This window comes from Lysinibacillus louembei (assembly GCF_033880585.1).
In the GTDB taxonomy this organism is placed as follows: domain Bacteria; phylum Bacillota; class Bacilli; order Bacillales_A; family Planococcaceae; genus Metasolibacillus; species Metasolibacillus louembei.
In genome coordinates, this window is the sequence record NZ_CP137624.1 from 228,095 (window position 1) to 285,765 (window position 57,671).

The window sequence follows — 57,671 nt, forward strand, 5'->3', positions numbered from 1 at the left end:
TGTGCCAATTCCTTCAATGGAAACTTTCACTTCGTCACCTGCTTTTAAATATGCTGGTGGATTCATGCCCTTACCTACTCCTGCAGGCGTGCCTGTTAAAATAATATCGCCAGGCTCTAATGTCACATATTTTGATAAAATTGAGATAATGTCTGCTACGTTAAATAGCATATCTTTCGTGGAGCCGTTTTGACGTACTTCACCATTTACTTTTGTGACAATTGATAACACTTGTGGATCTGGAATTTCATCCTTTGATACTAAATATGGTCCCATTGGGCAAGATTCATCTAAGCTTTTTCCTAAGAAATATTGCTTATGCTTTTCTTGTAAATCACGTGCTGTTAAATCGTTGGCGATTGTATAACCAAATATATAGTCATAAGCAAGCCCTTTTGGAATATCTTTACCACGTTTACCGATGACAATAGCTAGTTCACCCTCGTAATCTAGCATTGCTGTCTTTTCTGCATGAACGGGTATTGTCGTTTCATCTGCTGCAATTGCTGTCGGTGCTTTTGTAAAGACAACAATATCTTCCGGTGCTGTATCTCCACCCATTTCTTGTACATGGTCCCTGTAGTTTTTGCCTACGCATAAAATATTTTTCGGTGTACGTGGAATTGGTGCTAACCATTCAATTTCATTAAATGTATATTTAAATTGCTCCGCATTTTCACTTTTTTGTGCGGCATCTACTAATTTTCTTGTTTTTTCTACAAAGTCAAAGCCTAATGCAATACCCTCAATAATCGTTGACGGAAAAGAAGGAAAAACTTGTAACGCATCTTGGATTGCTAACACATCCCAAACCGCTTCTTCTTTTTTTACTTTCGGTCCAAATTTTACTTGTCCATTTAATTTAAATGATAATAGTTTCATAATCGTGTTTGCACTCCTTCTTTTTTATCTCGCATGTACAGACAGCTATCAATCTACCCGTAAATGTCTGACTAAATGAAAGTTTCTTCTTAATAGTGAACGAATAACTACTAATCGAAGTTTCATTTTCTACATCATACATCATTATGCAACAAAAAGCCTTATTTTTCTGATAATTTTTTACCGTAAGTAAATCTTTTTATAATAGCTTCCAGCGGCCCTTGCGAAAACTTCGACAACCATAGCTCTGCAATGACTAGCTGTGCAGCAAAAATGCCAAGTGCCATATACGTTCCCATTTGAACTGACATTTTTCCATACAAGCCGAAGCCGAAATTGTAGAAAATAAATGTACAAACAATTGACTGCATAATATACATCGTCATTGACATACGCCCAAGCTTAGCAAATGGTGATAATAGCTTTAAAGCAAAGGGCAATAAACAAATAACAACAATCGCAGCCATATAGCCAACCGCTAAAATTGGACCACCGACAAACACCTTTACATAGTCTAACATGTTTGTATATGTAAGCATATATGGTGCACTTTTAATGAAAAGCCCTAACCCTATCCCAACGATAGCTAACATAAGCCACATCACTTTTAGCTCTTTTGCCCGTTCAATTAAGCGCCATTTCGCAGCTGCTGCCCCAATTAACATATATGGCAAAATCGTAAATAATGAGGCAAACCATGCGCCAAGGCTCATCTGTACTGACAAATCGGCTAAGCGCTGTGTAAAAGCATCGCTCCATGTACCTGTCCCATATGCGACGATGGCATTTTGCACCATCGTAATATCAACAAATTGCGCTGTCTTTTCCACGTTTGCTATACCTTGAATCGACAAAGCAAATAATATAAAGCCATGCAGTAAAGCATTAAGCATGATGGCTAGTGCGACCATCCATGAGCTTTTCAAACGCATTAAGGCAATTAAAAAGAAGCCACAAAATGCATATGTTACTAAAATATCGCCCCACCAAATAAGAAAGGCATGTGCCAAGCCGATTCCAAATAAAATAAAGAGGCGCTTCGGTGCAAATTTATAAAAATTGCTGCCCGTTCTTTGTGATTTCGTATATTGCATCGCTAATCCATAGCCAAACAACATAGAAAAGAGCGGATAGAAGCTACTTTGCACATAAATATCTAGCGTTTGTTGCCACATAATATCCTTTGCCTCAGTAAACCAATAAGCAATATCGATATGTGGCTGTGGTAAATAAAAGCCAAACATATTGACAAGCAATATACCGAATAAACTCACACCGCGTAAAATATCAATCGTATGTACCCGTTCATGCATTAATGTAGGTTGAAAATTCACAGTTATGACTCCTTTTTGATAAGAGCGCTACCTGAAAAATTTCAGGCAGCTAAAATTTATTGTTAAACTATTCAAGCACAACAGTTTGTCCAATATCATATAAATACAATATTTTTTCTTTTACTTTTGTTCTATTTATTATTTCAATTGCCTCGCCATAAATTTGAAGCTGCAATTGATAACGCTTCGCCATTTCCTCTGTTAGAGCAGGCTCCATATCAAATGGTGGGCGAATTTTGTCCGTTTTATAATCTAACAGTACCCACTGTCCGTCTTCCTCAAACAAGCAGTCAATAATCCCTTGGACGATTTGGCTGTCTCCTTCACGATCCATTCGGCTCATTGTAAACGGCACTTCTCGCAGCAGTCGCGTTGCATTTTTAAAGCGTAGACCGATTGGTGAGTTGAAAAATGTGAGTACTTTCTCCATGTTTACAATCGCCGCTTCTTCCTTCGTTATTAATTGACGTACAACTAAATTTGCAACAAATTCATTGGCCTCATCAAGCGTTGCAAAGCCTTGCTGTGGTACATGCTGCATAATAGCATGTATAATCGTTCCCATTTCTGCTGCTGACAAAGCCTTTGCTTGTATAAAACTTGGCCGTTTAGCAATGGATGCTTGCTTCATTGCTTGCGGATTGTAGACGATATCCTCCTCCTGCTGCAATGCCTCAAAGCGTTTAATTTCAGAAACGGACGTTTTCGATTTTTTTGCTATCGATTGCCTGTATGGATATGTTGCTGTGAAACGCTCTGTTAACTGCTCAACAAGCTGCTCATCGACATCTTCCTCCACTAACAATTGCACAAATGTCTCTTGCTCCTCTGTGTTTTGCAATTGTTCGGCAGCCAATACTGTAATTGACCATAGCGAATCCTTTTGTACGATTGCCTCATGCTCGCTGAATGCCTCATCCTGTATTGCTCTCGTTAAAAAGTCTGGATGGCTTACAAGAGCAGGTGCTAGCCAATCTAAAAATGAATTGGCACTCGCTCGTAAATAATTTGGCAATAACTCTTTAGGTGGCAAATCTTGATGATTTCCCCATTTTGCAAGCTTCTTGTCCCAATTTTTCACCGTGCCTAGTAAAATTAGACGCTCTTTTGCACGGGTCATCGCTACATAAAGTATACGCATTTCCTCAGCCTTAAGTTTCGCTATTTTCTTTTCCTTCATAGCTAAGTATGGCAATGATGTGAACATCGTACGTTCCTCGGTATTAATCGCCTTTACAGCAAGCCCAAAATCTTGGTCAAATAAATACGAGCCTTTGAAATCCTGCTGATTAAAAGACTTGGCAATGCCTGCAACAAAAACAACAGGAAACTCTAGTCCCTTAGAGGAATGAATCGTCATTAAACGAACAACATCATCACCTTCACCAATCGATTTAGCAATACCTAAATCATCACCTCGTGACTTCATACGATCCACAAAGCGTAAAAATCGGAACAGACCTCGGAACGATGTTTTCTCATATGCCAATGCTCTATCATGTAGTGCTCTTAAATTTGCTTGTCGCTGCTTGCCGTTCGCCATCGCCCCAACTAGCTCATAATAATTTGTATCTAAATAAATGGTCCATATTAAATCAGCGAGCGAGCCTCGCCGTGCAAGCTGGCGCCATTTTTCCAATAGCGTTAAGAAGTAATGAAGCTTTTCCTCAACTTTTGCATTCGTTGGCTCCTTCATAAATGCAGTGACAGCTTCGAAAAACGGTACATTACGCTTTGCTAAACGCACCTCTGCAAGCTCATTTTCTGTTAAACCGAAAAATGGAGCACGCAATACGGATGCAAGTGGAATATCTTGAAATGGATTATCTACAATTTTTAAGACATTCAACATAATCATTACTTCCAACGCATCGAAATAGCCTTTTGATGTTTCTGCATATAACGGAATTCCCGCTGCTTTAAATTCCTCTGCAAAATCGGCTGACCATGTCATCGAGCGCATTAAAATAACAATATCGCTATAGCGAATCGGTCGTGTTGTACCATCTTTCGGATTATAAATTGGCATTTCTTTTTCCATCATATGTTGAATTTTACGAATCATGTAGCGCGCTTCCTGTTGTGATGTTTTTAATTCCTCCAGCTCCTCATCAAGCGCTTCTTCCTCCTGCTCAGTACACTGGTCAATTACAACAAATTCAACAGGAATATTCGTTTTATTATAATGTGCTTGAAACTTTAGCGCCGCTTGGTCATCATAATTAATTTCGCCAACTACCTCATCCATGACGCGCTCAAACACATAGTTCGTTGCCTGCAACACTTCTGAGCGACTACGGAAATTGGCATTTAAGTCAATTCTTAAGCCTGTATCGATTGGATTTTCGGTAAAATTTTTATATTTGCGTAAAAATAGGCGCGGCTCTGCTAATCGAAACTGATAGATTGACTGCTTAACATCGCCAACCATAAATAAATTTCCTTTGGCTTCATCGCCTGATTTGACAAGCTGTAAAATCGTTTCCTGCAATAAATTGACATCCTGATACTCATCAACGAGCACTTCTTTAAAGCGCTTTTGGAAATCCTTCGCTACAGCTGATGGCTCAATTCCTTTGTCCGTTTCCACTGTCAATATTTCTAATGCATAATGCTCTAAATCAGAAAAATCGACAAATGCACGCTCTAGTTTTGCAGCTTTAAATGCCTCGCTAAATATTTTCACAAGCTGAACGAGCGTTTCAATAATTGGTTTCATTCGTCTCATTTCATCAAGTAAAATTTGAGGCTTACGTATAAAAAATGTATCTTTTATCGCTTTGACAATATCCTTTGCCTCATCACGATGCGCTTTCGCTATATCCTTTATTTGCGGATCTGCCTCATCTGACTTTTTAATCGTCGGTAGCCTGCCCCATTGTACTTTTTGCATATGCTCATAAATATCTTGCCATGTGCTATTTTTGAGCTTATCAATCGCCACCTGTACAAAGGCAAGCTCCTCTGTCGCTAGCGTATGATACGTCCCGATGCCAAAATTACCTTCAGCATAGCGCTTCATTGTCAGTAAATTATGCTCAGCTGCATATAAAGAATTTAAAATGGAGCTCTTTAATTGTGCAACAAATGTTAAATCATCCACTGTTGCATTTGGTGCAATATCGTATTCCTGTGTGAGCGTATCTAGCCATGTATACGGCGCAGGCTGTACACGCGACATGTTATAAAGCTGTAATAGCAACACTTCAATTTCCTGATCGTGTCGATCAGAGGAAAAGCTATCAACAAGCTCATACACAGCCTGCTGTGATAGCTCTCCGTCCTCGCTATATGCCTGCTCTAAAATCGTTGATAACACATCATCCTGCAATAAGGCAACTTCATCTTGACTAGCGATGCGGAATCCTGGGTCAAGGTCAATCATATAGGCATATTGACGACAAATGGCTAAACAAAATGAGTGTAGTGTTGAAATTTGTGCTTTATTAATTAAGCTTAATTGACGTCGCAAAAAGCGGTTATTTGGATCTTTCTCAATTTCCTTTTCTAATGCGCCTGCTAAACGACTTCGCATTTCAGCTGCTGAGGCATTCGTAAAAGTAACAACGAGCAATTCATCGACATCGAGTGGCTCATTTTCGGCAATAATTTTTTGAATCAAACGCTCAATTAATACTGCTGTTTTCCCTGACCCTGCCGCTGCTGATACAAGCGTATCCTGTCCCGTTGCCCAAATAGCCTTCCACTGCTCATCCGTCCATTGCGCATCAGTCGGTTTCTTCGGTATCAGTAATGTCACTATAGCCACACTCCTTTCTTACCCGCGCAATAAGGTCATCTGTCTTTTTCACTGATAAATTATGATATTGTTGATGCCCGTCTGATGGGTCAAATTGACAGATTGCTTTAAACGCACAATAATCACAGGCTGTACGATTTTTTAACTTATACGGATAAATATCTGTCACTCCTGTGAATATTTTATTACCTGCCTCTCTATGCTTTTCAATCACAAAATCCTGCAAAACTGGCATCGTTTCTACATCTACCGTTTTAGAGTACGCACCAATTGCTCCTTTTGTTGTCATGCTTACTGGAATAACAGGTGATTTTTTTTGTTCTAATAAATTCCCATCCATTGCCTCTAATACAGGAATTTCATTCGTTAAAAGCCCTTGCATACGATATTTCTCAAGACGCTGTAATTCACGCATTTGCTCATCAACATATTCCTCTAAACGAATTAAAGGATCATGCACATGAACATACAATACCCCCGCTGGAGTTACAGCAATATTTTGGTGTTCAGGCAATGCCAGTAGCTCCTTGGCATTTTTCACTGCCACATCTAAATAGGTTAAAAGCTGTAATGAAATACCGTGATACACTTCATTTAAATCTAAGTCTCGACTCGATGATTTATAATCTACTACACGCAAATGCAATTGCCCGTTTTCCTCATACGCATCGATGCGATCAATTTGCCCTCGCAAGTACATTTTCCGTTTATTTTCTAGTGGAATTTCTAATGCAGGTAATGGCTTTATCCCTTTTTTCATCGTCTTATCATCCACTTTACCGAATGGCTTTTCGTGGACAAGTGGCTTAAATTTTGCTACCTTTGCATGCTCTGTTAACGCAAATAATGTGCGTGCTACAACGCGAATTAGCTTTTCCTTAATATATAAATAGCGTGAATTACTTTCTAATATACGATAAGAAAAAATATGGACAAGTGGCTCGACAACCTCTCGCGCTCTTTGTAGACATTGACGGTAATTTTCTGGTGGCATATCCCCATTCGTTAAAATCGTGCGTAGTGCTTCATGGAATAAATCACCCATTGCAAACGTTTCTAAGCGATATTCTGCCCGTTCCTCTAAGCGCAGACCATATGTGGCGAAATGTGAATATGGACAACGATAAAACTTCTCAATACGTGAAACGCTTGCCTGTAGTTCCTCACCGTATAGCCTCTCTGTTATGGTTGGTTGCAATGGCTCCGCTTTATTAATTGTATATAATGGTCTTGTCACAAATTGGAGCATTCGCTCCCATTCAGGGTAACGACGATAAAATGCTCGTAGCGCCCGCCATTCTGCTGCAAGTAACTTCGTTTGCTCTGTCTCTTTTAGCTGTGTCGCTAAATAAGCAATCGCTGGCTTTGGATGACGCAAATAAGATAATATTTTATGCTGATCCAATTCTTCAACAGGATCAATGAAAATGCGTATATGCGGTAATGTACGCTTATTTTGAACGGTAAATAGTTTATGCAGTCGAGTGATATAAAGCGATGGCAGCAAGCTTTTACCTTCCTCATCCACACTTGCAAACGTAATATACAGCTTGTCTGTCGGTGAAGCAAAAGCTTGGTAAATTAAAAATGCCTCCTGAAGTAATCGATTTTTAGCATTTGGTGCTAATTCATAATCTAACTTGTCAAAATAAGTACGGTCGGCATCGGATAACAGCCCCTCCTTATCAATACGCATCGGATAAACACCATCATTTACCCCGACAATAAACACGGCCTTTATATTGTTGAAGCGTGAATATTCTACTGTCGCAATCGTTACTACATCAATTGTTGGTGGGATGCTAGAAAACCTTAGTGAATCATATCCCTCATCTAGCATTTCTGCTGCTTGCTGCAATGTTACTTCTTGTTCACCAAACATAAGCACAAATTGGTCAAGTATATTTACCCAGCCATTCCATACTTGATCATGCTCATTTGCTAATTCAGACGCCGTTTCAAGCTCCTGCTCCTTCATTTTTTGTAGCTTATCATATAGCTGTAAATGCTCTGCATAATCATATAAAGCTCGTCCTATCTCTAAACCCGTTTTCGCTTTCTTTAAAGTTTGCTCCAACTGTAGCAATGGTTCTCGGACAATTTGGCGTGCCTCTTCTAGCATCCGCTGTATTTCAAGCTCTTTATCTGTTTGTACAGCACCCATTTTTTCTAAAACACGAAATCTACGATATTGCCAAACGTCATTGTCATGCCAACGCTTTCCGATAATGCCCTTTGCTATCACAAAATTTTCAAGCTTATCGAGCTGCTCTCGATAATTTTTCGCCTCGTCAGCTAATGGTAAAAATAAATCAGTTTTCACTGCACGAAAGACAGGCTCATATTGCCAATTTGAAATGACTGCCTCTAATGAGGAGCGCATAAATTCAATAAAAGGATGATGCAACATTGGGCGCTTTTCATTCATAAAGAACGGAATATCATGCTGCTGAAAAATCGTTGCAATTAGTGGATCATATATATCTGCTTGGCGATACATAATACCGATATCTTTGTAGCGCATTTGTTCCTCTGTCACAAGACGGATTATTTCCCGTGCAATACCTTGCACTTCAGCACGGCGATTCGTTCCTTCAATAATTTGTACTGCTCCTGATGCAGTCTGTGCTGTAGGAACTGATTCATGAAAATTTTCTTCAATATGTGCTAAATCGGATTGCTGTGTACGATAATTTGTTGTTAAATGTATCCGATCCTCCACATCAATTTGATGTTGCATAGCAAAATCCATTAATTTATCGTATGTAAAGGCAGCACGATGAAATAATGCTTGTGGATCTGCTGCATCATATTCACTATCAAAAGGCAGGACAATCGTGACACGTTTCGCTAACAATAGTAATTGCTCGATAATAGCAAATTCCCTTATTGTAAATGAGGTAAAGCCATCAATATATATTTCTGAGTGCTTGATTTTTTCAGAGTTTTGTAATTGCTCAACTAAAATTGGATAAAAGCCTTCCCCATCCACATAACCTTCTCCAATATTTTCCTCAAGTTGTTGTAAAATAATTTGAAAATCCTTCATTTTCGCTACTAATGTATTGGCTGCACCGTATGTCTCAAGCTCCTTTATTAGTTCTATAATGGAGGTGCTTGTTATATCATATTGGCTAAACTCTCGCAGCAGCTGCTCTATTTCCTGTGTAAATCCTCGCTTGCCTGCAGCCTGCGTAAAAATTGAAAATTGCTCCTTATTATCCTGTAAAATACGACGAATCAACATGCGGTAGCCAAAGCTATCGATTTTATCGCGTGCAATGCCACCTGTTTCCTGCAAAATAAACCAAGCTAAACGCTTGAATGTCAACGCTTGTGCACGTATCATTCCACGCACATCATAGCGATTCGTTAAATCATACTCTGTTTTAAATGAAATTTGATCAGGCACAATAATAAATAATGGGGGACCTAAAGGATCTTCCTTCAAATACTGTACGACTTCTTGCTGAAGCATCGTCGTTTTCCCCGTACCAGCTCGTCCTGAAATGATGCGTAAAGCCATGCGACCCCTCCTCTTTTTTCTATTATATAACAGAACACATGTTTACAAAAATAAAAACAGAGCTGCTTAAAAAGATAACATCCTTTCAAACAGCTCTATTTCTTATGAATGGCTTTCCTTACTTACTGCTCGCAAATCGCGCTCCACTCGTTTATTTAATTTGTTTTCAACCCATTTGCCAATAATCCATAGTAGGATAATACCACATATGACTAAAATTAATTTTTTCGGATCTGTTAAAATCGCACGTAAATCATATCCTAGTCCTCCTGTAACAGCAATCATCACAAATTTCCCAATAATAAGTGCTACTAAATAATAGTACTTGCGAATATGGGATAACCCTGCCACGATATTAATAATGACCGCCGGTGAAAACGGGAAGCATAATAGCACTAAGATCGGCGCCAACCCCTTCATATCAACCCATTTAATTAATGTTTGTACACGTTTATTTTGCACAAGTCTTTGTAACCTCGGATGTTTACCAAATCGTCTCGCTACTAAAAATAATCCATATGCACCGACAACAGAACCAACCCATGAAATAACAATTCCTAAAATGATGCCGTATGCATTAACATTCGCTACCACAATGACAACGAGCGGAAGCACGGGGATAAATGCTTCAAGAGCTGTTAAAAAGATTCCAAAAATCGGTCCTAATAAATGATACTGCTCTATTATGTTTTCTAAATTTGCTATTGTAAACCAATCTCTCATTGGCTATCACCTCTACATCAAAAGCACTATGTTTTATACTCATTTTAACATACTCAGCACGATATAATTGCTAACATTATTCGTCATTTTTCGCGAATATATCGAAGTTATTGTACACAATGTAGACGCAAAGCATACGTTGGAAGTTGCAATTGGCAAAGTTTAACCTCTATTCATCTAAAAGGAATATTACTAAAAACTGTAGTTGGCAAAATAAACACAATTCCTTCAAAGAGATAGATGAGCTTATTTGCTTGTTTTTTGGGAAGGCTAAACATGCTGTTAATTTCTGTTACGATTAGCTCGCTTTATGACAAGTAACCGCAGGAGTACTCAAGCCATCCTCATGTCAATCAATTGAAAAAGTCTTTGTCACAAGAAAGTATATTACCTTTCTTTAAAAAGGTAGACATTGCATGTCAGTGACTTTTTATCAAGTTCAATAGTATGTTTTTAGCTATTTTATTAGATAAAAGCTTTTTCTAGTTGATTGAAGTGGAGGGGGCGACTCTCACAGGAACAGCGTAGGCGGAAAATCCATTTTTTTCAGCCCTAGCTGAAAAAAATTAGTTGGAGCCTGTGCCCGTAGAAAGCGTCCCCCGTAATGGAAATTAACTGTGTTTCTAGCCTTCTCTAAAGATAGTCAGCAACAATAAATACAAAAGCCGTTTGGAAAGCACCTTCTTTCCAAACAGCCTCTCTAATTAACTAATAGCAATCCAATTTTATAGTGATCGTTGCTATGCACAACATGCTGTGCTAAGCGCACTTCGTTTTGATGGTTTAATATTTCTAAACGACAATGTGCTGCATTTACTTGAAGTGCCTCGTACAGCTCACTTTCAGTTAATACGTTTTTGCCATTCACTTTACGAATGACTTCACCTGCTACTAAGCCCATTTTTTCAGCAGGTGAATTGGGCAATACACCTGCGATAATAACACCGCTCGAGAGTGGAGCAACCGCATATGCATCTGTGCGTTCTTGGATTTTGAAGTAAAGGCTAATAAGCAAGCGAACGATTGCTGCGCTTATTAATGTCATAACACCAATCAATGGTATGAAATAGGAAGCTAATCCACCAATTAATACGAGCTGTGCCAAAATAAAAATGGAACGACTATACTTTGGGTAAAAATAAGTGGGTAATGTGCGCTTCGTTATTTGCTGGAAGCCAAAAACAACTGGGAATAACACAAGCGAAAACTCGCTAGCACCTAAACTAAATTGTGGCCACCATGGCAAATAAGCTGCAATAGCATCGCCTGGAACAATGAAAAATAACGGCACGAGTTGGATACCTTTGCTAAAATATGCAACAGCATTCCTACCACGCTTCGTCTGCTCTATAATTGGTGAAGCAAATTGAGGTCCTACTTTACGAATAAAACGAGCTTCTATAATCAATAGCATCCCAGCAATTAGTGAAACAGTCATTGCCGCACCATGCTCATAAGCAAAGCCTTCAAATGTAAAGCCCAACACAGTAAATGTTTTTCCGAAATACGCTAGCCCAACAAGTACACTAAAGCTAACCGCTATCGTCACAATCGGCGATAATAAATGGAATATAAAAGCAAGCACTGTAACAATGCTAACAGCTGTTAATAGCAATAAAAATTCACTTGGCACAACAAAGCCAGCTGCTAATATAATGATAGATATGAGAATGCTAGCAGCCCAACTGACCTTTGCGAAATTCGCAAACTCTGACCAACCATTTAAAATTCGAATTTTAAAAAACCGACGCTCACGTTTCACACGTCTATAGCCAAGATAAACTGCAAAGAAAGCAGCTATATATAATAATGGATTCATAATAAAACGCAAAATGGCCATTAGTACTTCTACAATAATATCTATATACACAACTTCACCTACCAAGCTTCTTGTTTTACAATTCCTAGTCTATATTGTAGCAAAACCTTATTATAATGCGTAGCGCAAATTGTCCTGACTATATAAAATTACTTTTGACTCTCTAGCTCATGCAATAAAAAGCTAATTGCCATTTCAAGCTGCAAATCATGCTCTGGTTTTTCTTTATAGGAAAGCACCTCTTCCTGTAGTGCAGTAAAGAAGCTTTCATCTAGCTCTTCTCCCTGAACTAAATCGTGCTTTTTACGGAACTGTTGGACAACTTCAACTGTTTCTTCATCAAAAAAGCCATCTGTTCGTCCAATAGAATAGCCGAGCTCATTCAATATATTTTGCACATAAGCAATTTCTTCACTAAAGTCCCCTTGCTGGAAAGTGCCTAATAAAGGCATCATTTCGATTGTAAAGAGCGGATGCTGCTTTACCTCTATATCTGGTAAAACACCTTTGCCATGAATCCATTCCTTTGTTGGTGTAAGCCATTTATTTGTAGATAGCTTTACCTCACCACCATTTTGCAGCTCCCAAGACTTCTGTACTGTCCCTTTGCCAAAGCTTGTATCGCCGATAATTGTTGCACGCTCCCACGCCTGCATGGCAGCTGAGAATACCTCACTCGCTGAAGCACTCCCTTCGTTCTGCAAAATAACAATTGGCTTTGTCAATGCGTCGATTAACTCTGGTTGTGTTGCTAATGGCTCCAATGCTCCTACATTATTTTGCATGTAGGCGAAAATGCGCTCGCGGTTTTCCAATGTACTAATAATTTCTGCTACACTATGCAAATATCCCCCTGGATTACCTCGTACATCGACAATCCAACCTTCTACATCTTTCTTACTTATTTCTGCAATAGCATTTTTCCACTCTTCTGCCGTTTTTTCACCAAACATGCTCAACGATACGTAACCAAATGCTTCTTCAGCCCGTTCAATAACAGCAGCTTCTACCGTTTCATTTTTTAATGCTGCTCGTTCAATTGTTAGCTTAATATGACGCTCTGCCTGTGGTCTATATAAGACAAGCGTTACTTTTTCTCCGCTTTTCCCTTGCATTAAACGCATAACGTCACCCATTGTTTTACCTTCAAGTCGCTCATTATTAATTTGGACAATTTCATCCAATGGGCGCACACCTGCTTTTTCCGCCGGTGAATCTTTAACAGGTGAAATAATGACAAACTTCCCATGTGTCTCTGCTAGCTCCACACCAATCCCTACTCGTTCGCTTGCAAGTGACTGTCTATGTATGGCAGCCTCCTGTTCGCTATAATATGTGCTATACGGGTCTTTAATTGCCGATGCCATACCACGTAATGCTCCTTCTACTAACACATTCGACGATGTGTCATACACAGATTGCTGTGAAATTAATGTATACAATTCATCAACAACTGATAATTCCTCTGTAGGTACCTTTTTTGCAGAAAAAAAGTCACTGTTCCATAAAAATAAACTACCTCCAACAATCGCAACGACACAAAACAATAAAACAATTCGGCTTTTGCGCATCTACTAACCTCCTACTAAACAAATTATGAATAATAGAAGAAAATGATACGTCTATTGTTTTATTTTAATTTCGCTACATATTGTTGCAATGTCTCTAGGCTAAGTGGTCCAGTAATTTTATGCTGCACACGCCCTTCTGAATCAATCATAAAGGTTGTCGGAATCACTAATATTTTATAGGTTTCAGCAATATCCTTTGTCTCAGCAAGTAAAACTGGAAACTGTACATTAAGTCCATTAACGAATTGCTGAATTTGCTTATGTGAGCCGTCCTGATATGTTAGGTTTACTGCTAAAATTTCTACATTATCATCTGCTGCATGCTTTTTATAATAATTTTGCATATGTGGCATTTCCACTTTACAAGGTGGACACCATGTTGCCCAAAAGTTAATCACCACTTTTTTGCCACGGTAATCTTCTAATGACACGGTTTGTCCATCCAATGTTTGTAAAGTAAAATTAGGTGCCAGCTCTCCCTTTTTCAAGCCAACTAGCTCAACCTCTTGTCCAATCGTCGCCTCTGCAAGTCGTTGGCTATCCTCAATTTGCCCTTTTATATATGTTACAACTGCAATAATTATTAAAAGGAGAATAAGCAGTAAGCTGATATTTTTCTTCATCCACTATCACCTCATTTGTTGTTGCGTATTTTATAGTGTAGTTATTTGCAAACTCTGCTTGTTTATTTGCGGGTTTCTTATTTTATTTGCGGCTTTTCCCAAGATATTTGCGCCTTCCTCAGTTTATCAGCAAATGCAATTCTTTAAATACAAAGGGCTGTCAGGAAGCGCCTGCTTCTGACAGCCTATTGCTTATAGCGGGATATAGCGTAGTGGGTTTACTGAGCCTACACTTTGTCCACGCCATGGTCCAATATGGATTTCAAAATGTAAGTGTGGTCCTGTCGAACGACCTGTACTACCCATCGAGGCAATTCTTTGCCCCTTAGCTACCGTCTCGCCTACTCCTACATTAAATCCACTTAAATGCGCATATACCGTTGTGAAAATTTGCCCATCAATTGAATGTGTTAAAATCACAACATTTCCATATGAAGATAATGGTCCTGCATATGACACAACACCATCTGTTGCTGCCACAATTGGCGTTCCTGTCGCATTCGCTAAATCGACACCGTAGTGGAATTCTGTACCGAATCCAATATTACGCCATCCATAGCCAGATGTTAAACGACCACTTGTCGGCTTCGTCCAAGTTCCAGATGAGACAACTGGAATATTGTTGCTAGCCATTTCACGTCGACGCTGTAATTCCTGTTGACGTGCAATTTCTGCAAGGCGATTTTGCTCTGCAATAATTTGCTTTTGTAGCTCTTCATCTACTACTAATGCCTCTGAATACTCAGCCTCAAGCAATTTCTTCTCTTTTTTCAGCTTTTCTTGCTCGCGCTCTAGCTCATCGATTAAGGTATTTTTATCCTTTTTCTGTGCATCTAAAGAAGCGCGCAAACGCTCAAGCTCAGCTTGATTTTCTTCTAATTCCTTTTTCTTATTTTCCAACAATTGCTTCTGCTCTTCTAAGCTTTCAATATCTCGCTGCTGATCACGCATAATTTGACGGTCTGCATCCATCAATGTACTAACTGCCGAAAATCGGTCAATAAAATCTACAAAGCTATTTGCCCCCAGTAGCACATCCAAATAAGAAACTGTGCCATTCGACTGAATTGCACGTAGTCGCTCACGTAGCAATTCATCTCGCTTCTCAATTTTCCCTTCGAGCTCAGCAATTGCCTTTTCGAGATCAGCAATTTCTTTATTCGCCACTTTAATTTCTTCAACAACAGCATCTATTTTCTCGTTCGTTTGCACAATTTTTTGATCAAGCTCTTCAATTTGTGCTAATATTTTTTGCTGTCTATTTTCATTCGTTTTAATTTCATTTTTCGTTTCATCAATTGAGTTTTTTAAATTTGATTTTTGTTGTTCGATTTCATTTTTTTTGCCCTTTAAGTCATTTAACGTATTTGCTGAAACTGCTGGCATTTGCACAATAAGCAAAAATGCTAAAATGACCATTAGCCATTTAAATGGTGCTGACTTCAATCCAATAAGCTCCCTTCAATTAAACTCGTAAAAACTTACGCACAGACATAAAGCTACCCCATACGCCAATGAGTATACCAATTCCGATAATTAAAATGTTTACTTGATAAAGCAACGGAGTAGTAGGTAAAATTTGCAGCATTTGCCCTTTTAAACGAGGCAATAACAGTTGATAAATATTGTAATAGCCAATTGATACGACAATCATCGGAATCAATGAGCCTAATATACCGAGCCACATGCCTTCTAAAACAAATGGAATACGCACAAATGAATTTGTCGCACCAACAAGCTTCATAATTTCAATCTCATCTCTTCGTGCAACAATCGTAATACGAATTGTATTTGAAATTAAAAACATAGCTGTGAATAGCAGACCTAAAATCAATACAAGACCTACATTTCGCCCCATTTTAATTGCATTGAAAAGCTTCTCTACTTTTCCTTCACCGTATTTGACTTCATATGTATTATCGAACTTATCAATCGCCTTTGCTACATTTGCCGTTTCGTGTGGATTGACCGCCTTTACATATAAAACATTATGCAACGGGTTATTTTGCTCATATAAACTAAGCTCGTCCCCAAAATCTTTAATTAGCTTATCAAGCTCCTGCTCCTTTGAAGAATAAACAACTTCCGCTACATCTGGTAAGTTGTGAATTTCATCAATTAGCTGATCCTCAGCGAGCTTTGCCTCTTCGGTATCTGCAATAATATCGATATAGACGCGAATTTCAACATCATTTTCTAAATCAGTTGCCACTTTATTTAAGTTCATCATAATAATCGAAAATACACCAACAAGTAACAATGTAACAGTGACTGCACTAATTGAGGCAAAAGTCATCCAGCCGTTACGCCCTAATGATTTAAAGCTTTCTCGGAAATGTCGGCGAATTGTTCTACCCTTCATAGCCGTAGTCACCTCCATACTCATCACGGGCAATCATACCGCCTTCAATTGCAATTACCCGTCGGCGAATTGTGTTCACAATTTCACGGTTATGTGTTGCCATGACAATCGTTGTGCCACGTGCATTAATTTCTTCAAAAATGCTCATAATTTCCCACGATGTTTCAGGATCCAAATTCCCTGTAGGCTCGTCCGCAATAACTACTTTTGGCATGTTGACGATGGAACGAGCAATAGCAATACGCTGCTGTTCCCCACCAGATAATTCGCTTGGCAGCATACGCGCCTTATGCTTTAAGCCAACAAGATCTAGAACTTCCAGCACACGTTGACGAATTTTTTTAGGCTGCTCTTCGATTACTTCCATGGCAAAAGCCACATTTTCATAGACAGTTAAGCGTGGCAATAGCTTGAAATCTTGAAAGACAACACCAAGCTGCCTGCGCATTCTTGGAATGCGACTTTGCTTTAACGTTGTTAAATTTATACCATTGACAATGACATCACCAGACGTCGCTTTTTCTTCTCGATACATTAATTTTATAAATGTAGACTTACCTGCACCACTCGGACCGACAACATAAACGAACTCACCTTGTCGTATATCAACAGTGATACCGTTAGAAGCGACAACACCATTCGGATATTTTTTTACAACATTGTTCATTTGAATCATTTTTTTACCACCTAAATTTTGTTATATCACAAGTTGACATTTTTTTTACTCTTCCTCATTATAACATTGTCTACGCATCATGCTATTACATTTTCATGTCAATCTCACTTGAAATTCACAGTTCTAAGGAAGGCTTTTATTAACGCCGTTTCACCTTTGTTACAAAGTTTTTCTAATGTAAAATAGCTGCGACAAAATATTACACAAAAAAAGCTGTCTGAAAAGAAATTATCTTTTCAGACAGCTTGCACATAGCTTATTAATTATTATGGTAACGTACAATTACTGAGCCTGTACGTGTTTCCCCAATTAATTTTAAAACAGGTGCACCTTCAACAGCTTTGCTAAAATGTGCTGTTTTCAGTAAAAATTGATCTTCACTTGTGCTAACAGCTACGTCTTGCAAACCAACATCCGTTTTGCCGAAGTTTGTTGTCACACGACCATCTAATGCCACGTTTTTCGGTACATATAGCTCGACCGTTCCAGCAACAGTAGAGCCTTTTAATTTACGCGCATGTTCAGAGGCTGTTGTTAAAGTAACCGCTCCATTGACAGATTCTGCTTCAATTTCTTGAATGTCTCCATCAATATAAATACGCCCATTAACAGATTCAGCCTCTAAATCTTCACCTTTCACTAAACGTGCTTCAATCATACCGTTACCAGAATTTAAATCCGCACGTTGGAATTGTACGTTTTCGATGCGTAGTGCTCCATTATACGTTTTTAATTTCAATAAAGTTGATTGAATATTGCTCGCTGTAACGCCACCATTTAATAAACGTACGATGAAAATATCATAATTTTTTTCTGGTACATATACACGTAAATCAACAGAAGACATTTTGACAGCTGTTGCAATCGTGAGCTTACCGTCTCGCAATGTCACAAAGTCATTAGTAAATTTAGCAATTGTTTGCTCTTCATCATTATCTGATTTCACTACTTTGACATTTGCTTCTACTAAAATTTTATCATCTGCTGCTTTTTCAATCGTCAGCTTACCGCTCGGTAAATCTACTTCGAAGCCCTTCACTTCTTCAGCATCGTATACATAAGTTTTGTTGAACTCTACTTTTTCACCAAAAGGAAACTCGAAATCGAATTCCTTCACTTTAGAAAAAGCACCGTTCATTAAGCCCATCATACGATTGCTAAATTGAGATAAATCCTCTTTTAAATCATTCATAAATTCGTTCATTTTTTTATTCGCTTCTTTATCGTTGAACGCTTTATTAAATAGATCCTCGAAGCCTGTTGATTTATTCTTTGCTGAATCAGTAGTTTTATTATAATCGTCACTTTTCTCTTGCTGTTCTTCCACTTTAGGTGCAACAGGCATTGTAGCTTGTACAGGCTCGTCTTTCCCTAATCCTTCTAGTAATACAATGGCCTCTTCTGCTGAAATTGTTCCGTTCTCAACTAATTTTAAAATACGTTGGCGTTCATTTTGCATATTAAAAAGCCTCCTCTAATTTGTATACTAAGTTATACGATGCAAGTGGAAAAAGGTTTCAAATTTTAGCGAAAACCTTTACTATTAGGCTTGCGTTAATGCCTCAATTTGTTGTGCCATACGTTTACGGTCACGCTCTAAAATCGGCTGTAAATAGTGCCCTGTATGACTTTTTTTATTTGCGCAAATTTCCTCTGGCGTACCTGTTGCAACAATTGTCCCACCTTTGTCGCCACCCTCTGGGCCTAAATCAATCATATAATCTGCCGTTTTAATGACATCTAAATTATGCTCAATCACTAGCACTGTATCGCCATTTTCCACGAGACGCTGTAGCACCACTAATAAACGTGCGATATCATCTGCATGTAAGCCTGTTGTTGGCTCATCTAAAATGTAAAATGACTTGCCAGTTGAACGGCGGTGCAATTCAGATGCAAGCTTGACGCGCTGTGCCTCTCCACCTGATAGTGTTGTCGCAGGCTGTCCAAGTTTCATATAGCCCAAACCAACATCAACAATCGTTTGTAGCTTGCGATGGATTTTTGGAATGTTTTCGAAAAAGACAACCGCATCTTCAATTGTCATATCTAACACATCTGCAATATTTTTATCTTTATATTTCACTTCTAGCGTCTCACGATTATAGCGCTTGCCATGACATATTTCACACGGCACATAAACGTCTGGTAAAAAGTGCATTTCAATTTTAATAATGCCATCACCACGACAAGCCTCACAGCGACCACCCTTGACATTAAAGCTAAAGCGTCCTTTTTTATAACCACGCACCTTCGCCTCATTCGTCACTGCAAAAACATCACGAATATCGTCGAAAACCCCTGTATATGTTGCTGGGTTAGAGCGTGGTGTACGCCCAATCGGTGATTGGTCAATATCAATGACCTTTTCAAGCTGCTCTATGCCTTCTACCGCCTTATGGGCACCAGGCTTAACCTTTGAGCGATTCAATTTCGCTGCAAGTGATTTATATAAAATTTCGTTAATTAATGTTGATTTCCCCGAGCCAGATACACCTGTTACTGCAATAAATACACCTAATGGAATATCAACATTCACTTTTTTTAAGTTATTTTCAGTTGCACCTTTAATCGTTAGTTTGCGACCATCTGGCTTACGACGCTCAGCTGGCAACGGAATAAATTTCTTGCCACTTAAATATTGCCCTGTTAAGGAAGCGTCATTGTCCATTACTTCTGCAGGTGTTCCTTGTGCAACAATTTGTCCACCATGCACACCTGCCCCTGGCCCAACATCAATAATATAATCTGCTGCCAGCATCGTATCCTCATCATGCTCAACAACAATTAATGTATTCCCTAAATCACGCATGCTTTGTAATGTCGTAATTAAGCGGTCATTATCACGCTGATGTAAGCCAATGGAAGGCTCATCTAAAATATATAAAACGCCTGTTAAACGAGAGCCGATTTGTGTTGCTAAACGAATGCGTTGTGCCTCTCCACCAGATAAAGTACCTGCTGCACGTGATAATGTTAAATAATCTAAGCCAACATTCACTAAAAAGCCTAATCGCTCATGAATTTCGCGCAAAATTAAGCGCGCAATCTGCAAATCCTTCTCCGATAATTGCAAGCCATCAAAGAAAGTATTCGCCTCTAAAATAGAAAACTTCGTCACTTCGCCAATATGCTTATCATTTACTTTGACAGCTAACGTCTCAGGCTTTAAACGATAGCCTTTACATGATGGACATGGCTGCTCCGCCATATATTTCTCCATTTGCTCACGTACATAATCAGAGGACGTTTCACGAAAACGGCGCTCTACATTGTTTAGCACACCTTCAAACTCCGTTAGTTGACTACGCTTATGTCCAAATTCATTTTCATAGTTGAATTGGATTTTATCTTTCCCAGAGCCTTTTAATACTTTATCCATTTTTGCTTTCGGTATATCTTTAATTGGTACATCCATCGGAATATCATAATGATCACATACCGCCTTTAACAATTGCGGGTAATATTGTGAGCTTGTTGGCTCCCATGGTGCAATAGCATGCTCAAGCAATGTTTTATTCCAATCAGGCACAACTAAGTCGATATCTACTTCTCGCTTCATACCTAGCCCATCGCACGATGTACATGCACCAAACGGACTATTAAATGAAAACATACGTGGCTCTAGCTCGCCGATTGAAAAGCCACATTGCGGACATGCATGGTGCTCGCTAAATAATAGCTCCTCATGCTCCATGACATCGACAACAACACGCCCTTCTGCTAGGCGTAATGCAGCCTCCAATGAATCGCTTAAACGCGCAGCAATGCCCTCCTTCATCACAACGCGGTCTACTACTACCTCAATCGTATGCTTTTTATTTTTATCCAACTCAATATTGTCATCTAAATCACGCAGCTCACCATCAATGCGCACACGTACATAGCCTTGCTTTTTCAAATCCTCTAATAGCTTAACATGCGTTCCTTTACGTCCTTCAATCATCGGTGCAAGTAGCTGCATTTTCGTACGCTCAGGATATTCCATTAAACGGTCTACCATTTGCTCAACAGTTTGCGATGTAATTTCAATGCCGTGTGTTGGACAAATAGGCTTGCCGATACGCGCAAATAGCAAGCGCAAATAATCATAAATTTCCGTTACAGTTCCAACAGTGGAGCGCGGATTGCGGCTCGTCGTTTTTTGATCAATGGAAATGGCTGGTGATAAGCCTTCAATTGTATCAACATCTGGCTTATCCATCTGTCCTAAAAACTGACGAGCATAGGCAGACAACGATTCAACGTAGCGACGTTGTCCTTCCGCATAAATCGTATCGAATGCTAATGAAGATTTACCAGATCCCGATAGCCCCGTTAAAACAACGAGCTGATCACGTGGAATGGTCACATCTATATTTTTTAAGTTATGTGCACGCGCACCTTGTACAACGATTTCTGTATTTTTCAATTGGAATCTACCTTTCTGCCTTTAATTCGAAGATCGTATCTCGAAGCTCAGCTGCACGTTCAAAATCAAGCGCCTTTGATGCTTCCTTCATCTCTACTTCCAATGAGGCAATCAATTTGTCAATTTCAGCTTTCGTTAATTTCTTACCTTTCGTCACCTTCGTTACATATGTTTCCTCTTCCTCCGCAACCTGTGTTGCACGAATAACATCTGGAATTTTCTTAATAATCGTTTGCGGTGTAATGCCATGCTCCTCGTTATAGGCCGTTTGAATTGTACGACGACGTTGTGTTTCATCAATTGCCTTTTGCATGGAATCTGTCATTTTGTCCGCGTACATAATAACGTGACCATTTGCATTACGTGCGGCACGTCCAATTGTTTGAATAAGTGAACGCTCTGAGCGCAAGAAGCCTTCCTTGTCAGCATCTAAAATAGCGACAAGCGACACTTCTGGAATATCAAGTCCTTCTCGCAGTAAATTGATACCAACTAATACATCATGCGTTCCTTTACGTAGCTCCCGAATAATTTCAATACGTTCTAATGTTTTAATTTCAGAATGCAAATACTCTACTTTCAAGCCAATTTCCTTCAAATAGGAAGTTAAGTCCTCAGACATTTTTTTCGTTAGTGTTGTAACTAAGACGCGTTCATTGCGCTTAATCCGTTGTTGAATTTCATCAATTAAATCATCAATTTGTCCCTCAATTGGGCGCACATCAATTAACGGGTCTAGTAAGCCTGTTGGACGAATAATTTGCTCAACCATTTCTGGCGTATGCTCAATTTCATATGGTCCAGGCGTTGCAGAAACATAAATCGCCTGACTAATTTTTGAATCAAACTCTTCAAATTTTAACGGGCGATTATCTAAAGCAGATGGCAAGCGGAAGCCATGCTCCACTAGCACTGATTTCCTCGCTTGGTCACCGTTATACATCCCGCGTACTTGCGGTAATGTTACGTGGCTCTCGTCAACAACAAGTAAAAAATCATCTGGGAAATAATCAAGCAATGTATAAGGCGTTGCACCAGATTCCCGCAATGTTAAATGGCGTGAATAGTTTTCAATACCTGAGCAAAAGCCCATTTCTTTCATCATTTCTAAATCATAGTTCGTGCGCTGTTCTAAGCGCTGTGCCTCTAGTAGCTTATCTTCCGCACGAAACTTTGTGAGCTGCCCTTCTAGCTCAACCTCAATATTTTCAATCGCTTTACGCATTTTTTCCTCGCGTGTAACGAAGTGAGATGCTGGGAAAATCGCAACATGATCACGCTCTGACAAAATTTCACCTGTTAATGCATTGACTTCTCGAATACGATCAATTTCATCTCCGAAAAATTCCACACGAATACAATGTTCGTCACGTGATGCTGGGAAAATTTCCACAACATCGCCGCGCACGCGAAACGTTCCACGAATAAAATTAATATCGTTGCGCTCATATTGTACATCGACAAGTCGGCGTAACAGCTCATTGCGCTCAATTTCCATTCCTGAGCGAATGGACACAACCATCTCTCGATATTCCTCAGGCGAACCTAAACCATAAATACAAGAAACAGAGGCAATAACAATGACATCGCTGCGCTCGAATAAGGCGGATGTTGCTGAATGTCGTAGCTTATCAATTTCATCGTTAATGCTCGAATCTTTTTCAATATACGTATCCGTTTGTGGTACGTACGCTTCTGGTTGATAGTAATCATAATAGCTAACGAAATATTCCACCGCATTATTCGGGAAAAATTCCTTGAATTCACTATATAATTGCCCCGCCAGTGTTTTATTATGTGCCATTACTAAAGTAGGCTTGTTCACTTGCTGAATGACATTGGAAATAGTAAATGTTTTCCCTGTACCCGTTGCCCCTAATAATGTTTGGTGACGTTTGCCATCCTGCACCCCTTTAACTAGCTCCTTGATAGCATTCGGTTGATCGCCATTTGGTTGATAAGCTGATTGTAAATCGAAAGTTTCCGTCATGCTTTTCCGTCCCTTCTTGCCAATCTTGTTAGTTGTATTTTAGCATATTCATTTTCAAATATCGACAATTAAGCGAACATATATTCCTCGGATATTTATATCGCTGTATTTTTGACCAAAACAAAAACAGCACGTTAGATTTCCTTTCTCTAACATGCTGCTCTATTTATGTTGCAACCCTTTAAGTGTTTCACATAAAGGCAATGCTTTCTTCATTTGGTTGTTCCTCCAACTCACGTAATTCATTTGTATAAGCGTAAAAATCTCGTTCATTTCTTTCATCTAGTGCCACATCGATTAATTCTTTTAAGTTTTCAATTCTTTGCAATCTTTGAAGCCTACTTAAAAATAAGTCCAAATAAATATCGCTCAATAACTGCTCACATTGATTTTTGTTTCCTTGCTGACCTACTGCCCTTAAAAACTCAGTGTATGAATAGTATTTATCCATTTTAATCACCTCGATGCTCTTTTTTCTATTATATAGGAGGTAAATTTAATTTGCAATATTTTCTGATAATTTTATCTATTCAAATTAAAATGCAATTTCATTATTGAGTTTATCACTAAATATGTATTATAATGGATATTGTAGAGGATGTAGGCTATTCAATTTTATTGAAGGAGGTCTTCGTTTGAATCAAAATATGAAGCATGTAAAATCTTATCATATTACAAATGCAACTTATTTGCTTTTACCAATACCAAAAGGCAAGCGAGTAGTACATACTCTCGTCTTTGATAAAACTGGTTGCCTCTATGTTTCACAAAGCCCTATGAAAATTATTAATGCCTCTTGTAGGCAAATGGGAAGCAGCTATCAATCTGCTAAAGAGCTTTCCAAACAATACTTCGGCGAAAATAAACATAAACTCCCCATTGTAGTCGCCATGACCTACGGAGACCCTTATGTTATGTTCCCTTTAATGTCTCCCAAATCTCCTTTAAACGGATGGGTATCATTCAACTCCTTAATTAATATCCGAGATCAAGAAGGTCAAATTAACGTCACATTCAAAAATTTTGTAGATTCCAATTTAGATATTCAATATACATCTTTTTGTAAGCAATATGTCCATGCAGCAATGTTACATAAGCATTTAACAGCTAAATGGAAGCATTTTGTTTAATTTCATCTCTATATCCTCTACATATTTAAAGCCTTCCTTTATTTAGCGGAAGGCTTTTTCTTAAGTGCTTGAATGTTCATAACAACTAGGCTCGCTATCATTAAAGGTAAACCAATTGCAATACCTAAATGGAAAGGCTCCTGCAAAAAGAGGATACCTAAAGTTACCGTAATAAAAGGAACAATAAATGTTACCATTAAGGCGAGAATAGGACCACCTGTCGAAACAATTTGGTAGAAAATAACATAGCCTAAACCTGAGCTTAAACAGCCTAAAACAAGCAATGGTAAAAATACATTTAATTCCCCAAGATCCATAAATGCACGTGGCTCCATTATGATGCTGATTACACCGTTAAAAACGACAGAAATAAGTAATGTCCAAAATCCTAATAATATGGCTGAAATATTTGTATAATATTTTTTTACCCAAATAGAATTTAAAGCATAGGACATTGTAACAGCAAGCATTAATAATGCATGGTAAATAGAAAACTGAGTCCCTGCGGCTTGTCCTGAAAAAACAATTAAAATAGCAACAGCTATAAAGCCGATAAGTAAGCTTATTGTTTGATTCCATGATGGCTTCGCTTTCAAAATCACAATTGAAAATATTAAAGCAAACAAAGGTGTTGTCGCATTTAATATACCGCTTAGTCCCGTATCAAGTCCTTGAAGAGAAAACGCCATAATATTCCAAGGTATGGCAGCTCCTAAAGCTAAAACAAATATAAATAGAGGGCTTATTTTCAGTTGGATTCGATTTTTTTTCAAAAGTACAAACGGCAATAATGCTAGTAACCCAAATAAGCAACGGAAAAATACAATTGTCGATGGACCAAAATATGTTAAGAGCCCCTTCGTCCAAAAAAAAGCCGATCCCCATAATAAGCTAAGTATAATTAAATAGATAAATGATTTCATCGCTCATTCACTTTCAAGGATACAGGAATCATCGGCTGTGCCCCCATTTGTGTAACAACATACTCAGAAACTTTTGATGCATACACAATGCTTTCCTTTAATGTCATTCCATTGCATTGTGCTACAGCTAAAGCACCATTAAATGCATCTCCAGCACCTGTAGTATCCTTAACCTCTACCTTATTTACTCGTACATAGCCTCGTTCACTGGCATTCATATAAAAAGCCCCGTTCTCACCTAATGTGACAACAATAGCCTTTACACCTTTTTCTAATAGAATTGTACAAGCTTGAATTAATTGCTCATCCGTATTTATTTTCATTCCACTCAGTATTTCTAATTCTGTTTCATTCGGTGTTAAAATGGAAACATTGGCCAATAAAGCATCACTTATTATTTGTGCTGGAGCGGGATTTAATATGATTGGTACACCTTTTTTTGCCGCAATATTCGCTGCTTGCTCTACCGCTTGTATCGGAATCTCTAATTGCAAAAGAAGAACCTTACTTGTTTCAATCGTTTCCTTATGCACATCGATTTGTGCTGGTGTAACAAGAAAATTGGCACCTGGGAATAAAACAATCGCATTTTCTCCAGAGTTTGCAAGCTGGATAATTGCTTGACCAGTTGCACCAACCTGCTGAACTGCCTCGATATTTACGCCTTTATTTTGCAGATTCTCTACAATCTGTTGCCCAAAATTATCCTCTCCGACATTTCCTATGAAGTGTACATCTGCACCTAATTGTCCTGCTGTAACAGCTTGATTCGCTCCTTTTCCTCCGAAAAACAGCTGATGCTTTGTACTGTGTAACGTTTCACCTGGCTTCACGATATGAGGAACGCGGTATACAAGATCCATGTTAGTGCTTCCTACAACTGCTATTTTCATGAATGATACCGCTCCCTTCACTTTTTTTGCTGTGCTAAAATTGATTCAAACAATTCATTTTTCGATAAAATCTTTGAAGAAAACCCTAGCTGCATTGCCATTTGCGCAACTGCCGGTGGCTTCAGCATACTTTGCTCTAAAACATTTTCATTGTAAAAAATATGCTGTGCATCTCCATCAATGACTAATTTGCGATTCGCCATCACAACAATGCGCTGAAAATGCTCTGTGACAAACTCCATATCGTGTGTAATTGTGACAACCGTTTTTTGTTTCTCTGTTAGTACATCAAGCAAGTTACTTAACACCTGTAAGCCCACTTTATCTTGTCCAGCAGTAGGCTCATCCAAAATAATAATATCCGAATCCATTGCAAGCACAGATGCAATCGTCACAAATTTCCTTACAGAATACGGGAGATTATATGGATTTTCATCCGCAAATTCAGAAATGCCACATAGCTCCATTGCCCAATTTGTTAGTTCATCTACTCGCTCAGGCTCAAAGCCCATGTTTTTTGGACCAAAGCGCACCTCTGATTCTACATCATTGTGGAAAATTTGGTCATCTGGATTTTGGAAAACATAGCCTACTTTCCTTGAGATTTTTGCGGTAGTATAATTCTGCGTATCCCAATCACCGACCAATACATTGCCCTCGCTCGGTTTCAGTAAGCCGTTCATGAGCTTGACAGCCGTTGTTTTTCCAGCACCATTTTGCCCTATAATGGCAACACGTTCTCCAGATGTGAAAGATAAAGTAAGGTTTTCCAATGCTTTTGTGCCATCAGGATAAGAAAAGCTTACATTGTTCATATGAAGCTCAGTCATGTTTAACCACCCCATCTATATTTAGTGCCTCCGCTAATTCATCCGCTCGAATTGGAATAAAGGAAAGAGGTACACCTGCCTTTTGTAACTGAAGCGCAACCTCCGTTACATGCGGATATTGGATTTGATATTGCTCAAATACTGGATTAGCTAGCACCTCACGTACCGGCCCTTGCAGTACGAGTTCACCTTCATGCATAACAAGTAAATCATCCGCATACTGTGCAATTAAATCCATTTTATGCTCCACTAAAATAATCGTTTTTCCACGTTCCTTCATTAAACGAATAATATCAAATATATGCTCTGTACCGATTGGGTCTAGCTGTGAAGTTGGCTCATCGATTACTAAAATTTCTGGATCCATCACAATGATCGAAGCTAGTGCTACACGCTGCCTTTGTCCACCTGAAAGCCCCGTCGGATTTTTATCGCGTAAATGCTCAATTTTTACAAGCTTCAATATTTCTTCAACACGAGCTTTAATTTCTTCAACTGGTACACCTAGATTTTCCAACCCATAAGCTACCTCTTCAAATACGTTATCCTTCACACCTGAAACTTGGATAAAGGGGTTTTGAAATACATAGCCTACCTTCTCACCAAGCTGACCTAATTGATAATCTTCCATTTTTATTTGATCTATTATGACCTCTCCCTCTAAATCCCCTTTATAAAAATGGGGGACGAAGCCACGTATTGTATTACATAACGTCGTTTTCCCAGAGCCGTTATTGCCAATAATTGCAGTAAACTTCCCTTTTTCAATGGAAAATGATACATCCTTTAATACAGGATCATCACCTACAGGGTAGCGATAGGATACATTGTTCAACTTAATTACTGATGTCATAAAATAAACCTCCAAACGATTACAGCTACAAAAATAACAATATAGACAAACGGCAATAGACGATCTATTGTACTTTTCGTTAGCTTGTGTAAGCTCGTCTTTTTAACGGGTGCAGAAAATGCGCGAGATTCTAATGTTATCGCTCGTTCCTCTGTCCCAGCAATGGATGATAAAATAAGCGGGGTTAATGTTGGTATGAAAGCTTTCGCACGCACTAATAAAGAGCCTTCCGTTTCAACACCACGCGTTTTTTGCGCCTCCATAATCGTATTGGCTTGACGCTTCATCTCTGGAATAATTTGCAATGTAGATAAAACAACATAAGCCCCCATTGGTGGTAGCCCAATATCTTCAAGTGCTTTTACAAAATCTCGCACTTCTGTCATGCGGAAAAATAAAATAAAGGCAGAGCCAATCGCTAAAATTCGAGATGTTAAAATCAGACCGTAGTTTAACCCCTCTTGCTTTATCGATAAAAACTTCCAGCTCCATAATACTTGCTCTCCAGGATAGAAAAACATTTGCATAATGAAAATAATAATAAGTATGCTTAAAAGTGCTTTTAAAACAACATTAAGAAACTCCTTTGCTACACCTGCTAATAACGCAATCAATACTAGAATTGGAAAGAGTGCAAATGCAAATAAATAGCCTGGAACGATTACTGCCATCCCTAATATGAAAAGTGCGAAATAAAATTTAGTCATCGGATGAAGCTGTAACAATGCATTTTGTTTCATTATAGATGGACCTCCTTATACCTATGTTACCTTAAGATAAACTCTTCCCGCCTACTACATTAGACGAGAAGAGAAAACATTACTTTTTATTCGTTCGCTTCATATATAAGTGACCATAGTTCATCTTAGATAAATAGCGATCAGACATTTTTCTTACTACAAAGTAGACGATTAATACAGAAACAACCTTATCCGCAATTTCTGTAATGAAGGTAGATGAGAATACCGCTGTCCATAATTGCTGACCAGAAGCTAAAAATGTAGCTGTAATAAGTGATGAAGTATTTCCTGTTGCACCACCAAACACTAGAACAGTAATTGGTGCAGAAACAATTACAGCGATAAATGTAATGATAATACCTGAAATAATTGCTTTAGGTACTGTTTTGAAGAAGCCACCTTTAGAAAGATAACCAGTTCCAACCCCAATTGCTATAGAAGTTAAAGCAAATGGTAAGTACACAGGATTAAAAATCGCATTAATTAAGTTTGTAATAAGACCTGCTAAAAGTGCTACCCAAGGCCCTGCAACTACACCTACTAAAATTGTTCCAATTGTATCTAAAAATATTGGTAAACGAAGCACGTTTGCTAACTGAAATCCTACTAAGTTCACAGCTACTGCGATAGGAATAAGCAGCATCGCCATCATATTAAAATCATCTTTAAAACTACGTTTCATGTTTTTTTCCTCCCCTTCAAGCTATTGAACTATCAATAGCTTCACCCTTTTGAAATGACTATTTAAACATTTTTAGCTAATATGGTGGCTCATCGTTTGAATCGCCCCTAAAAATTGCTCAACAAATTTTTCCCTATTTACCGTATGCAGCACCTTTACATTTTTCGGAAGCCCTGTGCGCTGTCCATAATCAACAACGGTTGTGCCAGCAGTGTATTTCCCCTCTAATTCCACTGCCACATAACAATCATCTCCATCGAACAATTCAGGTGTTAAAACGTAGGATACCGCACATAAATCATGTAAACGAATACGCTTATCATACTCTGTCCCATGGAAAACAGTTGGCTTAATCACATTGACATAAAATTTCAACATCGTTACTACTTTTTGTGCGAAATCAGTGCCTATTGTTTCAATTTTATTGAGTTCATCCAATGTCACATATGCCTTATGTGTCACATCAAGCCCACTCATCACAATTGGAATACCAGATTGAAACACTACTTCTGCTGCATGTGGGTCAACATAAACATTAAATTCCGCTGTCGGTGACATATTTCCACCAACTGCTGCACCACCCATATATGAAATATATTTAATTTTCGATTTTACTTCAGGGTGAGCCAATAAAAGTGCACCAATATTTGTTAACGGACCTGTTGCAATTAATACAATTTGCTCATCACTTGCCAATAACGTTTCCCTAATAGCCTCAATTGCAGATCTGTTACTAGCTTCGAGTGTTGGCTTCGGTAAGTAAACTCCACCTAAACCATCCTCGCCATGCACTTCCTTAGCAACTTCAAGCTTACGGAAAAACGGCGCATCCAACCCTTTTGCAATTTCAATATTTTGCTTCATATAGCTTGTAAAGGCTAATGCATTATATATTGTTTTTTCTTGCGTTTGGTTGCCAGGCTCTGTTGTAATTAATTTGATATCTAACTGGGGATGTGCAAAGGCAAGCGTTAGCGCCATTACATCATCTATTCCTGGATCACAGTCAATTATTACAGGAATTGTCATGTGTCTACACCTCAATCTCTGTTTATATATTTTGTGCTTTCTCGAACAACTAAAGTAGGCTCAAAAACAACCCGTTCTGATGCTTCATGCTCAATTGTATCGATTAATAGTGCTATCGCTTTTCTACCCATTTCATAAGTATTTTGTCTAATTGTCGTCAGCTTAGGAATTAAAGCCGTTATTAAAGGGATATCATCAAAGCCAATAATGGACAATTGCTCTGGTATTTGGATACCTAGCTCATGAGCTGCCTGATAAACACCACATGCCATTAAATCATTACATGCAAATATCGCTGTTACATGATTACTTTCTAAAAATTGCTTTGCCAATCGGTATGCTGTATCCATTTTAAAATCGCCTGTTAATATAAATTCCTCTGGCAACTCCAGCGAGGCCTTTCTTAAAGCATGTTGGAAGCCACTAAGCCTTTTTTGCGAGTTATGAATATTTTCTGGTCCTGTGATACAAGCAATTTGTCTATGACCTAATTCAATTAAATGCTGCCCTGCAAGATAGCCCCCTTTTTCATTATCTAAAAAAACACCTGAATGCTGATTCCCTTCTTCTCCTCTATCAAAAATAATAAAAGGAATCTTACTCTCTTGTAATTGCATCCTATTTGTTTCGGATAGCTGGTCTTTGCTAGAAAGCAAAATACCATCTACTTGTTGCTCCTTTAATAACCGCAAATAATTTTCCTCTTTATGAAGCTGATCATCAGAATTGCAAATGATTAAACTATAGTTATGGTCATTCGCCTCATCTTCTGCCCCTCGACAAAGCTCTGGAAAAAAAGGGTTCGAAATATTCGGAACAATCAAGCCGAGCATTTTAGAGCGCTTTGTTACTAAACTACGCGCTAATTGATTTGGTTGATAATTTACTTTTTCAATTACACGCAATACTTTTTCACGCGTTTCGTTCGACATGCCTTCCTCTTTATTATTTAATACGCGTGAAACAGTAGTAATCGAAACACCTGCCTCTCTAGCGATATCTTTAATCGTTATTTTATCCATAAAATCACCTATTCTTTTGTTAGAGAAAACGTTTTACGAAAACGTTTTCTCTAATTACTTATTTAGAATATTGTAAATGCTTTCATTTGTCAATTCATTTTTAACGCCTATTGTTTGTCAATCAACAAAAAAACTCGAATATGCACGTTTTTTCTAACTAAAATATAAAACAGCTGATGGAAATATAGGCACTCACCTATTTTTCCATCAGCTGCTATTTTTCATTATTTCACAATACGTGAGCGTAAGTATGCATTAATAAATGCATCAATATCGCCATCCATAACCGCACCAACATTTCCCGTTTCTTCATTTGTACGGTGATCCTTCACCATCGAATATGGGTGGAATACATATGAACGGATTTGCGAGCCCCAGCCAATTTCCTTTTGCTCACCACGAATTTCATCTAGCTGTGCCTGCTGCTTTTCAATTTCTAATTGATAAAGCTTTGCCTTTAACATTTGCATTGCTTTTTCACGGTTTTTAATTTGCGAGCGTTCCGCCTGACATTGTACAACGGTCCCTGTCGGTGTATGTGTAATACGAACTGCCGAATCTGTCGTATTAATATGCTGACCACCTGCACCAGTTGCACGATATGTGTCAATTTTTAAATCCTCTGTACGTACATCAATTTCAATCTCTTCATTGAATTCAGGCATTACCTCACACGATACGAAAGATGTATGACGACGACCTGAAGAATCAAACGGTGAAATACGTACAAGGCGATGCACACCTTTTTCCGATTTTAAATAGCCATATGCATTATGCCCTGTAATCGATAATGTAACTGACTTAATACCGGCTTCCTCACCTGGTAAATAATCCATCGTTGATACTTTAAAGCCTCGCTTCTCTGCCCAGCGTGTATACATACGCAGCAACATAGAGCCCCAATCCTGTGACTCGGTTCCACCCGCACCTGGATGCAGCTCTAAAATAGCATTGTTTTTATCATATGGATCAGATAATAGCATTTGCAATTCAAAGTTTTCCATCTTCTCCTGCAACTGCCCAAGCTCAGTTTCTAACTCCATTTGTAAATCCTCATCAGGCTCTTCACGCAAAAGCTCCAATGTCATTTCTAAATTTTCATGTGTTGAAACGAGCTCATTATATTCGTTAACAATTGCTTTAATACCATTTGCTTCGTTAATAACACCCTGTGCTGCCTGCTGATCATTCCAAAAATCAGGCATTAGCATCATTTCATCTAGCTCTTGAATGCGCGCCTCTTTGTTTTCTAAGTCAAAGAGACCCCCTAAAATCAGCTAATTTTTCCGCTGTATTTTCCAATATGTTTCTTGCTTCTGCTAATTCAATCATTTTTATTCCTCCATTAAGAAGTAAGAAAGGAAATCGAAAGCAACTGCTCTCGACCTCCATTCCCTACTTGTTTAATTCGCTACACCATGGCAGTTTTTATATTTTTTACCGCTACCGCATGGACATGGATCGTTCCGTCCAATATTTTCAGCTTTACGCACAGGTGCCTTTTTCTTCGGTGCTGCTTCCTCTTTTGGATTGACAGCTTGCCCTTTTGCCACCTCTTCACGCTGTAAATTACTGCGGATTTCAGCCTTCATTGCGTATTTTGCAACATCCTCACGAACTGCTGCAACCATATCCTCAAACATTGCGAAGCCTTCTTGCTGATATTCACGCAATGGATCTGTTTGACCATATGCACGTAAATGAATCCCTTGACGCAGTTGATCCATCGCATCAATATGGTCAATCCACTTCGTATCAATAGAGCGTAGTAAAATAACCTTTTCAAATTCGCGCATACGCTCTGGCGTTAGCTGCTCTTCTTTTTCATCATAACGCTCTTGTACAGCTGCATAAATTGTCTCAATCATCGCTTCAGGTGTTTTGCCCTGTAAATCACTAACTGTTATTTTGCCTTCTTCAAGTAAGTTGGCTGCAATATAGTCTTCAAGCGACGCTAAGTTCCAATCTGCCTCTTCACCTTGCGTATGAAGTGCTACTGCGTGTTCAATTGTTTCGCGAATCATTGTCTCTACAAGCTCACGCATATTTTCTGATTCAATCACATCTTGACGCTCTTTATAAATTACTTCACGTTGTTGACGTAGCACATCATCATATTGTAACAGGCGTTTACGTGCATCAAAGTTATTACCTTCCACACGTTTTTGTGCTGATTCAACCGCTCTTGAAACAATTTTTGATTGGATTGGCTGTGAATCATCCATCCCAAGCTTTGTCATCATTGATTTCATATTATCAGAGCCGAAGCGACGCATTAAATCATCTTCTAAAGATAGATAGAATTGCGTTACCCCTGGGTTCCCTTGACGACCAGAACGTCCACGTAGCTGATTATCAATACGACGTGACTCATGACGCTCTGTACCGATTACTGCTAAACCACCAAGCTCTAGCACACCTTCACCAGGTTTAATATCCGTACCGCGTCCCGCCATATTTGTAGCAATTGTCACAGCGCCTTTTTTACCTGCATCTGCAATAATTTCTGCCTCACGCTCATGATTTTTCGCATTTAATACATTATGCGGAATTTTATGCTTTGTTAATAAAGTTGAGATGATTTCAGACGTCTCAATCGCAACAGTCCCGACTAATACAGGCTGCCCCGCTCTATGACGCTCTGCAATATCAGCTGCTACCGCCTCAAACTTCCCTTTCATTGAGGCATACACTAAATCCGGTCGGTCATCACGTGCGATTGGCTTGTTCGTTGGAATTGCCACAACATCCATATTATAAATATTGCGGAATTCCTCTTCCTCTGTTTTCGCTGTACCCGTCATACCAGACAGCTTTTGGTACATACGGAAGTAGTTTTGGAACGTAATCGTCGCCATCGTCATTGATTCATTTTGAATTTCTAAGCCTTCCTTTGCCTCAATTGCTTGATGCAAGCCATCTGAATAGCGGCGGCCTTTCATTAAACGACCTGTAAAGCCGTCAACGATTACTACTTCACCCTCTTGTACAACATAGTCAACGTCTACATGCATTGATACATGTGCCTTTAACGATTGGTTAATGGCATGGTTTAAGCGAACATGCGTTAAATCAAATAGGTTATCGATGCCAAATGCACGCTCCGCCTTTTCAATCCCGCTCTCCGTCAATGTTACGCCTTTTGTTGATTCATCATAGTTATAATCTTCCTCAGCCTTTAACATGCGTACAAACGCATTGGACTGCACATAAAGCTGCGCTGTTTTACCCGCTTGTCCAGAAATAATTAACGGTGTACGTGCCTCATCAATTAAAATCGAGTCAACCTCATCGATAACAGCAAAATGTAATGGACGCTGTACGCGTTCCTCTTTATACAGCACCATATTGTCACGTAAATAATCGAAGCCTAGTTCATTATTTGTAGAATACGTAATGTCTGCCGCATAAGCCTCACGCTTTTCATCCTTCGATAAGCTATTTAAGTTTAAACCTACCGTTAAGCCTAGCCATGAGAAAAGCTCGCCCATCTCCGTCGCATCACGACTTGCTAAATATTCATTGACCGTTACGACATGTACGCCTTTACCTGTCAGCGCATTTAAATAAACAGCTAATGTAGAAGTTAATGTTTTACCTTCACCTGTTTTCATCTCTGCGATATTACCATCATTTAAGGCAGCAGCCCCCATAATTTGCACGCGGAATGGGTACATACCTAATACACGACGTGCCGCTTCACGCACAACGGCAAACGCCTCTGGCAATAAGTCATCAACCGTGTCGCCATTTTGGAAACGTGTTTTGAATTCTTCTGTTTTTGCCTTTAAAGCATCATCTGATAATGCTTCCATTTGGCTAGCAAATGCTTCAACAGCATCCGCCTTTTTCTCTAAACGTTTTAATTCTTTTTTATTAAAGTCAAACATCTTGTTCAATATATTTAACATGTATTTTCACTTCCTGTATTTTCTCTACCCCTCATTTTAGCATTATCTGTATGAATGGTGCAAACATTCATGAATTATATAATTTCGAAGAGCTGCTGTGATTTTATTGGCGGCTTTCGGGATTCTATTGGCGATTTTTGTGATTCTATTAGCGCTTTTCGAAGTTCTATTGGCGGTTCCACAAAATATGATACTTTCTAAACCTTTTCTCCCCTGTATAAGGTAATCCAAGCTTCTTTAATAAGCGCTTCGCAGCATGAATCGAATCGATGCCTAAAAATGTTCTAAACTGCCCGTTTGAAATCCATTCGTCTACTAATAAGCAATAATCACTTAAAGCCCGTCGCAACAAAGTATCATCATCTTTCAACACACAAGCAGAACAAATAAAATCACCATGCTGATAGTGCATCTGTCTTGTACATCGATGACATAAAACGCCTCCTCGCATAAGAGAAACATCTATATTTAATTTTGGCTTCAGTGAAACTTGCATTTGAAGTAATTGCTGGAGAAGTTGATCAAGTTGCTCATTTGTTAAAAGAGGTGGGAAAGAAGAAAGTAGCTCACACACATAAAATTCTAGCCCGCTACTATGAATAATCGGTGCATTTTGTGGTATACGCTCAATAACTGTTTTAGGATGAGCTAAAACGACCACATACAAAATCGGAAGCATCGGTATACACTGCGCAAGCATACGTTGATGACGCTGCGCTTGATTAAGTGGATTGCGAAAGCCTTGTACAGTGCCATCTTTCAGCTTGCGCGTAAATTGATGTGTCGTGCTATCAATTTCAATATGCCCTACAATATTTTTGATTTCTAAAATGAGAAGGAATTTATTACAGAGAAAAATTGTATCAATCTGATGCGAAGGAGTTTGAAAATCGTGGAGTAAAAAATAAGGTTCATGTAGCCTCATATCGTCCCATTGACGATCAACATAAAATTCACCTACTAGCCCTTGCTGCACGCGAATCAGTTCATCTTGAAATTCAAGAAAGCCTCGGCGAACTGCCGCTGTCAGCATCGCTTCTCTCATGGATTCTTCACGTGGTAAAACAATCACATAATTCCTCCTATCTAATAAGGCTACTAGGAAAAAACCCTAGCAGCCCTTTTTAAAATTTAATTTGTTTCAATTAAGCCATATTTGCCATCTTTACGTTTGTAAACGATGTTTGTGCTGTCTGATTCTGCATCTGTGAAAATGTAGAAATCGTGACCAAGCATGTTCATTTGTAAAATAGCTTCCTCTTGATCCATCGGCTTTAAGTTAAACTGTTTTGTACGAACAATTGAATATTCCTCTTCCTCAGCAGGTTCGCTTTGTGTAACATTTGCAAAGTATATGCCTGCTCCCTCACGCTCACGGAACTTGCGATTTACCTTTGTTTTATGTTTGCGGATTTGGCGCTCTAACTTATCAACAATCAAATCAATAGCTGCATACATATCGCCGTTGCGTTCTTCTGCACGAAGCGTTAAATTTTTCATCGGAATTGTTACTTCTACTTTTGTTTGTTTATCGTTATACACTTTTAAGTTAACGTTAGCGCTTGCGTTCATATCATCGTTGAAATAACGCTCAACCTTCTCGATTTTATTTTCAACATACTCACGAATCGCTGGAGTTACCTCGATGTTCTCTCCACGAATATTAAAGTTTAGCATATGAACTCCTCCTTCATTTAAGGCTATATTAATTTATTTCGACATTGTAAAGAATTCTCCTTCTTTTTTTAAAATTCTTTTTTCAAATATCGACATTTTTTATGGTGCTAACTTTTTGTGAGCTTTGCCTCCTTCACCTCTCTTCGACGTCTTATTTTCAATTCGCTAATAATTAAATCCTCAAGGGAAGCTTGATCCTGAAAGACGATGCCATAATGTTTACCACTTCCAAAATCCTTTGTCCAAACAATTTCACCAATCCCAACAATCACACTGGAATCTAAAATAAACTGGACCTCAAGCAATGGAACTGGAGAATTCCCTTCATTAAAGTTTGTTTCTGCAAACATTTTTATACCATGTGGGCTAATATCTAATATACTTGCCTCAAAAATCTCCTTATCACCCTTGGTTATAGCTTGACCATTTATAAGCATTTTCACTTTGGCTTGAATAGGCTCATCGAATGAAAAACGAAAGCCTTCTGTTCTTTTAAAAAACATTAAATCCCTCCTTATCTACATACGGACGTTTTATTGTTACTTTCATTATTCACCAAGTATCTATAATCGTCTATCATCTTTATTACTATTTTACTAACAGGACTTTATAACTAATTAAAAACAACTAAAATATAGCGAAATAATTACAAGGGATAATATGTAAAAATCCACAAAGCTCCTCTTTGCTTTGTGGATACGATTCGTCATTTATACTTCATTTGTATTGCTATACTGCTGCTGACGTGTAATTTTCAATACTTCCTTCCACGTATCGCGGAATTCCGTTACGAGACCTTCCACTTCCACTACAATCGCTGTATCATTTTTCGTGTTCGCTTCAATAAGACGTCGGTTTATATATTCATACAATGGAAGCATCTGCTTGGAAATTTCAATATCCATATTTAATGTTGACATAAGTTCGGCAATAATAGCCTGTGCCTTTATTATATTCGTATTTTTCTCTTCGAAATTTTTCTCTTCAATCGCTCTTTTAGATTTCGTTAAAAATTTCAAACAACCATTATATAACATGAGCGTTAATTCACCTGGCGATGCTGTTGTAACGCTATTTTGCTTATACGCATTAAATGCAGATGTATGTGCTGACAATGGTTGACATCCCCTTATCCAATCTATTCGTTACTATTTTACATGATATTTCATTAGATTAGCTAGTAAAAAAGCAACAGTTTTGTGAAAGGATAAGGATCGTTTTAATAGAGGGGTAAGGCACCTGTTAAGTCAATCGTTTCATATTCTGATAAACGCTCTAAAACAGTCGATGACATATGCTGCGTACGCTGCTCCATTTTTGCCTTTAGTAAAAGAGCTTGGTCAACGCGTTTTCTAAAAGCTTTATAACGAACTGGAACAAAATAACTTCTACCATTTGTTAAAATAAACCTCGTGCATCCATTTTTTGCATCCTCATAGTGGGTTAAACAATGTAGTGCAATCCACACGCTTGATGGCGAAGTAATCGATTCAGTTGGAAACCAATAAATATTTTGTGCAGGATTGATGGCAATAGGATACACATGAACATTTCCTAAAATCGCACGCGATCCATCCCTTGCACCTCTATAGCTCGACCCAAAATGGTTCAAATTATACTCTAATAATTTCTGTTTCGACATCGCGACATATAAAACCCGCTGCTTCTCAACAACAATCGAGTAAAACTCACCATATTCATTTGTTCCTTCAGCTAACATAACTGTTTCAATAGTAAAAATATAATTTTCTAATAAATTCATAATGCTCCCCCTTACCTTATACAAAAAATATAAAATGAGTATTCATTGCACCAAAAATACTGAAAGATATACTTTTGAACTATCAATTATGCTTTAATCGACAAAAAATACTTCCCCCCTCCTTTTATTGCCTTAATACAAAATAAATATAAACAAAATCACCTCAAAAAAGTAAAATAATGTAATATTTTAGTGATTTTTATATATATTAAATCATCTATTTTTGCATGTCTATATATTTTGATAAAAAACCTATAAATCGACAAAGCTTTTCAAAATAAGACAAAGAAAGACCGCATAAACGCAGAATAGTTTCTGGTTCATACAGTCTTTATAATAACTTAATTTGTCTACTTATTTAACGATTTCTAATACCGCTCGCTTTACAGCCTCCAACTTCTGCTGTGCCGCCTCCATCGTCTCATCCACAACCCCAATATAAAACTTACATTTCGGTTCTGTGCCTGATGGACGAACGGCAATCCATGTGCCGTCTTCTAGCACAAATTTCAAGACATTTTCCTTTGGTAATGTAAGTGACTCTGTCTGACCATCTGCTAGCGTTGCTTGTCCTGCTAAATAATCTTCCACGCGTTGCACAGCTAAATCCGCGATTTCTGTTGGCAACTGGTCACGTAAACGCTGTAAAATGGCTTGCATTGCTGCTTGCCCATCTTTACCTTCGAATACTTGTGAGATAAGTGTTTCCTGGTAATAGCCAAATGTTTCATAAAGATGCTCTAACTGATCTAATAAGGTATGCCCTTGTAATGCATAGAACGCTGCCATTTCGGCTACTTTCAATGCCACTTGTACTGCGTCTTTATCACGCACAAAGGTTTCGATTAAATAACCGTAGCTTTCCTCACAACCGAACAGATAGGTTTGCTCACCTGTTGCTTCATAGTGCGCAATCTTCTCTGCAATGTATTTAAAGCCTGTCAGTGTATTTTCTGTGACCACGCCAAAGCTCTCTGCAATCTTTGCCCCCAGCTCGGCTGTCACAATCGTTTTTACGATGACCCCGTTGTCAGGTAGTATGCCTTTTTGCTGTTTTGTTTCTAATAAATAATGCAATAATAGAGCACCAAGTTGATTGCCTGTTAACAGCTCATAACGTACTCCATTCCATACCGCTACACCTAAGCGGTCTGCATCTGGATCTGTCGCTAACAATAGCTCGGCACCCACTTGTTGCCCTTTGGCCATTGCCAGTGTAAAGGCTGCTGCCTCCTCTGGGTTTGGATAGGTCACAGTTGGGAACGAACCATCCTGCACAGCTTGCTCCTCGACAATCGCTACATCTGTGAAGCCAAATGCCCGTAAACCCTCTCGTACAGGGACTAAACCAGCACCATGTAAAGGTGTATACACAAGCTTCATATCAAGTGCAACTTTACGTGTGTCCTTCAATGTCAGTAATTGTTGCAAATAAGCTGCGTCAAGCCCCTCTAATAACCATGTAAGAAGCCCTTGTGCTTCCAATGTTTCAAGCTCTGTTACATCAATGGAGAAAATATCCTCAATGTCCTGCATATGCTGGATAATCGCATTCGCCCCAGCTGGTACCAGCTGTGCTCCATCTTCCCCGTATACTTTAAAGCCATTATATTGTTTCGGATTATGGCTCGCTGTAATGACCACACCCGCATAGGCATTCAATTCTCGCACTGTAAACGATAGCTGTGGCGTTGGGCGAGCCTCTTTGTAAACATAAGCACGAATGCCATGTGCTCCTAAAACACGTGCTGTTTCACAAGCAAACTCATACGAGAAATGACGTGTATCATAAGCAAGTACAACACCACGTGCCTTTGCGCTTTCTCCATTCGCTTCTACATAACGTGCTAGTCCTTCTGCTACACGGCGAATCGTATAGAGATTCATACGATTTGTGCCTACACCAAGTATTCCACGCATACCCCCTGTACCAAATGAGAGATCTTGATAAAATCGATCCTCTATTGCCTGTTCTTCTCCAGCAATCGCTGTTAACTCTTCCATTAAATCGTTCGGTAAGTTTTGCTGCTTCCATTGTTCATATCGCTCTTGTACACTCACTCTGTTACCGCCTTTTCTTCTTTCAATAATTCAAGCATTTTACGTTTATATGCCTCTACCCCTGGTTGGTCAAATGGATTGACCTCTAATAAACAGGCACTCATCGCACAAGCCTTCATAAAGAAATAAATTAAATACCCAAGATGATAAGCATCCAGCTTCGGTAATTCAATTTGAATGACCGGTACATCCCCCTCCGCATGGGCTAAAGCCGTTCCCTGCTTCGAAATCGCATTAATTTCATTAAAGGTGCGATTCGTTAAATAGTTTAAGCCATCCTCGTCACGTGCATCGTAAGGCACTGCCATATCGCCTTCAATTTCATGGAAATGGAGCAATGTTTCAAATAAAATACGACGACCGTCTTGAATATATTGCCCAATTGCATGTAAATCGGTCGAGAATGTCACTGTTGAAGGATACAGCCCTTTATGGTCCTTCCCTTCACTCTCCCCAAATAGCTGCTTCCACCATTCATGGAATTTGCTTAAGCCTGGCTCAAACGAGGCAAGTAACTCATTTGTATAGCCTTGCTCATACAGCATGTGACGCATCACAGCATATTTATAGGCATCATTAAAGGCCAATTCAGGCTGTGCCAGTTCAGTCGCTGCATGACGTGCGCCATCCATTAGCTCCTGAATATCGACACCCGCAACTGCCACAGGTAATAGACCAACAGCCGTTAATACAGAATAACGCCCACCAACATCATCTGGAATCACAAACTGACGATAGCCCACCTTATCCGCCATATTCTTTAAAATGCCCTTCTCTTCATCTGTTGTGACAATAATACGCTCTACTGCCTTATCTCCATAACGCGCTTCCATATACAGGCGCAGTACTCGGAAAGCAAGTGCTGGCTCCATTGTGCCACCAGACTTTGAAATAACATTCACATAGACCTGTTTGCCATCTAAATAAGCAAGCAACTCTTTGATATAAGCACCACTCATATTTAATCCAGCATAAACAATTTCGATGCCGCCTTTTGGCAAACCAAAATAAGGCGCTAATGCCTCTTGAATAGCACGTGCACCTAAAAAGGAGCCGCCAACACCGATGACCACAAGAACATCTGCGCATGCTTTGATTTCATTGGCAACATAGTGGATAGAGTCTAATAGTTTTTCTCGATTTTGAAGGGGAAAATCTATCCACTCAGTTGCCTTATACGTTAATAATGCATGATGAATTTTTTCAACTTTTTCTCTATAAATTAATATATCATTATTATTTATTGGAGAATAAAGGGATAATATTTTCATAGCTTCATCCTCAGTTCTTAAATTGGCATAATGATACATACATGTTTGCTGATAGCTTAAAACATATACTTATCTTATAATTTCTTTATTGTTACAGCAATAAGCAATATATAAATCATTCTAACTCCAAATAAACTTCACATATTAGAAATTTGTACAATAACTATTCGCTTTAATTATCGGTAATAATTTATAAAATTCAAAGGAAATTATCTCTAGTAGATTTACTACAAAAATAAGACCGCATAACACAGAATTATTTCTGCTTTATACGGTCTTATTTATTAATTAAACTTGCTTTGTACCACCAAACTGTTGTTGACGCGTGATTTTCAGTACTTCCTTCCATGTATCACGGAATTCCGTTACTAGTCCTTCTACTTCATCAACAATCTCTGTACTGTTTTGAATATTGGCTTCGACTAGACGATGATTCATATACTCATACAATGGCAACATTTGTTTAGAAATTTCAATATCCATATTTAGTGTAGACATCAGCTCTGCAATAATCGCTTGTGCCTTTTGGATATTCGTATTTTTCTCTTGAATATTTTTCTCTTCAATAGCGACTTTTGCTTTGCCTAAAAACTTAATACACCCATTGTATAGCATTAACGTCAATTCCCCTGGTGAAGCAGTTGTTACACTATTTTGTTTGTATGCGTTGTAAGCATTCATTTGTGCTGTCAATCACGACACTCCTTATTATTGCTTATTATCGTAGTAACGTCCGTCCATTGTGCTAACGCTTGAGTAAGGATTGATATATTGTTTTTCATTCTTCTTTGCATTATTTAGCTCTTTCATATCCTCTTTCACAGCCTCCATCACTTTGTCGAGTCGTTCACGAATACCTTTGTCGAGCTCTGCTAGCATTTGATGTGAGCGGTTAGCTTGATCAAATTTAAAGCCATCAGCTAATAAATTTTGCATAAAACCGCCTCGCTCCTCAAGCAATATACTAATCTGCTCGATATAGCTATTACGGTCTTCACCTGAAGGAATTTCCGTCAAATGTTGATATAGTTTAGCTGAGATTTGTAATAAATGCTGAAGTTTATCCATTAGTTAAACTCCTTACTGTTGTTGACCTGAAAATAACATTGCTGATTGTTGATTTGCTTTATTAATTGCAGCTTCCATTGCACCGAATTGTTTCCAGTAACGTGCTTCTACATTTTTCAACTTATCTTGCCAGGTTTTAATTCGACTTTCTAAATCCTGCAAGTTCTTACCAATAGAGTATTGGGCATCTGTCATTGTTGAGCGTCCAGCTTTTTTCTCAATAGAAATTTCAAATGATTTCATTGAATCACGTAGTTTATCTAAATAGCCACGTGTATCCACAGTTTTAGAAATAACATTCCCATTTTCATTTACTTGGATAACATCTTCTTTTTTACCATTTGAATTTTTAAATAGGCGTTCTACTGCATCTGGATCTTCTTCTAATGCTTGACGTAATTTCGTTTCGTCAATTTCCAGAGTACCGCCCTCATTATAGTTTTTAGATGTTGTAATACCTACACTAAATAATGTATTAAATTTAGAATCCTCTAATCCTGGGTTAGATTCATAGATGAGAGAGCGCATTTGATTAAGCCCTTCACGAATCAACGCATCATTACGAAGTAAACCACTTTTCGCTTTTTCTTCCCATAGCTTAATTTCATTTTCTTTCATCGTCTCTTTTTGTTCAGATGTTAAAGGAGCATAATCACGATATTTTGATTCAGTAGTTTGGTCTTTTAAATCTTTAATTAAACCATTGTAAGTATTAACAAAATCTTTAATTTTCTGCATCATATCATCTACATTTGTAGTAGATGTTAATGTTACTGGTGTTGCTGAAGCTACCGGCATATCCACTTCGGCAATTTCTCCTGGATCACCAGTTGTATAATCAGTCCCCTTTTGTTGCTTATACGCCTCTTTAAAATTAGTGAGAGCAGTAGCCTGTCTATCTACTAATGATTGATATTCAGCATCTTTCACATTTTTATCTCCAAGCTTTGCGTTACGATTAAGTTGTGCAGTTCCTAAGTCCGTCATTTTATCTAAATCCTCATCCGATAATTGACGTAAAGTAGATTTTTGAGCACTATTTAAGCTTGCTAGCTTAGCAGCCAATGCTTTTTCATCATCAGATCCATTTGACCAAGTAGCGATTTGAGAATTGAAATCTTCTTCTGTTGATGGATTTATTCCTTTTAGTAAATTCTTCTCATCAGCTGTCAGTCCACCTAAAAACGATGCCCCTAATGAATCATACATAGATTGCGCAGATAGACTTTGCAATTTATCATGGTCAAGTGACTTCATTGCATTAAATTGGTCAAATGTCACATTCGCATCCTTTAATTTTTGCTTAAGTGCTTCATCTCCTGAAGAATCTAACCAATCTTGTAACTCTTGTTCACTTGTAACTACGCTACTACTAATTGTGCTTACTTCACCTACACTTAAACTACGAGCTAACAATGGATTATTAATAGTAGCAAATGCCGTTCTATCTCCTTCTGAAATGGATACTGTACCTAGAAATGCTGTTTTAGCGCTGTTATAATCTGTTTCTGCATCATTATAAGCGTCAGTAGCTGTTTGCTTAGCATTTCCAGCATCTATCAATTGTTGGCTATATGCAGCTGAAGTTGTATTTTTCCATTCTCTATAGGCTGCATTATACTTTTCAGCATTAGCTCGTTCACCATTAAATGTTGAGTTCAAAGTAACACTATATCCATTTACAGTAAATGTATTAGTAGAACGTTCTGTTGCAATACCGTTTATTTGAAAAATTGCATTTTTGCCTTCACGAATACTCGCTCCAGCTCCAGTTGTAAGATTCATACCACCTGTATTTCCTACAATTTCGATATTTCCCTTACCTGTATTCTTTGCTGTAAATGAAAAGCGCCCGTTTTCAAAAACTGCTGATACACCTGCCCCACTTTCATTTACTTTTTTGACGAAGTCATTAACCGTCATATCATTCGTAATATCAATTTTTGTTGTCTCACTAGCCATTGTCCCATCAGCTTGAACTGCTCTAAATTCAATAGTACCAGAAGTTAGTGTATTCATTTTTGTAGCACCATTAGCATTCACTTGTCCACTTGTGATACGTGCAGCTTCAGCTAATTGAGACACACCCTCTATTGACAATGTGCCTGTCGCTTTACCTGTTGCTATTGCTGAAACTAAATTTGAGTTTGAGCTTGAGGCTGTTTTAGAATTGAAAGTTTTTAATACTAGATTATCTGCAATATACGTATCAAATGTTTTTAATTTTTTGTTTACATCACGATATGCATCACGTTGCCATTCATAACGTTGTTTATTTTGGAAAAGTTTGTTTAATGGCGCTCTTTCTGCCGTCATTAATTTCTTTACTAACTCATCAATATCCATACCGGATGCTAATCCGCCAATTCTCGTTACCATATTTGTTCCTCCGTTTTTTAAATATATATTATATTTTCTCATCTACAATCATGCCGAATAATTTTTGCATTTCATAGAAGGCATCAAGAAGTTTTTTAGGTGGAATTTCTTTTATCACTTCTTCTGTCTCCCGATTTACTACAGTTACATAATATCGCTCTAAGCCATCATGATACATAAATTTAGCAGCATTATTATGAACTTCTAACATCTTGTTCATTGTTTCGACAACTTCTCGTAATTTGGCTTTTGCTTCACTGTCGTTGCTTGGTTGCTGCACTTGTTCATTAATAGGTGTCTCATTTTGAACTGTAGTTTCGCTTCCTTGCTGCACTACTTTCTCTACAACAGGCTTCCCTTGAGGAATAGCTACTGAACCTGTATCTGCACTCCCTGTAATACGCATATTTTCATCCTCCTTGAATCTAATACAGATATCCTTGTTAATAATATCGGTTCAAAAAAAAAGAATTACAGTCTTTTATAGTACATTGTTAAAGTTAAGTTTCAACATGAATTCTAATATAGAAATAGCGATTGCATGACACCTACTAAATTCCTATTTCTATTATTATTTCATCAACGGCAATATGACTTTCTATACATGATTAAGTATTTTAGTGCTCTTCTTTTTGTTTTATCATCTTCCCAACAAATATAAATTTATTGGTGCTCGCTTCAATTATATAAAAATAAGGCTCTGAAAATTTCACTATATGTAAAATCTTCAGAGCCCTTTATTTTTCAGCTAGACTTTGTCCCGATATCATAATTAAGCTAAAAATGAATTAATTTTTCGTTTCAGAAAATATTGGATATTCTATTTTATAAAATTGGTTTTTAAATATAAACAGTATTCCTCTATCTTGCTGACATCATTTTCATAGTCATCAAAGAATAAATTGGCGAAATCTGCACTTATACAATACTCGTATGTCTCATTAAGAATTTTAAATATATCCAAACTCGTCTTTTTGTAAAACACGTTAATAGATACACCTACTAAATACAGTGTCTTACTACAAAGTTTCATATACATCATCTTACGGAAGGCAGCATCTTTCTCACCTAGCTCTAATAAGTCAATTATTTGTGCAAATCCTTTATGTTGTTGTAATCTGCTTTCTATTTTAGCATAGTATGAAATATCAATATTACCATCCACATATTCTACATGTTCCTTTTCCATTTCCTCTGGAGACCCTTCAAAGACTAAAATAGATTCTGTACTTTGAACGTTTCCAGATTGACATAACATTAATTCCCATACCATATGAGGATATATTGAGCATGCAGCATTATTTAAATTTTCTTTTATGTATTCGATCCCCTTATATTGTATTAACAATTCCCTGTTATATACAATTCCTGACATATAATTACTAGTCAACATAAATGCAAGAAGAGCATCTTTCCCTGTTTTAGCAAATTTAGTTGGCTGCCTATTCTGATAGTCTGAAGATGCTTTTAAAATAGATAATGCGCCTTGAGATTGAATCAATGTCGCCATAACATTATCTAAAAAGGAAAAATTAACCACATCCTCATCACTTAATAATAAAATATATTTTCCTTCTGCTGATTCACACACTTTACATAAATTAAGGGCAAATCCCATATTTTCTTCGAATTCAAAGTACTTTATTCGTGCATCGTTAAATATATTAATTTTTGAGTAATAGCTTTGAGTTTCATTATTTGTCCCATTATTAGAAATAATAAATTCTACTTCTTCATCATATTTCATTTGTAAAAGATGAATTATATTTTCATATGCCCTATGTCCTCTATTATAAGTAGGTATACACACGCTAAGGAGTATATTATTATCCCCTTCAATTCTTTTTCTTTGCAATCTATGACTATGAATTGCATTAATGTAATTTTGTGCTGTATTACTATGATCTACTAAATTTATTATATTTCTAGGCAAATAAACCTTATTGTTTTTAAAATAGTCATCCATACTACCAAAGCTATCAAATATTATAGCGTTAGAAATAATTTTTTCACTTAAAAGTGCCCCTTGTACACATGAGAGAAATTTATTGATATTTTTTAAAACAATATACATCTTTTTATTTATTTTTTTTGCTGGATTATGGAATGTTAAGATATTTTTCCAACTATAACTTTCATATACTAAAATATCGGAAAACACGTCTTCACTTGATAGTTCCTCTATATTTTCTGAATCATACAAATTTATTTCTTCTTCAATAATTTTCTTACGTTTATTATATATATAGAATTGATTCGTTACACCTGTCGGTAATAACCAGTAATCTAATTGTTCAAATCTTATAAAGTTCCTAACATTGATAATATTACTGCTTATTAAATAATTCATGTTAGTTTCATATATTGATTTAAAGTCATCTATATTAGGTTCAACAAAAGCTTCCCATAGTACCTTTTCTATTTCTTCCCTTGAGTAACCCCATTGTGCTGCCTTTTGTAACATTTGAAAGCAGGATTTATATTCTTGGATACTAAATAGAAAATATGCAAAATCAGCATATAACTTCCCTTTAATGTAAGTATCCAACTTAATCTCATTCTTTTCTATACTAATTATAGTATCTGTATACTTTTGTATAACTCTATCAATCAGGTCTTGTTCTAATAAATTATCAATCTCAATTGTAAATAGGCTAAACTCAAAAGTATTTGACTTATGGTCCATCAACTTTATCCCCTTTTCAAAACAACTCTAAATTACAGCTTAAAATTTTTTATTAATTCATTAAAGTTTTAATAGTTTTTTTTATTCCGTTAGAAAAATTTACAGTGGGAAAAAAGCCTACATCTAATTTTAAATCTTCTATATCTGCCCATAAATGCATTATTTGATTTTCATTATATGGAATCTCTCCTAAACCAATTGTTAAATTTGGATTTACAGAATCACGGATTTTGTTAATATATTCATATAGAGGTCGTGCTTTGCCACTCCCAAGACAGTATACCTTCCCATTTTTCCCCCTAATACCTATTAAATATAATGCTTCAGCAGCATCTCCACTATACAAATAATCCCACATTTGTTCACCTTTTGTGAATACAGGTTTTAATCCATTTAACAAGTTATCTATTGTTGACATAATCATTGTATTCATATTGTCGTAAGGGCCATACACACTTAAGATTCTAACCCAGATATTTTTAATTCCTAATTGTTTACATAATACCTTACTCATTTGTCCTGCACAAAGTTTAGCCATTCCATATCCATTTTCAGGAAATGTAGGTGTTGTCGATTCTAGTTTCCCCTCAAATCTACCATACTCAGCCTGCGAACCTGCTCCAATAAATGTGTGACACCCTAGCCTATTAGCTAAATGAACCGCATCTAAAGTATATTGAACATTCTTATTTTGTAGATAAACATCATTTCTTGCTTCACCAGTTGTGCCTTCCCAAGCTAAATGATAAAAAACTTCAAATCCACCCTCATATTTTAAATTTATTATTTCTGATAAATTGCATTCAATAACTTTTATATATTTAGATTTAGGTATATTCCCCATTCTAGTAGAGCCTCTTCGACAAATAGCTAGAACTTCTATCTTTTCTTTTATGCATTTTTCTATTAATGCCATACCAATAGCACCTGTTGGACCATTAATGACAATTCGTTTCATAACCGCCTCACCTACCATTTATCACCATCCCCCTCTTAAATTGGTATATTTACTATGTAATTTATTAGATTACAATAACTTTTAATGTAGATTGTCTTGTAAAAATGGTATCAGGAGTTGTTAAAAATATTTGGGTTATTATCTAATTATTTATTTACATATACTAAACTCAGATTTCATCACAGTATAATATAAGAAATCCACGGATCAATTGGCAGTCTGTTTATTTGATAATTCGATATATCCAATTTCTCTAATAAAGCTAATGTTTCACCTGGATAGTTTTCACAATTTAATTCATCAAAACAAATGATTGATCCTTTCCCCATTCTAGGTAAAAAAATGTCTAATGCTCTCTTTGTTGGTTCATAAAGATCAAAATCTAAATATAATAAAGAAACTAATAAGTGTTTATTTTTTTGAAGATAGTCAGTTGACGTTGTTAAAAAATCTCCTTTTATAAGTTCTACATTTTCAATATGTGATAAATGTCTTTCACTATTATACTTTTCAATTGCTTTATTTAACTCTTTTAAACTATCTCCCCTTAAATCACCTATTTGCGGCTTATGTATCTCACTATTATCTTGTTCATTTACATTAGGGAATCCTTCGAATGTATCAAATCCTATAATTTTTCTATTATAATTTGTTGGTTCAAAAATATTCGCAAGCTGAGCCCATGTGAACAAACCTGCTCCATTAAAAACACCACATTCAATAATTACTCCATTGACATTTAGTATTTGCTTATATATTTCATATTTAACAACAAACCTACTTAAACTTCTCTTTGTCACAAACCTTGGGAACGCCTCAAGTTTATCGAACGTTGCTAATGAACTTGATTCAAAGCACTCCTCTGCCATAAAATACGATAGTTTGTCCTTCTCTGAATGCCTTCTCTCAAAAGATCCATTTGGGGTTCTATTTATCATCATCTTTATCTCCTTTAATAATAAAATGAATTCCTCTTAATTATGCATAAGTTAATCAGCAGGCATTTGGACACCTGCTGATTTAAGTATAGAATTTGTCATCTAGATAGAAGTAATAGGCTTCTATATCTGACACTCCACCTTCAATACAAAAAAGAAATTTGCTAAATGAAGATAACCTACCGAATTTCTACATTGTCAAAAATCAATTTCTTTCTTAAGTAATTCTGGCTTCCTATCTTATGTGTAAATTCGTCATTAATCCCAATTCTTTTTAATTTTATACCTAAACCGTTCTCAGCAATAACTTCAGCAACAGCACTCCCCAAACCACCAATCTTGCTATGCTCTTCTAATGTATAAATTACAGTATGATTTTTTAAAGATTCAATTACTATTTCACTATCGAACGGTTTGATAGTAGGCATACTAATTAAAGTCGCTCTTTTCCCTTCATTTAACAACTCTTTTACCAACAGTTGACCTTGTTCAAGCATATTACTTGTTGTAATTAACATAAGGTCGTCACCTTCTGTCATTTTGATACCTTTACCAATTTCAATTTTTTGGTTCTCTGGATGTATATTAGGCTCACCATTTTTTCCAAGTCTAATATACATTGGCCCATTATAAAGAACGCTTTGCTTAATAATCTCTTTTACTTCAACCGGATCTCCAGGGCAACATACTGTCATATTTGGTAAAGCTCTCATAATAGCTATGTCCTCAATTGAATGATGTGTAGCACCTGCTGGACCATAAGATAACCCTGCACCAATCCCTATTAATCTAACATTTGTATTCATATAGGCTACATCAACTCGAATTTGCTCGAAACAACGCATTGTAACAAAAGGAACGATGCTATACACATATACTATTTTCCCAGATAACGCTAATCCTGCAGCAACTCCAACAGCATTTTGTTCTGCAATTCCCACATTAAAAAATCTATCTGGAAATAATGTTTGGAAATTTTCCACCACAGAATATCCCATATCAGGTGTAATCAAACAAATTCGATCATCTTTTTTGGCTTCCTCTATTAATACATTAATAAAAGTGTTCCTCACTTATTTCCCTCTCAATTCTTCTAAAGCGCTACTATATTGTTGACTGTTAGGTGACTTGTAGTGCCATTCCAATTTATTTTCCATAAACGAAATTCCTTTGCCTTTAACTGTATGTGCAATAACAACCTTTGGACCATTGACTTTTGCTTTAAAGACAGATTCTAGCTCATCTAAATTATGCCCATCAACTTCACATACATCCCATCCAAATGCTTCCCAACGCTTGGCAATATTCTTTTGATCTATAATCTCATTAGTACGACCTAAACTTTGTAATTTATTATAGTCGATTATGGCAGTTAAGTTTGTTACAGTTAAAGTCGATGCTAACATTATAGCTTCCCAAACGGACCCTTCATTACATTCCCCATCACCTAAAAGTACATAAATATGCCCTTTATTATTATCCATTCTATTTGCTAAAGCCATCCCTAGTCCTATTGATAACCCATGTCCTAGTGACCCAGCTGATGATTCAATTCCTGGAACAGCTTGCATATCTAAATGTCCTGGTAAGACTCCATCATCAATATAATATTTTTTTAAATATTCTTTTTCAAAAAAGCCTTTTTCAGCTAAAGTAGCATACAATGCTGCACTTCCATGCCCTTTGCTTAAAATAAATTTATCTCTATTTATTTTGTTTACATCTTTAGAATCGACATTCATTATTTTAAAATATAAAACATACAAGATATCTACAATTGATAAACAACTACCTATATGTGACGAATTAGAATAATGCATCATTTCTAAAATCAATTCTCTAATTTTATTATTCATTATTTTTTTTCCTATTCAATAATAATCTTAGCTTACCTATACTCTTTCATTTTTAGTTACAAGAAAGTAAGAAGTATTTTGGCTACAAAAGCTTATACTCTTATTCATGTAATAAAACTGTATTCTATTAGATTTTCAATACCTTACTATTCCTTATTTATTCATTCATATATAAAGTGATTTGTCTTAGGCATACACCTAGCATATCCCTTTCTATTTGGGCTTCCTTAAACCACTCGACAATCATCTCAATTGCCATTTCCAATTGCCATTTCTGCTGCCAACCTAAAATTGTTTTTGCCTTTGAACAATCCAATTTTAAACACCCTGCTTCATGAGGATGTTTATTATCATCAATTTTATATTGACTTTTTTCACCTCCCCATTTTTCAATTATTTTTTGCACAATCCACTCGACTGGCTTGGAGTCTTCATCCCTTGAAGCAAAATTCCATGCTCCTGAATAATTTACCCCTTCTTCATATAATTTTTCTGTTAATAATAAATAACCATTCAAAGGCTCTAGTACATGTTGCCATGGTCTTATAGCATGGGGATTTCTAACTGTAATTACTTCATTTTTTAATAATGAATGGATACAATCAGGTACTAGTCTATCCTTCGCCCAATCTCCTCCTCCAATTACATTACCAGCTCTAACTGAAGCAATAGAAACCCCATGATTAGCATACTCTGCTGGATTGAAAAAAGAATACTTATAAGATGTCGTAACTAGTTCTGATCCTGCTTTACTACTGGAATAGGGGTCGTATCCACCTAATGAATCTTGTTCACGATACCCCCATACCCATTCCTTATTTTCATATACCTTATCTGTTGTTACATTTATTACAACCTTAACTGAGGAGCATTTCCGAATACTTTCAAATAAATTAACTGTCCCCATCACATTTGTCGAATATGTTTCAACAGGTTTAATATATGATTCTTTAACTAAAGGTTGAGCTGCCATATGAATAACAATATCTGGTTTTGTTTTAATCATTGCTCTTTCAAGCTCATCACTATCTCTAATATCTCCAATATTTGAAGATATTAGATTTTCTACCCCTGCCAATTTAAATAAAGAAGGGCTTGTAGGTGGTTCTAACGCAAAACCTGTCACTTCTGCTCCCATTGAAGAAAGCCATATAGATAGCCATGAACCTTTAAAGCCTGTATGACCTGTTAAAAATACTGTTTTACCTTTCCAGAAAGCTGGATTCACCAAAGTTTACTCACCACATTCATGTTATAGTCACCAAAGTTTCCATGGCGCTTCATCTTTTTTCCAAAGAGACTCTAAAAAATTTTTATCACGCAAAGTATCCATCGGTTGCCAAAACCCTCCATGACTAAATGCCTGTAATTGACCTCTAGTTGCTAAGTTTTGCAAAGGTTCAGATTCAAATATTGTTTCATCACCATCGATATAGTCAATTATTTCAGGCTCAAGTACAAAGAATCCAGCATTAATCCATCCACCATCACCCTTAGGTTTTTCTTTGAATCCTAAAACCTCTCCATTCTCAGCCAAATCTAATGCTCCAAAACGTCCACTGGGTTGTACCGTTGTTACTGTTGCTTGTTTTCCATGTGATTTATGGAATTTTACAAGCTCCTCAATATTAATATCAGACACACCGTCTCCATAGGTAAACATAAAAGTTTTATCTCCTATGTATTCTTTGACACGCTTTAAACGCCCACCTGTCATAGTCTCTAACCCTGTGTTCACTAAAGTTACTTTCCATGGTTCAGCATGGGCTTGATGTATAATTTGCTCGTTAGTATTAAAATCAAATGTTACATCTGATTCGTGTAAGAAGTAATGAGCAAAATACTCTTTGATTGCATACCCTTTGTAACCTAAGCAAATGACAAAATCATTATAGCCATAATGAGCATACATCTTCATTATGTGCCATATAATAGGCTTATTTCCTATTTCTATCATAGGTTTTGGTTTTAAATGGGATTCTTCACTAATTCTAGTTCCAAATCCTCCAGCTAAGATTACTACTTTCATATACTCACCCCTGATTTAAATTCCAGCAAACTTGACTGCCTCAATAATTTTTTGACTCATATAATCTATCATTGCATCAGTTAATCCTGGATAAACTCCAACTAAGAATGTATCATACATAATTTTGTCCGTATTAATTAAATCACTAGCCACACGGTATTTGATATTTTGAAAAGCAGGTTGTTTAATTAGATTTCCTGCAAACAACATACGTGTTTGCACTTTATGTGTTTCTAAATATTGCGTCATTTTATTACGTGAAACCTTATTTCCATCTTTAATAGTTATGATAAATCCAAACCAACTTGGTTCACTATTTTCAGTAGCTATTGGTAAAATTAAATGCTCCTCCACTACTAATAAGTTCTCTTTTAAACGTTTAAAATTATGATTTCGCTTTTCTATAAAATTAGGCAATTTCCCCAATTGTTCTATACCTATAGCTGCCTGCATATCAGTTACTTTCAAATTATAGCCAATATGTGAGTATGTATATTTATGGTCATAGCCTAATGGAAGTTCACCTAGTTGCCAATCAAATCTCTTCTTACATGTATTATCGCACCCCGAAGGACACCAACAATCTCTTCCCCAGTCTCTAAATGATTCTAAAATCATTTTTAACTGCGGATTGCTTGTATAAACAGCCCCGCCTTCTCCCATTGTCATATGGTGAGGTGGGTAAAAACTTGATGTACCAATATGTCCATGTGTACCTGTCAATTTGCCACTATACTTTGCGCCAAGCGCGTCACAATTATCTTCGATTACCCACAAATCATATTTATTAGCTACTTTCATAACAATATCTAAATTAAATGGGTTCCCCATTGTATGTGCGATAACTATTGCTTTCGTTTTCTTTGATATAGCTAGCTCAATTTGGTCAACAGAGATATTATATGTGCCTAAATCTACATCCACAAACACTGGAACTAATCCGTTTTGAATAATCGGAGCAACAGTTGTCGGAAAGCCAGCAGCTACAGTGATTACCTCATCCCCTGGCAGTAGACGTTTTTCTCCTAACTTAGGTGAAGTTAATGCCGACACCGCCAGTAAATTAGCTGAAGAACCAGAATTAGTCAACAATGCATATTTAACCCCTAGATATTTTGCAAACTCTTTTTCAAATTGCTTGGAAAATCTCCCTGATGTTAACCAAAAGTCTAAGGATGCATCAGTCAAAGCAATCATTTCATCTTTATTATAAACTTTCCCTGCATAACTCAATTGACTCTCTCCAGCAATAAACTCTTTCTGTTGATGAAATAAATCATAAAACTCTTCAACATTATTAAAAATTAGTTTACGTTTAACTTTTTCTAACAATTCTTGTGTGATCACACCTATTTTTACAATTATTTTTTTCTCTAGCTCATCAAATGTATACTCTTCTGTTTTATCTAAGTGTACTTCATTTTTTTCATAAAGCATTGTTATGATTATTTTTTTAGTACATGCTACAACAGCTTGTACCTTTCCTTCAATAGATATTATTTCACCTATGTTATACATTACATCCCTCTTTTACATATTATTACTTAACCGATTAAATACACACAAAACATTTCCCTAATCAGCAAAACCCACTTCAATTATTATTTTTCGATAATTAATAAATATAATTTTAACTATCTAAATTCTCTAGATGAAGATATTCACATACCTTAAAATCTCTTAAATTATCAATATCAAAGGATTTCTCTTCAGACATTACATATCCAAGCGTATTAGCGGTTAAAAATGATTTTTCCTGTAATAATTTGTCGACTTTAGCGACATAGATAGCACCGTTTAAAGCATATACCTTGCGCAAATCTTGTCTTCTTGAAGGGATACTTTCTAATTTAAACAAAGGTTTCATTATTTCATGCTCATTCATAGTATACATCCAATAAGGGGATTTTTCTGGTTCAGTTACAGAAACACAAAAATCCGCTTGATGATATAAGATTTTCTCAATGCAACCATCAATATCTTCCACAGTTCGCAACGGGGAAGTTGGCTGTAATAAAACAACATAATCAAAACCTGGACACTGCTCAATTGCATGTAATACAGGCACAATTCCTGGTGTATCATCTTGTGCCAATATTAATGGCCGCACAAATGGAACTTCGCAATCATATTGCTCCGCTACTGCTATTATTTCTTCATCTTCTGATGATAAAATCGTACGACTTAGATATTTAGATTTCTTTGCTTCTTCAATAGTCCAAGCAATTAATGGTTTCCCCGCAAAATCTCGAATATTCTTACGAGGTACTCCCTTAGAGCCACCACGTGCTGGAATGATTGCTAAAATCTTAGGCTTCATAATTAAGACCCCTTGAATTCATTATTAGCTCTATGGAAATCGTCCATTTTCCCTATGTCCAACCAATATTCCCTAATGGGAAAAACAGAAACTTTATGTTTTTCTTCAATTAATCGTTCAAATAGAGCTGGCATATCATAAAATTCATCTTCTGGAATATACTCTAATACTTTTGGATTCAACACGTATATCCCAGCATTTACAAAACTACGATGAATTGGCTTTTCTTTAATTGATACTAACTCTGCATCCGCTGTTTCAATAACACCGTATGGAATTTGATATTCAAATTCTCTTACACACATTGTAGCAACTGATTGATTCTTTAAATGAAATTCCATTAGTTGTTCAAAGTTAATCTGTGTTAGAAGGTCACCATTCATTACAAAGAATGGCTCTGTCGGTTGTTTTTTAAATAGTGAAAGAGCTCCTGCAGTCCCCATACGTTTCGTTTCTTCCACATACTCAATTGTTACATCAAAAGTCTCGCCATTTTGAAAATAATCTTGAATTACTTCCTTTTTATAGTTAACAGAAAAAACGAAATTCGTATAACCATATTGTTTAAATCCCTCAACAATAGTTTCAAGAATAGGTTTATTCCCTATTTTCAACATTGGTTTTGGTGTGTTATTTGTTAATGGGCGAAGTCTCGTCCCTAGTCCACCTAACATTAAAACAACCATATTTTTATGTGTGGATGCACCTAATTTATCCATGAAAAGTATATCTATAACCCTATTATCTCTATCTACTATTGGTAATTGCTTCAGCATTTTAGATCGCATAATTTGTTTATATTTATATAAACTTTGATTGCTTTTAGCAATCGTTGGATTTGAGTTCATAATTGATGTAATTAACATATCTAAACCCTCACCACGTAAAATTCCTCTACGAATATCTCCATCTGTAACGGTGCCAAGTATACGGTGCTCTTCATCTATTACAACTGCAAACTGGATAGGGGATTCAT

Annotated in this window: 47 protein-coding genes (2 of these 47 running past the window's edge); 1 reads left to right on the plus strand and 46 read right to left on the minus strand. The window is 37.1% G+C overall.

Annotation, left to right across the window (positions count from 1 at the left end):
• The 15 genes from R6U77_RS01310 to R6U77_RS01380 form a co-directional block, all read right to left on the minus strand.
• Positions 1-882, minus strand: the 5' portion of a protein-coding gene (locus R6U77_RS01310; RefSeq protein ID WP_319837114.1) for a fumarylacetoacetate hydrolase family protein. Its footprint begins 21 nt before the window's first position; only the first 882 of its 903 coding nucleotides appear in the window; it begins with the start codon at positions 880-882; the stop codon falls past the left edge of the window.
• A gap of 161 nt (positions 883-1,043) precedes the next feature.
• Positions 1,044-2,216, minus strand: a complete 1,173-nt coding sequence (locus R6U77_RS01315; RefSeq protein ID WP_319837115.1) for a DUF418 domain-containing protein — start codon at positions 2,214-2,216, stop codon at positions 1,044-1,046.
• A gap of 67 nt (positions 2,217-2,283) precedes the next feature.
• Entirely contained in the window at positions 2,284-5,976 is a 3,693-nt protein-coding gene (gene addA, locus R6U77_RS01320) for a helicase-exonuclease AddAB subunit AddA (RefSeq protein WP_319837116.1), read from the minus strand.
• Positions 5,945-9,502 (minus strand): helicase-exonuclease AddAB subunit AddB, encoded by a 3,558-nt coding sequence (addB, locus tag R6U77_RS01325; protein WP_319837117.1) that lies wholly within the window; start codon positions 9,500-9,502, stop codon positions 5,945-5,947. Before addB ends, addA begins: the two co-directional genes overlap by 32 nt.
• A gap of 102 nt (positions 9,503-9,604) precedes the next feature.
• Positions 9,605-10,225, minus strand: coding sequence for a TVP38/TMEM64 family protein (locus R6U77_RS01330; RefSeq protein ID WP_319837118.1), 621 nt, complete (start codon positions 10,223-10,225; stop codon positions 9,605-9,607).
• A gap of 700 nt (positions 10,226-10,925) precedes the next feature.
• Positions 10,926-12,095 (minus strand): PDZ domain-containing protein, encoded by a 1,170-nt coding sequence (locus R6U77_RS01335; RefSeq protein ID WP_319837119.1) that lies wholly within the window; start codon positions 12,093-12,095, stop codon positions 10,926-10,928.
• 98 nt (positions 12,096-12,193) lie between these two features.
• Positions 12,194-13,615: a S41 family peptidase gene (locus R6U77_RS01340; RefSeq protein ID WP_293929535.1), complete on the minus strand. Its 1,422-nt coding sequence runs from the start codon at positions 13,613-13,615 to the stop codon at positions 12,194-12,196.
• 59 nt (positions 13,616-13,674) lie between these two features.
• A complete protein-coding gene (locus R6U77_RS01345; protein ID WP_319837120.1) occupies positions 13,675-14,238 on the minus strand; it encodes a TlpA family protein disulfide reductase in 564 nt (187 codons plus the stop codon).
• A gap of 192 nt (positions 14,239-14,430) precedes the next feature.
• Positions 14,431-15,684: a murein hydrolase activator EnvC family protein gene (locus R6U77_RS01350; protein ID WP_406601070.1), complete on the minus strand. Its 1,254-nt coding sequence runs from the start codon at positions 15,682-15,684 to the stop codon at positions 14,431-14,433.
• Between the two features lie 19 nt (positions 15,685-15,703).
• A complete protein-coding gene (gene ftsX / locus R6U77_RS01355) occupies positions 15,704-16,600 on the minus strand; it encodes a permease-like cell division protein FtsX (protein ID WP_293926764.1) in 897 nt (298 codons plus the stop codon).
• Positions 16,590-17,276, minus strand: coding sequence for a cell division ATP-binding protein FtsE (gene ftsE, locus R6U77_RS01360; RefSeq protein ID WP_293926767.1), 687 nt, complete (start codon positions 17,274-17,276; stop codon positions 16,590-16,592). The genes ftsX and ftsE overlap by 11 nt, the downstream gene beginning before the upstream one ends.
• A gap of 259 nt (positions 17,277-17,535) precedes the next feature.
• Positions 17,536-18,735 carry an SHOCT-like domain-containing protein gene (locus R6U77_RS01365; protein ID WP_319837121.1) on the minus strand — a complete coding sequence of 400 codons (1,200 nt, stop codon included), beginning with the start codon at positions 18,733-18,735 and terminating at the stop codon, positions 17,536-17,538.
• 84 nt (positions 18,736-18,819) lie between these two features.
• Positions 18,820-21,687, minus strand: coding sequence for an excinuclease ABC subunit UvrA (gene uvrA / locus R6U77_RS01370; protein ID WP_319837122.1), 2,868 nt, complete (start codon positions 21,685-21,687; stop codon positions 18,820-18,822).
• A gap of 7 nt (positions 21,688-21,694) precedes the next feature.
• On the minus strand, positions 21,695-23,677 hold the full coding sequence (gene uvrB, locus R6U77_RS01375) for an excinuclease ABC subunit UvrB (RefSeq protein WP_319837123.1): 1,983 nt from the start codon (positions 23,675-23,677) through the stop codon (positions 21,695-21,697).
• A 190-nt stretch (positions 23,678-23,867) separates the two neighbouring features.
• Complete coding sequence (locus R6U77_RS01380) at positions 23,868-24,128, minus strand: IDEAL domain-containing protein (protein WP_293926779.1); 261 nt, start codon at positions 24,126-24,128, stop codon at positions 23,868-23,870.
• A gap of 184 nt (positions 24,129-24,312) precedes the next feature.
• Between R6U77_RS01380 and R6U77_RS01385 the strand changes: the two genes are divergently transcribed.
• Positions 24,313-24,807: a competence protein ComK gene (locus R6U77_RS01385; RefSeq protein WP_293926782.1), complete on the plus strand. Its 495-nt coding sequence runs from the start codon at positions 24,313-24,315 to the stop codon at positions 24,805-24,807.
• Positions 24,808-24,845: 38 nt separating this feature from the next.
• Here R6U77_RS01385 and R6U77_RS01390 read toward each other — a convergent pair whose 3' ends face one another.
• The 31 genes from R6U77_RS01390 to R6U77_RS01540 all read right to left on the minus strand — a co-directional run.
• Positions 24,846-25,730, minus strand: a complete 885-nt coding sequence (locus R6U77_RS01390) for a DMT family transporter (protein ID WP_319837124.1) — start codon at positions 25,728-25,730, stop codon at positions 24,846-24,848.
• Positions 25,727-26,623 (minus strand): ribokinase, encoded by an 897-nt coding sequence (gene rbsK / locus R6U77_RS01395; RefSeq protein ID WP_319837125.1) that lies wholly within the window; start codon positions 26,621-26,623, stop codon positions 25,727-25,729. Before rbsK ends, R6U77_RS01390 begins: the two co-directional genes overlap by 4 nt.
• Positions 26,624-26,640: 17 nt before the next feature.
• Positions 26,641-27,453 (minus strand): energy-coupling factor ABC transporter ATP-binding protein, encoded by an 813-nt coding sequence (locus tag R6U77_RS01400; RefSeq protein WP_319837126.1) that lies wholly within the window; start codon positions 27,451-27,453, stop codon positions 26,641-26,643.
• Entirely contained in the window at positions 27,446-28,306 is an 861-nt protein-coding gene (locus R6U77_RS01405; protein WP_319837127.1) for an energy-coupling factor ABC transporter ATP-binding protein, read from the minus strand. The genes R6U77_RS01400 and R6U77_RS01405 overlap by 8 nt, the downstream gene beginning before the upstream one ends.
• The gene (locus R6U77_RS01410) at positions 28,303-29,046 is read right to left on the minus strand and encodes an energy-coupling factor transporter transmembrane component T family protein (protein ID WP_319837128.1); all 744 of its coding nucleotides are present in this window, start codon (positions 29,044-29,046) and stop codon (positions 28,303-28,305) included. Before R6U77_RS01410 ends, R6U77_RS01405 begins: the two co-directional genes overlap by 4 nt.
• A gap of 79 nt (positions 29,047-29,125) precedes the next feature.
• Entirely contained in the window at positions 29,126-29,728 is a 603-nt protein-coding gene (locus R6U77_RS01415) for an ECF transporter S component (RefSeq protein WP_319837129.1), read from the minus strand.
• 72 nt (positions 29,729-29,800) lie between these two features.
• Positions 29,801-30,757: a nucleoside hydrolase gene (locus R6U77_RS01420; protein ID WP_319837130.1), complete on the minus strand. Its 957-nt coding sequence runs from the start codon at positions 30,755-30,757 to the stop codon at positions 29,801-29,803.
• A gap of 11 nt (positions 30,758-30,768) precedes the next feature.
• Positions 30,769-31,779, minus strand: coding sequence for a LacI family DNA-binding transcriptional regulator (locus tag R6U77_RS01425; RefSeq protein WP_319837131.1), 1,011 nt, complete (start codon positions 31,777-31,779; stop codon positions 30,769-30,771).
• Between the two features lie 224 nt (positions 31,780-32,003).
• Positions 32,004-33,108, minus strand: a protein-coding gene (gene prfB / locus R6U77_RS01430) for a peptide chain release factor 2 (RefSeq protein WP_319838330.1) whose coding sequence is annotated in 2 segments (ribosomal slippage) — positions 32,004-33,035 and positions 33,037-33,108 — 1,104 coding nt in all. Because the reading frame shifts where the segments join, the coding sequence is not laid out codon by codon here.
• 74 nt (positions 33,109-33,182) lie between these two features.
• On the minus strand, positions 33,183-35,690 hold the full coding sequence (gene secA / locus R6U77_RS01435) for a preprotein translocase subunit SecA (protein WP_319837132.1): 2,508 nt from the start codon (positions 35,688-35,690) through the stop codon (positions 33,183-33,185).
• 166 nt (positions 35,691-35,856) lie between these two features.
• On the minus strand, positions 35,857-36,762 hold the full coding sequence (locus R6U77_RS01440; RefSeq protein ID WP_319837133.1) for a nuclease-related domain-containing protein: 906 nt from the start codon (positions 36,760-36,762) through the stop codon (positions 35,857-35,859).
• A 59-nt stretch (positions 36,763-36,821) separates the two neighbouring features.
• Positions 36,822-37,367, minus strand: a complete 546-nt coding sequence (gene hpf, locus R6U77_RS01445; protein WP_293926790.1) for a ribosome hibernation-promoting factor, HPF/YfiA family — start codon at positions 37,365-37,367, stop codon at positions 36,822-36,824.
• 107 nt (positions 37,368-37,474) lie between these two features.
• Positions 37,475-37,870 (minus strand): PilZ domain-containing protein, encoded by a 396-nt coding sequence (locus R6U77_RS01450; protein WP_293926793.1) that lies wholly within the window; start codon positions 37,868-37,870, stop codon positions 37,475-37,477.
• A 207-nt stretch (positions 37,871-38,077) separates the two neighbouring features.
• Entirely contained in the window at positions 38,078-38,482 is a 405-nt protein-coding gene (fliS, locus tag R6U77_RS01455) for a flagellar export chaperone FliS (RefSeq protein ID WP_293926796.1), read from the minus strand.
• A 104-nt stretch (positions 38,483-38,586) separates the two neighbouring features.
• Complete coding sequence (locus R6U77_RS01460) at positions 38,587-39,129, minus strand: competence protein ComK (RefSeq protein WP_319837134.1); 543 nt, start codon at positions 39,127-39,129, stop codon at positions 38,587-38,589.
• Between the two features lie 354 nt (positions 39,130-39,483).
• Positions 39,484-41,133, minus strand: a complete 1,650-nt coding sequence (locus R6U77_RS01465) for a phospho-sugar mutase (RefSeq protein ID WP_319838331.1) — start codon at positions 41,131-41,133, stop codon at positions 39,484-39,486.
• Positions 41,134-41,186: 53 nt separating this feature from the next.
• Positions 41,187-42,461: a glucose-6-phosphate isomerase gene (locus tag R6U77_RS01470; RefSeq protein ID WP_319837135.1), complete on the minus strand. Its 1,275-nt coding sequence runs from the start codon at positions 42,459-42,461 to the stop codon at positions 41,187-41,189.
• Positions 42,462-42,749: 288 nt separating this feature from the next.
• Complete coding sequence (gene fliS, locus R6U77_RS01475; protein WP_406601090.1) at positions 42,750-43,142, minus strand: flagellar export chaperone FliS; 393 nt, start codon at positions 43,140-43,142, stop codon at positions 42,750-42,752.
• 27 nt (positions 43,143-43,169) lie between these two features.
• Positions 43,170-43,529: a flagellar protein FliT gene (locus R6U77_RS01480; protein WP_319837137.1), complete on the minus strand. Its 360-nt coding sequence runs from the start codon at positions 43,527-43,529 to the stop codon at positions 43,170-43,172.
• Positions 43,530-43,541: 12 nt separating this feature from the next.
• The gene (gene fliD / locus R6U77_RS01485; protein WP_319837138.1) at positions 43,542-45,908 is read right to left on the minus strand and encodes a flagellar filament capping protein FliD; all 2,367 of its coding nucleotides are present in this window, start codon (positions 45,906-45,908) and stop codon (positions 43,542-43,544) included.
• Positions 45,909-45,936: 28 nt separating this feature from the next.
• Positions 45,937-46,314 (minus strand): flagellar protein FlaG, encoded by a 378-nt coding sequence (locus R6U77_RS01490; protein WP_319837139.1) that lies wholly within the window; start codon positions 46,312-46,314, stop codon positions 45,937-45,939.
• Between the two features lie 414 nt (positions 46,315-46,728).
• Positions 46,729-48,594 (minus strand): glycosyltransferase family 2 protein, encoded by a 1,866-nt coding sequence (locus R6U77_RS01495; protein WP_319837140.1) that lies wholly within the window; start codon positions 48,592-48,594, stop codon positions 46,729-46,731.
• A gap of 52 nt (positions 48,595-48,646) precedes the next feature.
• Positions 48,647-49,570: an NAD-dependent epimerase/dehydratase family protein gene (locus R6U77_RS01500; protein ID WP_319837141.1), complete on the minus strand. Its 924-nt coding sequence runs from the start codon at positions 49,568-49,570 to the stop codon at positions 48,647-48,649.
• Between the two features lie 161 nt (positions 49,571-49,731).
• Entirely contained in the window at positions 49,732-50,490 is a 759-nt protein-coding gene (locus tag R6U77_RS01505) for a TylF/MycF/NovP-related O-methyltransferase (RefSeq protein WP_319837142.1), read from the minus strand.
• Between the two features lie 179 nt (positions 50,491-50,669).
• The gene (locus R6U77_RS01510; protein ID WP_319837143.1) at positions 50,670-51,563 is read right to left on the minus strand and encodes a transketolase family protein; all 894 of its coding nucleotides are present in this window, start codon (positions 51,561-51,563) and stop codon (positions 50,670-50,672) included.
• Entirely contained in the window at positions 51,564-52,346 is a 783-nt protein-coding gene (locus R6U77_RS01515) for a transketolase (protein WP_319837144.1), read from the minus strand.
• Positions 52,347-52,503: 157 nt separating this feature from the next.
• Positions 52,504-53,577, minus strand: coding sequence for a CDP-glucose 4,6-dehydratase (gene rfbG, locus R6U77_RS01520; RefSeq protein WP_319837145.1), 1,074 nt, complete (start codon positions 53,575-53,577; stop codon positions 52,504-52,506).
• Positions 53,578-53,604: 27 nt separating this feature from the next.
• Positions 53,605-54,375: a glucose-1-phosphate cytidylyltransferase gene (gene rfbF / locus R6U77_RS01525; protein WP_319837146.1), complete on the minus strand. Its 771-nt coding sequence runs from the start codon at positions 54,373-54,375 to the stop codon at positions 53,605-53,607.
• Positions 54,376-54,390: 15 nt separating this feature from the next.
• Positions 54,391-55,893, minus strand: coding sequence for a lipopolysaccharide biosynthesis protein RfbH (gene rfbH, locus R6U77_RS01530; RefSeq protein ID WP_319837147.1), 1,503 nt, complete (start codon positions 55,891-55,893; stop codon positions 54,391-54,393).
• A 112-nt stretch (positions 55,894-56,005) separates the two neighbouring features.
• Positions 56,006-56,695 (minus strand): acylneuraminate cytidylyltransferase family protein, encoded by a 690-nt coding sequence (locus tag R6U77_RS01535; protein WP_319837148.1) that lies wholly within the window; start codon positions 56,693-56,695, stop codon positions 56,006-56,008.
• A gap of 2 nt (positions 56,696-56,697) precedes the next feature.
• On the minus strand, positions 56,698-57,671 hold the 3' portion of the coding sequence (locus tag R6U77_RS01540; RefSeq protein WP_319837149.1) for a nucleotidyltransferase family protein. 67 nt of this gene lie beyond the right edge of the window; only the last 974 of its 1,041 coding nucleotides appear in the window; its start codon lies off the right edge, out of view; the stop codon is at positions 56,698-56,700.

Coding starts and splice junctions, on each gene's coding strand:
- R6U77_RS01450 (WP_293926793.1), bottom strand. CDS start 37,870: ATGTTTTTTAAAAGAACAGAAGGCTTTCGTTTTTCATTCGATGAGCCT.
- ftsX (WP_293926764.1), bottom strand. CDS start 16,600: ATGAAGGGTAGAACAATTCGCCGACATTTCCGAGAAAGCTTTAAATCA.
- R6U77_RS01460 (WP_319837134.1), bottom strand. CDS start 39,129: ATGAATTTATTAGAAAATTATATTTTTACTATTGAAACAGTTATGTTA.
- R6U77_RS01480 (WP_319837137.1), bottom strand. CDS start 43,529: ATGGATAAACTTCAGCATTTATTACAAATCTCAGCTAAACTATATCAA.
- R6U77_RS01535 (WP_319837148.1), bottom strand. CDS start 56,695: ATGAAGCCTAAGATTTTAGCAATCATTCCAGCACGTGGTGGCTCTAAG.
- rfbF (WP_319837146.1), bottom strand. CDS start 54,375: ATGAAAGTAGTAATCTTAGCTGGAGGATTTGGAACTAGAATTAGTGAA.
- R6U77_RS01340 (WP_293929535.1), bottom strand. CDS start 13,615: ATGCGCAAAAGCCGAATTGTTTTATTGTTTTGTGTCGTTGCGATTGTT.
- R6U77_RS01330 (WP_319837118.1), bottom strand. CDS start 10,225: ATGAGAGATTGGTTTACAATAGCAAATTTAGAAAACATAATAGAGCAG.
- R6U77_RS01470 (WP_319837135.1), bottom strand. CDS start 42,461: ATGAAAATATTATCCCTTTATTCTCCAATAAATAATAATGATATATTA.
- R6U77_RS01465 (WP_319838331.1), bottom strand. CDS start 41,133: ATGGAAGAGTTAACAGCGATTGCTGGAGAAGAACAGGCAATAGAGGAT.
- addB (WP_319837117.1), bottom strand. CDS start 9,502: ATGGCTTTACGCATCATTTCAGGACGAGCTGGTACGGGGAAAACGACG.
- secA (WP_319837132.1), bottom strand. CDS start 35,690: ATGTTAAATATATTGAACAAGATGTTTGACTTTAATAAAAAAGAATTA.
- rbsK (WP_319837125.1), bottom strand. CDS start 26,623: ATGAAAATAGCAGTTGTAGGAAGCACTAACATGGATCTTGTATACCGC.
- rfbH (WP_319837147.1), bottom strand. CDS start 55,893: ATGTATAACATAGGTGAAATAATATCTATTGAAGGAAAGGTACAAGCT.
- ftsE (WP_293926767.1), bottom strand. CDS start 17,276: ATGATTCAAATGAACAATGTTGTAAAAAAATATCCGAATGGTGTTGTC.
- R6U77_RS01380 (WP_293926779.1), bottom strand. CDS start 24,128: ATGGATAAATACTATTCATACACTGAGTTTTTAAGGGCAGTAGGTCAG.
- R6U77_RS01515 (WP_319837144.1), bottom strand. CDS start 52,346: ATGAATAATAAAATTAGAGAATTGATTTTAGAAATGATGCATTATTCT.
- fliS (WP_406601090.1), bottom strand. CDS start 43,142: ATGAATGCTTACAACGCATACAAACAAAATAGTGTAACAACTGCTTCA.
- R6U77_RS01505 (WP_319837142.1), bottom strand. CDS start 50,490: ATGATAAATAGAACCCCAAATGGATCTTTTGAGAGAAGGCATTCAGAG.
- R6U77_RS01400 (WP_319837126.1), bottom strand. CDS start 27,453: ATGACTGAGCTTCATATGAACAATGTAAGCTTTTCTTATCCTGATGGC.
- R6U77_RS01365 (WP_319837121.1), bottom strand. CDS start 18,735: ATGCAAAATGAACGCCAACGTATTTTAAAATTAGTTGAGAACGGAACA.
- R6U77_RS01415 (WP_319837129.1), bottom strand. CDS start 29,728: ATGAAACGTAGTTTTAAAGATGATTTTAATATGATGGCGATGCTGCTT.
- R6U77_RS01390 (WP_319837124.1), bottom strand. CDS start 25,730: ATGAAATCATTTATCTATTTAATTATACTTAGCTTATTATGGGGATCG.
- R6U77_RS01410 (WP_319837128.1), bottom strand. CDS start 29,046: ATGAAACAAAATGCATTGTTACAGCTTCATCCGATGACTAAATTTTAT.
- R6U77_RS01420 (WP_319837130.1), bottom strand. CDS start 30,757: ATGACAATTCCTGTAATAATTGACTGTGATCCAGGAATAGATGATGTA.
- R6U77_RS01405 (WP_319837127.1), bottom strand. CDS start 28,306: ATGACATCAGTAATTAAGTTGAACAATGTATCCTATCGCTACCCTGTA.
- R6U77_RS01500 (WP_319837141.1), bottom strand. CDS start 49,570: ATGGTAGGTGAGGCGGTTATGAAACGAATTGTCATTAATGGTCCAACA.
- R6U77_RS01495 (WP_319837140.1), bottom strand. CDS start 48,594: ATGGACCATAAGTCAAATACTTTTGAGTTTAGCCTATTTACAATTGAG.
- R6U77_RS01425 (WP_319837131.1), bottom strand. CDS start 31,779: ATGGATAAAATAACGATTAAAGATATCGCTAGAGAGGCAGGTGTTTCG.
- hpf (WP_293926790.1), bottom strand. CDS start 37,367: ATGCTAAACTTTAATATTCGTGGAGAGAACATCGAGGTAACTCCAGCG.
- fliD (WP_319837138.1), bottom strand. CDS start 45,908: ATGGTAACGAGAATTGGCGGATTAGCATCCGGTATGGATATTGATGAG.
- R6U77_RS01490 (WP_319837139.1), bottom strand. CDS start 46,314: ATGCGTATTACAGGGAGTGCAGATACAGGTTCAGTAGCTATTCCTCAA.
- uvrB (WP_319837123.1), bottom strand. CDS start 23,677: ATGACGGAAACTTTCGATTTACAATCAGCTTATCAACCAAATGGCGAT.
- R6U77_RS01345 (WP_319837120.1), bottom strand. CDS start 14,238: ATGAAGAAAAATATCAGCTTACTGCTTATTCTCCTTTTAATAATTATT.